General features: G+C 51.7%; 43 protein-coding genes, 3 tRNA genes and 1 pseudogene (2 of these 47 only partly in view). 19 read left to right on the top strand and 28 right to left on the bottom strand.

Going from position 1 to position 57,671, the window contains the following annotated elements:
* The 7 genes from IEW06_RS09610 to IEW06_RS09580 form a co-directional block, all read right to left on the bottom strand.
* On the bottom strand, positions 1-332 hold the 5' portion of the coding sequence (locus IEW06_RS09610) for a DUF2459 domain-containing protein (RefSeq protein WP_187732348.1). The gene continues 343 nt to the left of window position 1, outside the view; 332 of the gene's 675 nt are visible here — the first part of the coding sequence; its start codon is at positions 330-332; the stop codon falls past the left edge of the window.
* Positions 333-509: 177 nt separating this feature from the next.
* Positions 510-971 carry a carboxypeptidase regulatory-like domain-containing protein gene (locus IEW06_RS09605; protein WP_188548178.1) on the bottom strand — a complete coding sequence of 154 codons (462 nt, stop codon included), beginning with the start codon at positions 969-971 and terminating at the stop codon, positions 510-512.
* 647 nt (positions 972-1,618) lie between these two features.
* Complete coding sequence (locus IEW06_RS09600) at positions 1,619-4,090, bottom strand: TonB-dependent receptor (protein WP_188548177.1); 2,472 nt, start codon at positions 4,088-4,090, stop codon at positions 1,619-1,621.
* A gap of 452 nt (positions 4,091-4,542) precedes the next feature.
* Entirely contained in the window at positions 4,543-5,940 is a 1,398-nt protein-coding gene (locus IEW06_RS09595) for a toxin-antitoxin system YwqK family antitoxin (RefSeq protein ID WP_188548176.1), read from the bottom strand.
* 139 nt (positions 5,941-6,079) lie between these two features.
* Positions 6,080-7,261, bottom strand: a complete 1,182-nt coding sequence (locus IEW06_RS09590; protein ID WP_187732343.1) for an acetyl-CoA C-acyltransferase — start codon at positions 7,259-7,261, stop codon at positions 6,080-6,082.
* Positions 7,262-7,382: 121 nt separating this feature from the next.
* The gene (locus IEW06_RS09585; protein ID WP_188548175.1) at positions 7,383-8,369 is read right to left on the bottom strand and encodes a tetratricopeptide repeat protein; all 987 of its coding nucleotides are present in this window, start codon (positions 8,367-8,369) and stop codon (positions 7,383-7,385) included.
* A gap of 5 nt (positions 8,370-8,374) precedes the next feature.
* A complete protein-coding gene (locus IEW06_RS09580; protein WP_188548174.1) occupies positions 8,375-9,208 on the bottom strand; it encodes a VWA domain-containing protein in 834 nt (277 codons plus the stop codon).
* A gap of 359 nt (positions 9,209-9,567) precedes the next feature.
* On the opposite strand from IEW06_RS09580, the gene IEW06_RS09575 reads away from it, so the two are divergent.
* From IEW06_RS09575 to IEW06_RS09565, 3 genes are all read left to right on the top strand, one after another.
* Positions 9,568-9,655: transfer RNA gene (locus tag IEW06_RS09575), tRNA-Ser, on the top strand.
* An 88-nt stretch (positions 9,656-9,743) separates the two neighbouring features.
* Positions 9,744-9,817: transfer RNA gene (locus IEW06_RS09570), tRNA-Pro, on the top strand.
* 86 nt (positions 9,818-9,903) lie between these two features.
* Positions 9,904-9,977: transfer RNA gene (locus tag IEW06_RS09565), tRNA-Arg, on the top strand.
* A 115-nt stretch (positions 9,978-10,092) separates the two neighbouring features.
* Here IEW06_RS09565 and IEW06_RS09560 read toward each other — a convergent pair.
* From IEW06_RS09560 to IEW06_RS09520, 9 genes are all read right to left on the bottom strand, one after another.
* Positions 10,093-11,724 (bottom strand): hypothetical protein, encoded by a 1,632-nt coding sequence (locus tag IEW06_RS09560; RefSeq protein WP_188548173.1) that lies wholly within the window; start codon positions 11,722-11,724, stop codon positions 10,093-10,095.
* 170 nt (positions 11,725-11,894) lie between these two features.
* Positions 11,895-12,758 carry a DUF6615 family protein gene (locus tag IEW06_RS09555; protein ID WP_187732337.1) on the bottom strand — a complete coding sequence of 288 codons (864 nt, stop codon included), beginning with the start codon at positions 12,756-12,758 and terminating at the stop codon, positions 11,895-11,897.
* Between the two features lie 193 nt (positions 12,759-12,951).
* The gene (locus IEW06_RS09550) at positions 12,952-13,668 is read right to left on the bottom strand and encodes a hypothetical protein (RefSeq protein WP_187732336.1); all 717 of its coding nucleotides are present in this window, start codon (positions 13,666-13,668) and stop codon (positions 12,952-12,954) included.
* A gap of 1 nt (position 13,669) precedes the next feature.
* On the bottom strand, positions 13,670-14,029 hold the full coding sequence (locus IEW06_RS09545) for a hypothetical protein (protein WP_187734365.1): 360 nt from the start codon (positions 14,027-14,029) through the stop codon (positions 13,670-13,672).
* Between the two features lie 83 nt (positions 14,030-14,112).
* Positions 14,113-14,829, bottom strand: a complete 717-nt coding sequence (locus IEW06_RS09540) for a M48 family metallopeptidase (RefSeq protein WP_188548172.1) — start codon at positions 14,827-14,829, stop codon at positions 14,113-14,115.
* A gap of 43 nt (positions 14,830-14,872) precedes the next feature.
* Entirely contained in the window at positions 14,873-16,384 is a 1,512-nt protein-coding gene (locus tag IEW06_RS09535; protein WP_187732335.1) for a chromosome partitioning protein ParB, read from the bottom strand.
* A 38-nt stretch (positions 16,385-16,422) separates the two neighbouring features.
* Entirely contained in the window at positions 16,423-19,482 is a 3,060-nt protein-coding gene (locus IEW06_RS09530; protein WP_187732334.1) for a type I restriction endonuclease subunit R, read from the bottom strand.
* Entirely contained in the window at positions 19,479-20,747 is a 1,269-nt protein-coding gene (locus IEW06_RS09525) for a restriction endonuclease subunit S (protein ID WP_187732333.1), read from the bottom strand. Before IEW06_RS09525 ends, IEW06_RS09530 begins: the two co-directional genes overlap by 4 nt.
* A gap of 19 nt (positions 20,748-20,766) precedes the next feature.
* Positions 20,767-23,286 carry a type I restriction-modification system subunit M gene (locus IEW06_RS09520; protein WP_188548171.1) on the bottom strand — a complete coding sequence of 840 codons (2,520 nt, stop codon included), beginning with the start codon at positions 23,284-23,286 and terminating at the stop codon, positions 20,767-20,769.
* Between the two features lie 359 nt (positions 23,287-23,645).
* Here IEW06_RS09520 and IEW06_RS09515 point away from each other — a divergent pair, with 359 nt between their 5' ends.
* The 4 genes from IEW06_RS09515 (at position 23,646) to IEW06_RS09500 (ending at position 26,279) form a co-directional block, all read left to right on the top strand.
* The gene (locus IEW06_RS09515; protein WP_223284583.1) at positions 23,646-24,128 is read left to right on the top strand and encodes a DUF4145 domain-containing protein; all 483 of its coding nucleotides are present in this window, start codon (positions 23,646-23,648) and stop codon (positions 24,126-24,128) included.
* 162 nt (positions 24,129-24,290) lie between these two features.
* Positions 24,291-25,331: a hypothetical protein gene (locus IEW06_RS09510; RefSeq protein ID WP_188548170.1), complete on the top strand. Its 1,041-nt coding sequence runs from the start codon at positions 24,291-24,293 to the stop codon at positions 25,329-25,331.
* A gap of 13 nt (positions 25,332-25,344) precedes the next feature.
* Positions 25,345-25,704 (top strand): STAS-like domain-containing protein, encoded by a 360-nt coding sequence (locus IEW06_RS09505; protein WP_187732329.1) that lies wholly within the window; start codon positions 25,345-25,347, stop codon positions 25,702-25,704.
* Positions 25,704-26,279: a hypothetical protein gene (locus tag IEW06_RS09500; RefSeq protein WP_187732328.1), complete on the top strand. Its 576-nt coding sequence runs from the start codon at positions 25,704-25,706 to the stop codon at positions 26,277-26,279. The genes IEW06_RS09505 and IEW06_RS09500 overlap by 1 nt, the downstream gene beginning before the upstream one ends.
* A 534-nt stretch (positions 26,280-26,813) precedes the next feature.
* Here IEW06_RS09500 and IEW06_RS20995 read toward each other — a convergent pair.
* Complete coding sequence (locus IEW06_RS20995; protein WP_187732327.1) at positions 26,814-27,029, bottom strand: helix-turn-helix domain-containing protein; 216 nt, start codon at positions 27,027-27,029, stop codon at positions 26,814-26,816.
* A gap of 143 nt (positions 27,030-27,172) precedes the next feature.
* On the opposite strand from IEW06_RS20995, the gene IEW06_RS09490 reads away from it, so the two are divergent.
* On the top strand, positions 27,173-27,502 hold the full coding sequence (locus IEW06_RS09490; protein ID WP_188548169.1) for a hypothetical protein: 330 nt from the start codon (positions 27,173-27,175) through the stop codon (positions 27,500-27,502).
* Complete coding sequence (locus tag IEW06_RS09485; protein ID WP_229743086.1) at positions 27,483-28,727, top strand: helix-turn-helix domain-containing protein; 1,245 nt, start codon at positions 27,483-27,485, stop codon at positions 28,725-28,727. The genes IEW06_RS09490 and IEW06_RS09485 overlap by 20 nt, the downstream gene beginning before the upstream one ends.
* Positions 28,728-29,678: 951 nt before the next feature.
* Here the strand turns inward: IEW06_RS09485 and IEW06_RS09480 are convergent.
* The 7 genes and pseudogenes from IEW06_RS09480 to IEW06_RS09455 all read right to left on the bottom strand — a co-directional run bounded on the left by IEW06_RS09480 (position 29,679) and on the right by IEW06_RS09455 (position 36,256).
* Positions 29,679-30,440, bottom strand: a complete 762-nt coding sequence (locus IEW06_RS09480) for a DUF6371 domain-containing protein (RefSeq protein WP_187732324.1) — start codon at positions 30,438-30,440, stop codon at positions 29,679-29,681.
* A gap of 147 nt (positions 30,441-30,587) precedes the next feature.
* Positions 30,588-30,764 (bottom strand): annotated as a pseudogene (locus tag IEW06_RS20990) (PG0870-related protein); the annotation flags it as partial.
* Between the two features lie 102 nt (positions 30,765-30,866).
* Positions 30,867-32,315 carry a DNA primase family protein gene (locus tag IEW06_RS09475; protein WP_187732323.1) on the bottom strand — a complete coding sequence of 483 codons (1,449 nt, stop codon included), beginning with the start codon at positions 32,313-32,315 and terminating at the stop codon, positions 30,867-30,869.
* A 129-nt stretch (positions 32,316-32,444) separates the two neighbouring features.
* Positions 32,445-32,777 carry a helix-turn-helix domain-containing protein gene (locus IEW06_RS09470; RefSeq protein ID WP_187732322.1) on the bottom strand — a complete coding sequence of 111 codons (333 nt, stop codon included), beginning with the start codon at positions 32,775-32,777 and terminating at the stop codon, positions 32,445-32,447.
* 67 nt (positions 32,778-32,844) lie between these two features.
* Entirely contained in the window at positions 32,845-33,714 is an 870-nt protein-coding gene (locus tag IEW06_RS09465) for a hypothetical protein (RefSeq protein WP_187732321.1), read from the bottom strand.
* A gap of 117 nt (positions 33,715-33,831) precedes the next feature.
* Positions 33,832-34,875 (bottom strand): GIY-YIG nuclease family protein, encoded by a 1,044-nt coding sequence (locus IEW06_RS09460; protein ID WP_188548168.1) that lies wholly within the window; start codon positions 34,873-34,875, stop codon positions 33,832-33,834.
* A 67-nt stretch (positions 34,876-34,942) separates the two neighbouring features.
* Positions 34,943-36,256 (bottom strand): site-specific integrase, encoded by a 1,314-nt coding sequence (locus tag IEW06_RS09455; RefSeq protein WP_187732319.1) that lies wholly within the window; start codon positions 36,254-36,256, stop codon positions 34,943-34,945.
* Between the two features lie 577 nt (positions 36,257-36,833).
* Between IEW06_RS09455 and IEW06_RS09450 the strand changes: the two genes are divergently transcribed.
* Entirely contained in the window at positions 36,834-38,759 is a 1,926-nt protein-coding gene (locus IEW06_RS09450) for a T9SS type A sorting domain-containing protein (RefSeq protein ID WP_187732318.1), read from the top strand.
* A gap of 129 nt (positions 38,760-38,888) precedes the next feature.
* On the opposite strand, the gene IEW06_RS09445 is transcribed toward IEW06_RS09450, so the two are convergent.
* The gene (locus tag IEW06_RS09445; RefSeq protein WP_187732317.1) at positions 38,889-39,161 is read right to left on the bottom strand and encodes a hypothetical protein; all 273 of its coding nucleotides are present in this window, start codon (positions 39,159-39,161) and stop codon (positions 38,889-38,891) included.
* A 349-nt stretch (positions 39,162-39,510) separates the two neighbouring features.
* Here IEW06_RS09445 and gyrB point away from each other — a divergent pair, with 349 nt between their 5' ends.
* Positions 39,511-41,493: a DNA topoisomerase (ATP-hydrolyzing) subunit B gene (gyrB, locus tag IEW06_RS09440; RefSeq protein WP_187732316.1), complete on the top strand. Its 1,983-nt coding sequence runs from the start codon at positions 39,511-39,513 to the stop codon at positions 41,491-41,493.
* 188 nt (positions 41,494-41,681) lie between these two features.
* The gene (ppk1, locus tag IEW06_RS09435) at positions 41,682-43,976 is read left to right on the top strand and encodes a polyphosphate kinase 1 (RefSeq protein WP_187732315.1); all 2,295 of its coding nucleotides are present in this window, start codon (positions 41,682-41,684) and stop codon (positions 43,974-43,976) included.
* 71 nt (positions 43,977-44,047) lie between these two features.
* Here the strand turns inward: ppk1 and IEW06_RS09430 are convergent, their stop codons facing one another.
* Complete coding sequence (locus tag IEW06_RS09430) at positions 44,048-45,079, bottom strand: Ppx/GppA phosphatase family protein (RefSeq protein WP_229743085.1); 1,032 nt, start codon at positions 45,077-45,079, stop codon at positions 44,048-44,050.
* 166 nt (positions 45,080-45,245) lie between these two features.
* Positions 45,246-45,938, bottom strand: coding sequence for an SIR2 family NAD-dependent protein deacylase (locus IEW06_RS09425; protein WP_187732313.1), 693 nt, complete (start codon positions 45,936-45,938; stop codon positions 45,246-45,248).
* 426 nt (positions 45,939-46,364) lie between these two features.
* Here IEW06_RS09425 and IEW06_RS09420 point away from each other — a divergent pair, with 426 nt between their 5' ends.
* Entirely contained in the window at positions 46,365-46,724 is a 360-nt protein-coding gene (locus IEW06_RS09420) for a hypothetical protein (RefSeq protein WP_187732312.1), read from the top strand.
* Positions 46,725-46,750: 26 nt separating this feature from the next.
* Positions 46,751-47,245 (top strand): PAS domain-containing protein, encoded by a 495-nt coding sequence (locus tag IEW06_RS09415; protein WP_187732311.1) that lies wholly within the window; start codon positions 46,751-46,753, stop codon positions 47,243-47,245.
* Positions 47,246-47,320: 75 nt separating this feature from the next.
* Here the strand turns inward: IEW06_RS09415 and topA are convergent, their stop codons facing one another.
* Positions 47,321-49,786: a type I DNA topoisomerase gene (topA, locus tag IEW06_RS09410; RefSeq protein ID WP_187732310.1), complete on the bottom strand. Its 2,466-nt coding sequence runs from the start codon at positions 49,784-49,786 to the stop codon at positions 47,321-47,323.
* 350 nt (positions 49,787-50,136) lie between these two features.
* Here topA and IEW06_RS09405 point away from each other — a divergent pair, with 350 nt between their 5' ends.
* The 5 genes from IEW06_RS09405 to IEW06_RS09385 all read left to right on the top strand — a co-directional run.
* Positions 50,137-54,498, top strand: a complete 4,362-nt coding sequence (locus IEW06_RS09405; RefSeq protein ID WP_188548167.1) for a HAMP domain-containing protein — start codon at positions 50,137-50,139, stop codon at positions 54,496-54,498.
* A 72-nt stretch (positions 54,499-54,570) separates the two neighbouring features.
* Positions 54,571-55,080 carry a chemotaxis protein CheW gene (locus tag IEW06_RS09400; RefSeq protein ID WP_187732309.1) on the top strand — a complete coding sequence of 170 codons (510 nt, stop codon included), beginning with the start codon at positions 54,571-54,573 and terminating at the stop codon, positions 55,078-55,080.
* 83 nt (positions 55,081-55,163) lie between these two features.
* Positions 55,164-55,547 (top strand): response regulator, encoded by a 384-nt coding sequence (locus IEW06_RS09395; protein WP_187732308.1) that lies wholly within the window; start codon positions 55,164-55,166, stop codon positions 55,545-55,547.
* A gap of 103 nt (positions 55,548-55,650) precedes the next feature.
* On the top strand, positions 55,651-56,685 hold the full coding sequence (locus IEW06_RS09390; RefSeq protein WP_188548166.1) for a chemotaxis protein CheB: 1,035 nt from the start codon (positions 55,651-55,653) through the stop codon (positions 56,683-56,685).
* Positions 56,685-57,671, top strand: partial view of a chemotaxis protein CheA gene (locus tag IEW06_RS09385; RefSeq protein WP_187732305.1) — the 5' portion only. Its footprint extends 648 nt past the window's final position; 987 of the gene's 1,635 nt are visible here — the first part of the coding sequence; the start codon lies at positions 56,685-56,687; its stop codon lies beyond the right edge, outside the window. The genes IEW06_RS09390 and IEW06_RS09385 overlap by 1 nt, the downstream gene beginning before the upstream one ends.

Genomic DNA, 57,671 nt, shown 5'->3' with positions numbered 1-57,671 from the left:
TGTAAAAGCGTGGGTGATGGGAAAGCGGCTCGCAACGTAGCGCCGAGTCCCGGAAATTGCCTCCCATACGAGCCCAGATAAAAGCCCTCATTGCCCCAGCCAAAGCCAATATACTCATACCGTCCAAACTTGCTGACCACCGTCGAATCATTCAGCTTTTGGAGCCAATTGGTGGCAGTGCGGGGCTCGCGCACGGGAAATACCAGGTCGGAGTGAACGCCATTGGACACTACAAAAACCTGAATTCCATCAGGTGTCTGCCGAAAGTCGCTGTTCACGGGCACCAGCGTACCCGTCATCAGCAGTAAAATGAAGGCGACAAATGCAGCCATGAGCCAGCGTAAGAACATAAAGGCCCAAGTAGTGGCTTTTTTGAATAGCGCCAACTTCCGGATCGCATTTCATACTGAAAAGGCGCTGGGGGGCTTTTATGCAGCCGCCCGGCTTACTGCTCTGGCCGGAGAGCAACAAGTCGGGCGGATAGAAGAGCACTAAAAGGCAGTGGTCGACTAGCGAACTGTTAAGGTGCTGGCAGTCAGCGTACGGCTGGCCGAAGCTACCTTAGCCTGACGGATGATGGGAGCGTCTTTTTTAGAGGGCCGCACAGCCAGTCCGCGCATCAGCGGCTGCATTTCAACCGAGCCGAGTGCAACTCTGCCCTGCAACATGCTAAGCGATACAACGGGCTTCAACGACTTGTAACCCAGTACGGTAGTGCGCACCGTGTAGTCACCCAGCGGTATATTATTGAACTTGAAAGTGCCCTCCGCATCGGTTGCCACGCTACGAACAAAAGAGTGATCATCGGCGCGGAGCAGAACTACGTTGGCAAAAGGAATTGGCTCCTGGGTTTCGCCATCGAGAAGCTGACCGGTAAGACGGCCGTTCTCGGGGCCGGAAGCAACTAATTGAAGGCTACCTAAAACGAAGATAAGAGCAGCAAGGAAGCGGTTGATGACAGAGGATTTCATGGCGATTTGAAAGTTTAGAAAGGAGAGGAAAAGGAGCCACCTGGGCACAGGGGAACAGCCGCGGTTCTGTTCGGGGAGTGAGGCAGGTAACTAGAAAAAGACGATTAGCGAGCCCAGATGGTCGGGCGCCGGGGGCGCGAACCTAGTGGGGCGGGAGGCTCCAACCCGTCAGGCTGGAAGCGGCTCCGGTGGGTGGCTTGATAGGGGTGCTGGTTGAAAGAAGCACTACCACGAACCGGAAGAGAACACTATAAAGATAGTTAACAGTACTATGTAAAGCAAGGTACTTGTTAAAATTTTTTTTTTTAGGGTTGAGAAAGAGCGGACTGGGAGAAAAAGGAGAGGCTGAAGGAGGGTGCGTAAGAGTTCGGATTCATCTTCGAATTGCTTTCAGGGGTATAGATGCAGAAGCGATTAGGAGGGCTGCCTGACACCTGAAATATTTTTTAAAATGTGTTGAATGTTGCGTGTATAGGGTTGAAACGGCTTTTTTCGGGACGAAATTTTTGACGAACTACTGAATCCATTCCGGGCCACCAAGTAACACTCATTGAATCATCTTGAGGATTTGCTCAGTTATTCAATCAGTAAAGACCACGTCCAAGTGACACCCGATGACCCGGAATAGCTGCAAGGCTATCGTAAGGCTAGCCGCCGAAACCACCGCCGTTCTGCGGTGCGGCTTCTATTTTCTTGGGGGGCTTATTGGAGCCGAAATACCAGGAGAAGCCTACATATCCAACCTGCGTTTCCCACTTGTTATTGTAAGTGGCCTCGAAATTTTCTGAGTAGGCCGTGATGCGCTGGCGCTGGGTGTTGAATACGTCGCTGAGGCGGAGCGTGAGGGCCGCCCGATCTTGAAACAGGCGGTGACGCAAGGCCAGATCCACGGACCCAACCGGCGCTAAGCGGCCCTGAGGCGTGAGCACCGCTGCCCGGTAGTTGCTGGTGAGTTGCACATCCAGCTTGGGCGTCGGCATGAAGGTATTGAGCAAACGCAGGGTGCCCGTAAGGTTGCGCTGGCTGGCTTCGGTGCCGGTAGCGGCTGTAATGCTATTGCGAAACAACGAGCCGTTGGCGGTCAGCTTCCACCACTTCGCTAAGGGCTGATTAATGGACATTTCAGCTCCCAGGCTGGTACTTTGTCCGAAGTTCTGGAAGTATTCTGCCATGATAACGCCTGGTGTATTCAGCAGTCGAGTGGCCGTGGTATCTATCCGGCGGAAGCGCTGAATGGCGTTGTTGGTTTGGCGGTAAAAAAGGGTGGAAGTGACGGTGGCGTCGCCCATCGTTATCTGGTGGCCCAGCTCAAAGGAGTTGATATACTCGGGCCGCAGGCTGGGGTCGCCGATGCGGTAGTTGCGCTGGTCCATGTAGATGGGCAGAGGCAGCTGCTGCATAAAGCCCGGACGGTTGAGGCGACGGGAGTAGCTGGCTTGCAGCCTCTGATCGTGCTTACTTATCGTGCGGGCCACGGTAGCGGAAGGGAATACATTCAGGTAATCGAGCTCAAAGTTGCCCCGGCCGCCGCGCACTTCTCCCTGCGTATTGGTGTATTCGGCCCGCAAGCCGCCCTGGTAGCTCCAGTTGCCGACCGCGTGCTGGCCCGTGATGTAGCCTGCTTGCACAAAATCCTTGACGTCATAAGCGAAGGAGCGGTCGGCGTCGCGGAAATACGTAGGCTGGTCGGCGACCGTCTGTACCAAAAAGTCATCCGTGCCTCCATTCGTTTCCCACTCCGTTTTCAGGCCTGCATCCAGCCGGCTTTTCTCGCCCAGCGGATGCGCATAGTCAACCTGGCCGTTAAGCGCGTGAATACGAACCCGAAAATCCTGCTTCCAGCCCAACTGAGCTACCTCATCATTGGTAAACTGCTGTCCTACTACCACATCGGCCCACAGGCGGGTGTAGCCCGTGCTGGCCGTTAGCTCCCGGCCTTTCTGCTCAGCCCAGGTGCGCTTGTAATCCGCCGATACGTCGGCCGTCTTAACATCTTCGGTCACCACCGAGCGCGTTTGCTGGAGTATCGGGTCTTGGTCGCCGGTGCGAAGTAGGGCAGTTTGATTCATCACGTTCGGGTCGGCCCGATTGAAGTTGGGCTGCACCGTCAGGGAAATGGTCTGCTCGGGCGAAATCGTATAGTCGAGGCCCACGCGCCCGCCGTGGTTGCGGTTGTGGCGCAGACCAGTGGCCTGCTGATCGGTGGTGCGCAATACGCCTTCCACGGTAGCCAGCTGGCGCATCGTGTTGCGGCTGCGGTAGTGGTCGTCGCGGGCGTCATAAGAGCCGAACACATTAAGTTTGCCGGTCCGGCGGTTAAAGCTCAACGACGTATTGTACTTGTCGCGGGTGCCCACATTGGCCACGGCGGAGCCATTCCAGCCATCTTTTTTCTGCTTTTTGAGAATGATGTTGATGACCCCGCCGGCGCCGGCCGCATCGTAGCGGGCCGAGGGATTGGTTACGACTTCAATGCTTTGAATACTGCTGGCCGGAATCTGCTCCAGGCGGGTGCCAGTGCCGCCCGAGGCGGCCCCGGAGTTCTTGCCATCAATCAGCACCGTGATATTGCTGGTGCCGCGCATGCTCACGGTGCCGTTCTGGTCCACCGACACAGAAGGAACGTTTTGGAGCACATTTACGGCCGTGCCGCCTACGCTGCTCAGGTCCTTCTCAACGTTAATGACCTTCTTATCAAGGTTGTCAACTACGGCTGCCCGCTCGCCCTGCACCGTCACGCCGGCCAGTTGAGTGGCTGTGGGGGGCAATTTCAAGGAGCCGAGCTTTACTTCAGGCGCCGCTTCCGTAATAGAAACCAGGCGCCGGCCCGCCTGGTAGCCTATCACGGTAGCGCGAAGCATATATTTGCCCTGTGCCACGGGTGCTATTTCAAACGAGCCATTCTCACCCGTTTGAGCACCCGCCACGAAGCTGGAATCCTGGGCCCGCAGCAGTACCACGTTGGCAAACGGTAGCGCCTGCCCATTACTGGCATCAAGCAAAATGCCCGAAACAGCGCCCTGGGGGGCTTTTTGCTGACCCCGTACTGCGTTTGGTAAGAGCACAAGAAGGAGCCCCAGGCACCGCAGCGCCCAGCGAAGAGTAGAAGAGGAGTTCATAAGAGAAGGAGAGAGGAGTGGAAAAATTTGGGCAATAGGGTGATGTTCCAGACGGCCGCGGTTCCGCTGGTTACCCCATTTGCAGGGTTTCACTCGATAAAAAACAGGTTAGGACGGGTGCTGGTAGTGTACCGCAATGCAAGGCTTTGCTTCACGTCGCAGGTAGTACAAGCTGCCCTTCAGCAGTGGGCGCTTACGTGGTGTGTACCCGTGGTTGCGCCCCTGGCTTCTGCCGTTCCGAAAGCCCCGGTTGGGCTTGGTGGAGCGACAGGTAGTAGCTCAGATTACTGGAACAAATATATCAGAAGGTACTATGTGAAGCAAGGTACTATGATAAATATTTTGGTGATTAGGTATGATAGGTTTGGATAGTTACCTGCTCGCCGACCTGGCGCAAAGTCAAAAAGCCCCCCAGAACTAGTCTGGGGGGCTTTTTTCAGTTTAAGCTGATGCTACTTACTGTCTGTTACCTCTTCGCCATTGCGAAAGGTCTTTTTCTGCTTGATCGTCTTGCCATCGGGGCCGAAGTAGGTCCAGACGCCGGTTTCCTTATTGTTGCGGAAGGCGCCTGTCACCTCTGGCGTACCATCTTCGCGGAGCTGGCGGTAAGCACCGACTTTTAATCCCTTCACGTAAGTCGTTTCGGATTTCAGCTTGCCCGAAGCATAAAACTCTTGTCCTAAGCCGGTTGGGCGGCCGTTTTCATACAACAGCTTGGTTTTCATTGCGCCGGTAGGGTAGTAGGTCAGCTTCTCCCCGGCCAGCCGGCCGTTTACATAGGTTTCCTGGGTTTGCACCTGCTTGCCATCAGGGTAAAAAGTGCGCCACGTGCCAGCAGGCAAATTATTTTTATACTGCTGCTCCAGCTTCACCCCACCCGACTCATAGTAAGCGGTTATTTTCCGGTCGCGGGCCTGGTTGCTGTAGTCCGTCTGCTTCTCCAGCTTCCCCGATTCATAGAAATCCTGATTTTGACCCGTTAATACGCCGGCCTTGTAGTTCAGCTTACTCTTTACGGCTCCACTTTCATAGTACGCTTTTGCCGGGCCATCGAGGTTAGCAGTGCCGGCACCGGGGGCGGCACCTTTGGTCAGGTCGTCGCCGAGAGGATTGGTCACGCGGCGGGTCTGGAGGGCAGCCGCGACGTAATTGCCTTCCGTACGCAGCTTACCCGAACGGTAGTAGCTTTTCTGGGTGCCCTTGCCAGCTTTGTCGATTATGACTTCGCTTTCCAGCTGCCCGTTGTCAAAGTAGGTTTTGTAGGGGCCAGCCAACAGGCCATTGTTATACGTTGACTCGCTTTGCAGCTGACCGTTAGGGTGGTACGTTTTCGTAGGGCCATTGGCCTGGCCGTTCTTATACGTGGTTTCTACCTTGGGCTTACCCGATGGATATAACTCCCGCACGGCACCCACCGGTTGCCCATTTACCAGCGATGTTTCCAGCTTAATGGCCCCGCTTGGGTGGTAGGTTTTGAGCGTGCCATCCGGCTGATCGTTGGCATAAGTGCCTTCCTGAGCTAGTTTGCCAGTGGCGTAGTACGTTTTGAAAGGGCCCTGGCGCAAACCCTGCTTAAACGTCACTTCCAGTCGCCGCTGCCCGTTTTCGAAGAACTCCACATAGGCACTATCCCGCTTGCCGCCGGCATAGCTAGTCTGGGCTTCTACTTTGCCAGAGCGGTAAAAACGCTTGTAAGGCCCTTCCATGATGGTATCGGCGGGGCTCACCAAAGCGGAGTACACTTCGCGCACCACGGTATTGGTTGAGTCGCGGTAGCTCACCAGGCGGCGCAGCTTCTGCGCCTGAGCCGTGGTGGAAAGCAGCAGTAACAGGAAAATAACTCGTTTCATAGACGCAAGAACGCAGGAAAAAGCGGCAAAGTGCATTGGTGGGCCTTACGGCCCTATTCAGATAAAGCAAAGCAGAATTAGTGCATCAAAAAAGCCCCCCAGAAGGTATCTGGGGGGCTTTTTATCCTCAAAAGAAGCTCTATAGCTTTTCCAGTACAATGCTGCTGGCGCCACCGCCGCCATTGCAGATGCCCGTCACGCCGATTTTGCCGCCTTCATTCTGCATCACGTTCAGCAGCGTCGTCACGATGCGTGCGCCCGAAGCCCCCAGCGGATGACCCAACGACACGGCCCCGCCGTACACATTTACCTTGTCACCTTCCAGGTTCAGCAGCTTGTTGTTAGCCAATGATACCACCGAGAAAGCCTCGTTGATTTCGTAGAAATCAACTTCGCTGGCGTTTACACCAGCGTGCTTCAAGGCTTTCGGAATAGCCAGCGAAGGTGAAGTCGTGAACCACTCCGGCGCCTGCTCAGCATCAGCAAAACCCCTTATGCGAGCCAATGGCTTGATGCCCAACTCATCGGCCTTTTCACGGCTCATAAGCAGCACAGCAGCAGCTCCGTCATTCAGGGTAGAAGCGTTGGCGGCCGTTACGGTGCCATCCTTTATAAATGCAGGCTTGAGGCCAGCTACTTTGGTGAAGTCCACCTTCAGGTATTCTTCATCATCTTCGATAACAGTGGTTTTGCCCCGGCTTTCGATAGTGATGGGAATGATTTCGTCCTTCTTTTTGCCAGCTTTGGCTGCCTTCGCGCTGCGCGTGTAGCTTTCAATGGCAAACTCATCCTGCTGCTCGCGGGTAAAGCCCATTTCCTTGGCTGTATGCTCGGCCGCGTTACCCATAGCGTAGTCGTTGTAAGGGTCCCAGAGGCCGTCTTTCATCAGGCCGTCGATCATCTGGGAATGGCCGTACTTAGCGCCAAAACGAGCTTTATCGAGGTAATAAGGCACATTGGACATGCTTTCCATGCCCCCAGCCAAAATTACGTCCGCTTGCCCCAGCATAATAGCCTGAGCAGCAAACATGATTGCTTTCGTGCCCGAAGCACATACCTTATTAACGGTGGTGCACTCAACGGTGTCAGGCAAACCAGCTTTCTTGGCGGCCTGCCGGGCGGGGGCCTGGCCAAGGTTGGCCGAAATCACGTTGCCCATAATTACCTGCTGCACTTCCTTCGGATCAACGCCAGCTTTCTCTAGAGCCCCTTTCAAGGCAATACCGCCCAGATCGGTGGCCGAAAGCGAGGCGAGGCTACCGCCAAAACTGCCAATCGGCGTACGCACGGCGGCAACAATAACTACTTCTTTAACTTGCATAAAAATGGGTGGAAGTGGGGGTGGATCAGAAAAATGAAGCCGAAGCTTCGGCCCGTAAAAGTACGAATAACCCGAGTAGCGTCCGCTCTCCCAGCATTTATTGCCTTCGTTTTTATAGTACTTACCAGGCTGGTTTGTCGCTGGCCTGCTTACGAACTGCTCGCCGCGGCAGCTGCTGAAGGTATTGCTGTTCAGCCGCTCCCAACGACTCCAGTATTTGCCGGGCCCGGCCCGTGCTGAGTTGCATTTGCTGCAAGCGTGCCCGCTGGGTCTGGAGCTGGGTCTCGTCGAGGTCAGCTACTTCAGTGCCGGACCGCCGGCTACGACCCTCGTTTGCCTCTTCACCCCCGGCCTCGTCGTTGAGGCCACGCACATTGCCGGCTTCCGAGCCCCTAGCCACATTACGCTCAGCGCCTTCACCAGGCTCGAAGCCACCACGAGCCATAGTACCAGGATTTACCCCCGGCTGATTATTATTCGGCTGGCCTGATTTGTTTGGTTGCTGCTGGGGGGCATTTTGAGGGTTGGTGGGCAAATTGGAGTCGTCAAGTTGGCCTTTACGGTCATTGCCTGCCCGCGCCTGGCGCTGGTTAGCCGCATCCTTAGAATTAGGCGCACCTTGCTCTGGTTTGGGATTCGAGGCGTCACTAGGAGAAGGTGGTGGAATGCGGGGTGAATTGAGTCGGCGTGCCAGATAATCGCGTAGCACTTCGTAGTTATAGCGCGCTTCGGCATTCGTGGGATCGGCCAGTAACGACTGCCGCAGCAGAGTCACGGCCTGTGCGAATTCGCCTCCCTGCACGGCCAACACGGCTAACTGCTGCTGAGCCACACTGCGTATAGCTGGCGTTTTGCTGGTAATAAGGAGGCTATAGTATGATTTGGCTGCTGCCTCCCGGCCAACCCGGTTGCAGGCATGCGCCAGATTCAGGATAGCGGCTTCATCCTTGGTTCCTAATTCATCCACGGCCCGCTGATAAGCCTGGACAGCCTGGGCAAAATTTTGGCGGGCGTAAGCAGCCGCTCCTTCCTGCACAGCCACGTTTCGGTCACGGATGCGGGTGAAGCCTCCCCAGCCCCCGATCATCAGCAAAAAAAGTAGCAGCACATTCTTCACGGCTTTATTACGCGAACAGTAATAACAATATCTAACGCCAGTAGCACCAACGCCAGCAACAGCGGAAATCGGTAGCGGTTATCGGCCACGGCCACGGTGCGCACCTGCTCTGCTTGCCCCTCAAGGCGGTTGAGGGCATTCACTAACAACGGAAACTCGTTGCGCCGGTCAGTCAGTTCAAAATATTGCCCCCCAGTTTGCTGCGCAAGCCGGCGTAGCGTAGTAGGCATCAGCCGCGTGACTGCCTCCCGGCCTTTATTATCACGCACATATCCACCGCTGGTAAGGCGAGGAACGCGCGCGCCTTCCAGAGTACCAACGCCTACAGTGTATAGGCGCACCCCAGAGCGGGCCAGCAGCCGTAAGGTGGGCTCTACGTTTTCGCCAAAGTCTTCTCCATCACTTATAACGACTACCGCTGTAGAACGGGCTGCCGAACCTAGTGGCCGTTTCGTTGCCTCCAAGCGTGTCAAAACTAACTCCAACGGCGGCACCAAGTCAGTACTGCCAACAGGCACTAAACTAGTTTGAAGGGTAGAAATAAAAAGACGGAGCGCGCTCTGGTCGTACGTTAGCGGGCATTGCACATAGGCGTCAGCCGCAAAAACCAGCAGCCCAATCCGATCAGCCTGAAAACGGCTTATCAACTGGGTAAGCTCCGCTTTTGCTTTTTGCAGGCGAGATGGAATTACGTCAGTAGCGTCCATGGAACGCGAAAGGTCAACGAGTAGCCATACATCTTTGCCCGCTGTGCGCACCGGCTGCTGCGTAACACCGTAAGCTGGCCCAAGCAAGGCCACCAGAAATAAACCAAAGTAAACCGTTCGCAAAAGTAGTTTCCAGCCAAGGTGCCAGCCCCGCTGGCCCAAAGGTGCTGCCAATCGCCTCGTACGGATCGCGTAGCCAACATACAGGATCAGGAAGATACCTGCGCAAGCCAACTCAAGCCAGGAAAGGGGATAAGCCCAATTCATAAAAAAAATACGACTAATGCAGTAGGTACTATAAATAAATGATCAGCTGTCCAACTATGCAGTTACTCAGGCTACTGCAACAAATATAGCGGCCTATTACTAGCCAGGCGCAGGGATAGCGGGATAAGTAAAGGAAGATATTTTTTTTCGAGAAGGCTGTTTCTTCGCTTCTAGTTGTATATTTGCGCACTCTTCGACCGGAAGAGACCTGTTTTGGAGAGATGGGTGAGTGGCTGAAACCAGTAGTTTGCTAAACTGCCGTAGCTCTAAAGGCTACCGGGGGTTCGAATCCCCCTCTCTCCGCATTCCTTTTCCATGAGGAATCAAGAATGAGCAACGAGGAATTGCAAATAGATTCTTCACTCTCAGTTCTTATTCCTCATTCTCTTTTCGGGGTGTAGCGTAGCCCGGTATCGCGCCTGCTTTGGGAGCAGGAGGCCGCAGGTTCGAATCCTGCCACCCCGACACATTTCCCAAAAAAGGCCTTTTGCAAACAGCAAAAGGCCTTTTTTATGTAACCTAGCTTTCTGTTTTTAAAAGCTTTGTTTTTTGCCTCGTTAGCTCAGTTGGATAGAGCGGCTGCCTTCTAAGCAGTAGGTCAGGAGTTCGAATCTCTTACGGGGTACTTTGATAATCAGCCACTTAGTATCAATGCTAGGTGGCTTTTTTGTTGCCGGTTCATACAGCGGTTCATACAACTGTACTACTCACGGGATTTAAGTAGAATTTTAAAACTTTGGTTAGCTACTCAACGGGATTTGCTGGTAGCTGATTGGCAAGCCATATTTATCTACTAGTTTTTGCAGGTATTCCTTTGCTATCGTAGTAGGTGCGTGATAGGAAACTATGACCAGTTCCTCAGATAGGTCATTATTACCCCAATGGGCATATTCTAACATTTGTCCCAAGGCCTCACGAATACAGGCTCGTAGTGTAGGTAATACTTTCACTTCATAAAATACCTGCTGTCCATTTGCCCGCTCCCGAACTACGTCTAATCGCTTCTTGTCAGGCATGATACAAGCTTCTCGCGCAATTAAATCTCCAGGAAACTCTTTCTTCAGTTGCTTTATCAATTTTTCCTGAACCTGATCGTGTAGTCCTTCTAATTCAATTAGACGAGCTTGTGTCTGACGAGTTCGCTGCTGAATAGGACTGCCGACGGCAGGCTTTAATGCCACGTGGCGTATGCCAACTGGTGATAGGTCGCCTGGAGTTAAAGGGGCGAAATCATGAAACAATACATAGCGTTGACTGCGGCTCCAATCCTCAATATTATCAATCAATAGCAGCCCATCATCTGTATCGGGTCGCTCCACGTCCTCTGGTTTAAACCGCAAGTTAAATGGTCCTGGTGCGAACTCTCCCATATCAATTTTGCCACTTGCGCCTACTGCCACCAAATCATCCTCCATGGTAGTATACCATTTCTTGCGCTTGTAAGCTAGTTCTGCTTCTTGACGTTCTTGAGCTGTTAACACAATAGCATTGCGAATACGACCGGCGTAGAAGTACGTACCTGTAGATTCATTACGCGTAAATAGCCTAATATCAAACGTCTGCCCTTCGTATGTGGAGCGTTCTTTACCAGTATTTAGCGGTTGCAGAAATCCATAATGGTAGCCTTGTAATAAACGCTCAAAATTGAAGAGCCATTCTTCAGCCCCAAACCCGGCAAAGCTGCTGCTCTCGTGACTGCCAACTGCGGTACTCTTACCCTCCGCTCCTGAAGGGCGCTGCCATCCAAGAGTATTCCAACAAATGCGCGCTAAACGGTTACGAACTGGGTCAGCGCCTTGCCAGGTAAACTGCTGAGCCGCTTCATAATGGGTACGATGCTGCTCTATAAATTTTTTGCTTGCACTTAGCAAATGTTTCCAATTCCATTTAGTTAGCTCGGGCATCGAGAGTCGCTGCCAATGAGCTGCCGCGGTTTCGCATTGCAAATAATTATCAAACCGGGCTACTAACCGTTCATCGAGCCCCTTACTGCCCGTACGCATACAGTCCAGTTTCAATACTAGTTCCTGCTTCAGACCATCAACGCCCACAGTGAAAAAGATCTGCCGACCTTGATCCTCTTCCCGGTAGATCTTTGCCCAAGTATAGTGTCGGAACGTACGACGCATCCGCTGGCGCCCATCTGCCTGACGCTTCGTCTTGCCTGCTTTTTTGACTACTGAGCGTCGACATTCCATTACCCACCCATCGGCAGCAAGCTCCTCTGCAAGCTGTTGAGCCCAATAGCGGGTTTTTTCCCATACCCCCCACGCTAAGGTCTGTTCTACTTGTTTGGCTGTGGTAGTGCCTTTGTGCTCTTGATCTGCATACTGGTGGAGTAGTGCAACATCTTCATGGCTAAAGAAGTCCATTTATCAACTGGGGCTAGAAATAGGAAGCAGATGACATGAATAACTTTTGTGACTTACCGAGTACAGAGCAAACCACTGTATTTACTAGAAAACTTGTTCTTAATATTTCTTTAAGCGCTCGATTAGCACGAGGGTGACCAATAAATAGTTGTAATTGGAGGGATTAGATATTACTCCTTAAACAGTGTTGAAAATAAAAGCCACTCTATATCAACTTGATTTATAACTACCATATAACGTCCACGCGATTCATCTTCTAGTGATACATCTGTGAATGGACCTGGATAATAGTAGGCCTGGGGAATGGCTTCGTATGCAGGCTCTACGATTTGCGAGTAGAAGCTTGACCGATTTTGAATATCATTATTAGTTAGTAGATTGACTACTGGCAAATTTCGAGTTTTCCTATTAACCTGGTTAAAGATTTTATGCCACGGCAAGACCTTTCGAGGTGATGCTTTTAAGCGAATGTTTGTATGAAAATCACTGTATTTCGGATTTGCTCCCTTTATACATGCTTTTCCAACCAAGTAGGGATCTACCAACGAACAACCTAGAGCTCCATAGCCTACAACCGAACCGTGAGGTTGCTTCCGGGCAACATAATAGCTTAATGATTTTTGGGTGAAGCCATTATAAAATAAGTAGTAAGGCTCACACCATATACCTGCTGCTTGGCTTTTTCGCTTCAAACGTTTAAGCAAAGTCCACTGTTGATGACTTTCATGTTTGACGCTTTTATAAATTTTATTATTAAATAATACTTTAGCTTGTAAGGGAAACCAGTAGTAGTTCTGACTATAGTCCTGAATGAATAAGTCTATGTCATGCCCATATGTGACCTCATCTTTAGCCTTCCAGATAGTAATACCACTGTTATGACGACCATGAGTAAAACGCTTTAAATAAAATATAATATCATCTGTAATGCCAATTTCAGCTTTATCTAGTCCAAATTTGTGTCGCTGGCCTAAATCTTTCCACAGATATTCAGCTATTTTCTTAAATAGTTTGGGTATTGCTGGGTCAATCATATAAGCTATTAAGTGTTATGAGAAGGCTTCTAAAGAGATCAGATGTAAAGTATGATGAATGAAGTTTTGCGCGTCGGTTGAAGCTTAAATAAAGGTGTAATTCGCGGTTGGATTTTACTGATTTTACAAATCAATAAATATAGTGTGCTATCAGTGACGAATTTTTCAAGTTGATGTATATGTTCTAGTTCGATTATTCATCCAATTCGGCCTCTTCAGGCTGCTCGATGATTTGCTTATATGACTCCTCTACTAAATCCATATCACGGTGCCTTTCCTCTAGAAAATCAGTCATAACCTTGACATACTCCGGGAAAGTCAGCTTCTCAAACCGCAGCCTATAACGGTCACAGAAATCTTCCTTTTGATCAAGGAATATCTGATAAAGCGTGCCCATATAATCAGCGCCTGGAAGCGGTTCCTCGTTAGTAGGAATACGCATGCTCAACCAGTCCCGCACACTGCTAATGATTCCTTCTACTGTGTCGCCGTGAGCACTAGGGTCTTCACCGCCTAAGTCGGTTAAGTATTTCTTGTATTCATGCGCTTTGGTGTCGAGCACTAAATATTCCTTTTCTAAATCGTAGGACTTGCCAAAATACTGGCAGCCAATAAATACCCCTAATTCCAAGGGCATATTATTGCGAGGCTCCTGACCCGATACGCTGCGCGATACATCATGAATACCATAGCGGCACTCACCTATAATATCCAATATGCGTGGGAATCGATAATTCTGTGTACTGGCTTCTAAAGCACAGCGAGCAATAAATCCGGCATGGTGGATGGTAAACACCATGGCGTGAAAAAGAGGTTTGTATTTATCGTCGAAGGGGCAGTTGATGAATACATTATAATCGTATTGCTCATGCTTCCGGCGTCTGGGCGGAGCGGGACGGCGAGTTTTCATCCTACTTCTTCCGTCTAGTATTATCTGCTGACCTCTTTGCTGGACTAGCAGCAGTTGACTTAGCGACTGTTCCGCCTGCCTTCTTCGTACTTGTGCTGCTAGAAGACGAGGCTGTCTTTTTAACCGTTGCTTTTTTGGTGCTTGCTGCGGCGGGAGCGGATTTAGTGGCAGCCGCGATAATGGTTGCGTTCTTTCGCACGGGGCGATTACCATATAACGCCCGATACTCTTCTCGTAAGGTTCCTAGCTTTTTGTCGCTGCGGGCATCTGACCCGTCTGGATTGCGGATAGCACCCTTGGCAAGACCGAGTTTTTTTTCCAGGTTTCCGATTTTGATATCGGACCGGTCTTTACGTGGCATAGAATGGACAAGCGAGCAAGTAGCAGAAGGGCTAAATGTAGCAAATAAACCCGTCCGTTTATCCTGATTTATCTGCTCACGACTTACCCCAAGTCAAAGCTCTCGTATGCCGCCAGCTCGCCGCCATTCAACGCCTCACGGTGCAACCGCCAGTTAGGCATAAACTGATCCAGCAGCCCCCGGAATCGCTCATTATGAGTTCGCTCCAGTAAGTGAATAAGCTCATGCACCACCACGTATTCCAGTAGGTGCGGCGCTACCTTCGCCAGCTCAAGGTTCAGCCAGATGCGGCGCGCCTCAATATTGCAGGTGCCCCACTTGGTCTTCATCAGCTTTACCTGCCAGTCTTGAGCCTGTACACCAATCCGTGGCTCCCATTTAGCCGCTAGCGCAGGCAGCTGATTCTTTAACTGCTCCCGATACCAAGTCTGTAGCACCCGTCCCCGCGCCACTACGTCACTATTGGGCCGTACGTACATCGTCAGGTAGGCATTGCCGCGTAGCTCTATCCGATTAGATCCAGTAGTGATTTCTCGCACTTCCAATCGGTAGCGCTGCCCCCGGAAGTAATGGGTTTCGCCATCCACGTACTGACGTAGGGGTTGTCGCTCCTGATTTTCGAACTTGGCCTGCTGAGCATGTATCCAACTAAGCCGGCCAATCACCAGCCGGCGTACCGAATCATCATCTACCAGTAGGGGGGTAGCCACCCGCACCTTGCCATCGGGCGGAAGCACGGCTAAGTGCACGTTGCGGATGTTCTTACGCACTATCTCTACCTCTATCTCGCCTACTTGCATTGTGCCTGCTATGTCCGTGTTGTGGGTGCTCTTATTTTTAAAATCAATGGCCTGTCAGTACATAAGTTTCCGTTAGGCCCTTGCGCGTAAATAGTTCTTCTTGGCGCTGCGCTGACACCAAGAGTATGTCAATTTCTTGGTCGTTATCATCCCAAAATGGATGGCTAAACAACCGCTCCAGGTAATCGTTCAAGGCTTCCTTTTGAGAATCTGTGATGTCCGACCTATACAGCTTCTTGGTTCTGTCGTCAGTGGTAATCAGGTGCAAGGCTACATTCAGTACGCTTTCTAAGTAGGGAGCCCAGGTCAGCACGGCTCCTTTATGCCAGATACGGCGCACTTTCCGCTGCTCATTAGTCAGACTGGTGCCCTTCGGTGCTGCTATCCAACCCGCTAATTTAGTCTGCTCCACCAGGATGCTAGCTAAAACGCCAAAGTTGCGGGCTTCTTGGTCCCGACGATCTTGGTCCGTGTTAAAGCGTGCTTTAGAGGGTGCTAGATAGAGTACAGCCGGGTATATAGTCTTGTCGAGCAAATCCTGCGTCATAGGCATCAACAGGTCCCGCGAAGCTTCAGCCACGTAGGGCTTGAGTGCTGACATCCCTAACACTGCTGTCTTGATAGAGGCCTTTAGCGCGCCATGAGCTTCTGAGCGTGACATGCCTCGGTTACTCATCATGAATGCCACAAACTGCTCCTCTGTATGAGATTCTACGGGCTTATCTTCTAAAAACTGATCCAGCAAATCCCGGTATATGACCGATAACCTGTCCAGCAGTGTCGAAGTATAAAATGGTACCTGTTTGAGCTTTGAGTGCGCATCCAAGTTGGTGCGCATCAAGGCATCGAACAAGTTCCGCTGCCCGCTCGTCTCTTCTGGTGAGACGTAGATCTTCATATCTACTTCAGTCGCACCGTTTAGCACCTGAGCCGCTAACTTATGCTGACCATCAAACAACCGCAGCCGATTGCCTACTAATCGCGCAATAGAGGGCGCAAGTTGTGGCCGCTCACGCAAGTGGTTGCGCAACTCCACTAGTCGACGATAATCTATTACGCGGGGTTGCAGGCCTTCCTGATCATCGTTTTCCAGCCACCGTACGGGTACGCGGGAATAGAAATACGGTACTTGCAAAATGGGCTCATGATATGTTCCAAAGTTTTTCGTCGTACTTCCTTCTGCTATAACAACGGTGCTATCGTTTACTTGGCAAACCAGCTTGGCTGGCGTTATTTCTTTTAATTGAAATATGTCCTGGAGCTTGATATTGTTCTTCTTCTCCTCAAATAGCTTCTCCAGCCGGTAATTGTCCCGTGCCTCATACAGCGTCTTAATGCCCTTCTTGCGGTTGTATTCCTTCTTCACCACGCGTACGTTCACCAGGTCCGAGGGTCCATCCAGGGCCCACGCCGTTAGGTGGTCGAATTCATAGCTGTCCGTAGCCGCCGCGTCGATGGCTTCCGCCGAGATAAAGCACCGTAGCAGCCCATCTGTGCTACGCTGCTGCTGAACAACCTGATCCTTTTCTCCCGCTGATAGTTGTCGTTTGCTCATGTTTCTAAATTCGTGTAAGTAGATAGCCTGATAAATTCCTATTTGTATTCCCTATGCAGCCGCACCACTTCCAGTAGCTTCTCCGCCGCTTCCTTATCTAGCCCGCAGGCCACTACGGCGTTGCGCACCTCGATTTCCTTACCTCGGTTGCCAATCCAGTTATCCTTTTTCACGTACTGAATGGCCTCGTCAGCCGCCAACGCCAGCTCCTCGTTGTTCTCCAGCTGATTGTAGAGCGCCTTCTTACCCGGTGTATCCAGGGAAGTAGGGTAGGCCGGACCAGTGGCTGACTCCTTCGCTTTCATCTTCCGGCACAGCTCCGTAATCTTCGCTAGGTACTCCTCATACGCTGCTGCTCCTAGCCGCCGCTCCTCTACCAGCGCCTCCAGCAGCTGCGACATGGTCTCGTAGTACTTGGGGTCCGTGGCCGATTCCTGAATAATAAGCCGGCGCACGTTGTTGGCAATGGTTTCCGCCATGGCTTCCTTGCTGGCTCGCATCTTCTTCGGTAGCCCCTTGGTAGCCTCGTCGGCCCCGTACCGCACGATCATCTCAATCAGCCCCAGGTCGTCCAGGTCACCCAGCTGCTCGCTGTCTTCGGCCTTCACGTACATATCCAGCAGCTGCCGCATATCCGGCTCGTAGGCCTTCAGGTCGGGCGCTTCGCCGCTAGCAATCTTCACCGTCTCGCGCAGCTGCTCGTAGTGATTCACCTCGTACTTTACCTGCGTCGCTTCGGCCTCCGTGTAGCCCGCTGCCGGCAGCTCCGCCGCCAGGTCCACGTAGGCGTGCAGCAGGGAGGTGGTGTATTTGTACAGGTCCCGCCGGCGTCCTTCAGTGTTTTTTAGGTCTTCGGCCTTGGCGGGGTTGCCGCAGAAGTAGGCAATGTACTGTTCCTGCGTGGGGTTGGTACCTGCTGGTTCGCAGAGTATCCGCAGCTGCTCCCGCACTTCCTCCAGCCGTTTGCGGCCGGCATCCAGTCGGTTATTCAGCAGCCCCTCTACGTCCTTCTTGTCATATTCGTCGAAGGCGCCCTGAGTGTAGTCGTTGATGGCGTCCTTCAACGTCTCAAACAGGTCCTTGTAGTCGACCACGTAGCCATATTCCTTGTCCTCCCCATCCAGCCGGTTGACCCGGCAAATGGCCTGGAATAGCCCGTGGTCCCGCATCTTCTTGTCGATGTACAAGTAGGAGGCCGAGGGCGCATCAAAGCCCGTCAGCAGCTTGTCCACCACAATGAGCAGCTTCATTTGCGCGGGCTCGTCCACGAACAGCTTTTTCACCCGTATTTCAAAGTCCTCCGTCGATTCCTTACCTAGCATCTTCTGGTAGGTTTCGTACTGCTGCAGCTCGGCCGTGGCCGCACCCGTGCCCAGGCCTTGGCCCTTAGCGTGGCTGATGTGGGGCTCGTAGCTCGTCACGATGGCACACTTCGTAAAGCCATTGCTTACGAATAGCTCATAATACTTGCAGGCCTCGTAGATGCTCCCCGCCACCAGCATGGCATTGCCGCGCCCACTGTGCAGGCGCGGCTTCAGGGTCATGTCCTCGATGATGTCCTTCACGATCACTTCCAGCCGACCCTTCGAGCTGAGCACCTGCTGCATGGTGCCCCACTTCTTCTTCAGGGCCGTGCGGGTGTAGTCGTTCAGGCCGGCCGTTTTGGCCTCAAACCAGGCATCTATCTTCTTCGGTGAGCCAATGTACTGCTCAATGTCGCGCGCTTCGTAGCGCAGCTCCAGCACCACGCCGTCGCGCACCGCCGCGTCCATCTTGTAGGTGTGGATGAAGGGCCCGAAAGTTTCCAGCGTGCTCCGCTTGTCGGTTTTTAGCAGGGGCGTGCCCGTGAAGCCCAACAGCGTTGTGCCCTCGCCCAGCAGCTTCTTCAGGGCCTCGTGCAGCTTGCCCGACTGCGTGCGGTGGCATTCATCTACCAATACCCAGATTTCGCCCTTGGCCTTAAACTCCCGGCTGCCCAGGCCTTCGGCTAGCTCGCGCAGGTACTCCTCGTACCCCGCCTCGTCCTTGCGCCGCCCAAACTTGTGAATCAGGGAGCACAGCAGCCGCGGCTCGGCCTTGTGCAGCTGCGTGAGCAGGTCTTTGCCGTTCTTGGTGCGGTAGATGGTTTCGTTGACGCCCTTAAATACCTTCTCAATCTGCTCGTCCAGCTCGTCGCGGTCCGTGAGCAGCAGCACCCGCGCCTGCGGGCGGGTCTCTAGCAGCCACTTCGTGAGCCACACCATGGTCAGGCTTTTGCCCGAGCCCTGGGTGTGCCAGATCACGCCGCCTTCCTTGCGCTTGGCGTACTCCCGCGCCGCCAGCACCCCAAAATATTGATTCGGCCGGCACAGCTTTTTGATGCCCCTATCAAATATCACGAAGTCGTGCAGCAAGCTTAGCAGCCGCTCCCGGCTGCATAGTTGGGTCAGGTGCTTGTCTAGGTTGTGGGCGGGCTCTTCACCCTCCTCCAGCCATTCCAGGTAGTAGGTGGCCTCGGTGCCGGTGGTGCCATAACGCAGGCCCTCGGTATCGCTGCCGGCCATCACTAGCTGCATGGTCGCGAAGAACGGCTCAATGAACAGCTTCTTCTGGTTGTCCAGGTTCTGCCGGATGCCCTCGTGCACCGATACCGTGCTGCGCTTCAGCTCCAGCACGCCCACGGCTATGCCGTTCAGGTACAGTACCACGTCAGGCCGCTTGCCGTGCGCGCCGGGCCCGGCCGTTACGGTCACTTCCTCGGCTACGCCGTAGTCGTTTTCCAGCGGGGCCTCCCAGCGCACCAGCTTCACCGTCACGTCGGGCTTGCCGGCTTCGGGCTTCACGGGTATGCCGTAGCGCAGCAGCTGGTACACGGCTTTGTTACGCTCGTACAGGCTCACCGTCAGGTTGTCGGCTGCCTGGTGCAGCTTCTGCAACGCGCCCGTCACCAGCACCTCGCTGTAGCCTTGCCGCTTCAGGTAGTTGCGCAGCAGCTCGTCTTCGATGGGGGAGGTGCGCGGCTTGTCTTCCCAATTACCTAGGTACGTGTATCCCGGCAGGTCGCGCAGCAGTTTTACTACCCGGTTCTGCGTGGCCCGTTCCTTGTCGCCGATCTTCATACAAGGCGGAGTTTGCCGGTTAGTAGATTCTGCATCATGCCCTGCTTGAGCAGCTGCGTTTTAGCGTGCTCGGCTTCTAGAGCGGCTAAGTAGGCGTCGGCTTCGCTTAGCACGTCAGCAATAGCTCGCTGTTCCTTCAAGGACGGCGTATTTATGTTGAATAATCTAATTTTTGTCATTGATAAACTAGGCTGGGCTCCTATACTTATATGTTCTTGCATTTCATTAATTCCCAATTCGCTGGTGAAATAATGAAATAAAAACTTTGGCTCTAACTCATGCCTTGCTGTAATCTTTGCAGTATTGGGGCCTAAATGAAACCGGTTATTTTCTTCTATAAGATATACAGGGCCAATAGTGCCAACGTAGGCAAAAACCATATCCCCAATATTCAACTGACTTCTTTTTAGAAATTTAGAAGTTGCTTTCGGAATTGTTTTTATATCAGATAAGTCGAGTTTATTATGTGTAATGTTTGTGCCTCGTATTACAATGATCTCACCCTCGTCTCGATAACTGTTGAAGTACTTAGTGTATTCATAGCCTGCTAACTTGGTTATATCAGCTATATCCCCCAGCCGCTTCACCTTCCATTCCTCCGAAAAACCCCGCAGCCGCTGCTTCCTACTCAGTAGCCCCTGTAGCAGCCCCTGCTTCACGGCCCGCTGTTTCGCCAGCCGAGCCCGTTGCGCCGCCAGCAGTGCATCCATTTCTCCCAGCGCGGCGGCTATGGCTTGCTGCTCGGCAAGGGGAGGGAGAATTATTGGGAGCCTTTTAACAATGCTTCCTGTATAGCTCTGCTGTTTGGTGCCTTGACAAAACTGGAAAGCTAAAGCATCACCATAAAGAACATAGTAATAAAATAGGTATTGAGTGGTTAGTAAATCCTTGATAGGAAATAATGCTAAGCACGACTGATTAGTTGTTGCCTCTGTTCCTAAAATTGCACAACTCCCTCGCGTTCCAGCAGCCTCTAGGCCAGTAATTGCCATTAAAAAAGTACCCTTTGGCAGCAATTTTAAATTGGTTCGCTTTTGGGCCTCTTTAGAAATATGTTCTATGGTATGGGTAATTACATTGTAGTTGAGCTCTCCACTAGTGACCCAATTAATTTTCCCATCGTAATAATGCTTGTGCGCTCTATAAGGTGTAGCACCGCTAGAGAAGCCAGTCATTACCTCGCCAAAAGTCTTTGCTTCCCATTCTTGTGGTATAATCCCCAACTCAGTCAACTTATACCCTGTAGGCACTTGTGTAGCATCCATAGCTCTATTGCAATACTATTTAGTTAGCCGAAAAGCCCAGCGTAGTGAGGTAGCTGTTCACCCGCGCCTGCCGTGCTGCTACCTCGGCTTCCAACGCAGGCAATGGTTGGGCGTAGCGTTGGGCTAGGTCCGTTAGGCTGCGGGCCAGGGTGCCGCTTAGGTGAGCTAGCTCGTGGCTCAGGCCTTGGTGTAGGGTGGCCAGCCATTTATCGTCCACTACCAGCGTGCGTACCTCGTCCGGCGTTAGGGCCAGGTAGCGCTTGGCTAAGCCAGCCTCAAGAGTTGCTTCTGCGTTTTTCAGGTCAGCCTTCGCTACGTCTTCCGCCTCAAAGGCTGCTTCTGCGGCCCGCAACGCTGCTAGTTCTTCCGCATCGGCATCGGCATTGGGGGGCAATTCTTCGTCCACTTCGGCCAAATTTCCGCCCATTGCATCCACGTCAGCAAACAGGGTACCCACGGCCGCCGACCGGCCTCTGCGAGCTGTCCCTTTTAAGCTTTTCGTTTCGGTGGGTCCGGCTGCTTTAAGCCGCTTGCCTATGGCCTTGCGGTCTAGCTTGCCATCCTTGGTGTAGTCGGCCAGTACCGCGTCTTCGGCCCCGTATTCTTCCTCTAGCTCTTCCCGCTGGCGCGTGGCTTCTTCCAGCGCCGCCGAGGCCTCATCCAAGGCTGCTTGCTCGGCTGTCAGGTAGCGGGCAATTACCAGCTCCCGCGGTACCAGCTCACTATTGTAGTGGCCTTTTTTGCTCTTTGTCGTTCGGGCCTTCCAGCCCTCGGCTACCACCGCGTACACGTCGTCCTGCATGGTGGTGGCCCAGTAGTCCATCAGGTTCTGGTACACGTCGTAGCGGTCCAGCAGCGGCAGCTTGGCCAGCGTGTGCAGCAGGTCTTCCGCCAGTAGGGGCAGTAGCTGCTTGGGCTTGGTGTCGGCATTCAGCGCCAGCAGGGTAGCCTGTGCCCGTCCCGCCCACGCGCTGTATGTCGCCTCTATGCTCCGCTGAAACGCCTGGAACTCGGGGTGCTCAAACACGGTGCTGCGCACCGTGTCCGGCGCCACCCTTAGGCTCAGGTAGCCCGGCCGGTCGCCCGGTCCCAGCAGCGCATCGTGCAGCGCCGGGCACACCGCCCAGTACGCCGCCAGCGCTGCCGCGTCGGCCGCTGGAATGCCCCCCCGCAGGTGCGCGTCCAGGTCCTGCTGCACTTCCCCGCCCTGAGCCTCCACGTAGCGCGGAATGTTCAGGTTGTAGCCGTTGCGCTCAATCTCCTCGTAGGGCACCATCCGCGCGTAGCCCGGCTCCTCGCGCAGCTCCCCAAACATATCTACGATACGGTGAATGTCCTGCTCGCGCAGCCGGTTCTTAGGCCCATCCTTGAGAAAGCCCTTACTCGCGTCCATCATGAAGATGCCCTGCCGGTCGGCCGCGCCCGCTTTGTCCAGCACCAGCAAACATGCCGGAATACCCGTTCCGTAAAACAGGTTGGGCGGCAGTCCGATAATGCCTTTTAAATACCCCCGCTGCACCAGGTTGCGCCGGATATCTGCCTCCGCATTACCCCGGAACAGCACCCCGTGCGGCAGTACCACCGCTCCGCGCCCCGTGCCGTTTAGGCTCCGCACAATGTGCAGCAGAAAAGCATAGTCGCCATTCTTCACCGGCGGTACCCCGTAGCCCGTAAACCGCTCAAACGGGTCATGCGTCGTGTCCACGCCATTGCTCCAGGCCTTCACCGAGAAGGGTGGGTTGGCCACTACAAAGTCGTGCGTTTTCAACCCGCCAGCTTCGTTCAAAAATTTTGGGTCAGCCAGTGTGTTGCCTTTCTGAATCTCATGAGTGTTATAGCCGTGCAGAATCATGTTCATCCGGGCCAAGGCATACGTAGCATTATCCATTTCCTGCCCGTAGATGCTTAGCTCCACCGGAGCCTCATCTGCTGCCTTTACTAGCAGAGAGCCCGACCCACAAGTCGGGTCGTACACCGTCTGCGTCGACTTTGTCGCGTGCTCAATGCCAATCACCTTTGCCATCACCCGGCTCACCTCGGAGGGGGTGTAAAATTGCCCTTTGCTCTTACCGCTCTCTGTCGCAAAGTGCTGCATCAGGTACTCGTAGGCGTCACCTAAAATGTCGTCACCGTCGGCTCGGTTGCGGCTGAAGTCTAGCCCCTCCCCCTGAAATATGCCCACTAGCGCCGTCAGCCGATCCACCCGGTCCTTCGGACTGCTGCCCAGCTTCTCCGGATCGTTGAAGCTAGCCACGTCAATAATACCCGTCAGCTCGTTGGCTTTGGCTAGGTTGGCAATGACGACGTCCATACCCTCGCCAATGTGCTTGCTGCCCTTCAGCTTCACCATATCCTGAAAGCTTCCACCTTCGGGTATTACAATCACTGAGTCGTCGCGCCCAGCATACTTGTCACTCACATATTTCACAAAGAGCAGCACCAGCACATAATCCTTGTACTGCGAGGCATCCATGCCCCCACGCAGCTGGTCACAGCTCTTCCACAACGAGCTGTATAGTTCACTTTTCTTAACGGCCATCGGGTAATAATAGAAGTAGTGTCAGATGCAGGCAATTTACCCGGTTAAGTGGGAAAGCCATCAGCTAAAAGTAGTATAGTCGTAGTCAATTTGTGGTATTTGCTACCAACATTGGGACGATTCGCTAACTTCGTTGGCTAACTATCAACTTATTATTTATGTCTGCTCCTTACAAAGCTCCCTTACACTTAGAGCCTGCTTTTAACTGCCCTTTCTGCGGAGCTTACGCCAATCATATGTGGGCCACTGGACTCCAGAAGTATGATAAATCTAGAAATGGTATGGGAAGCCTTATTACGCACATCAATACTGCTCAATGTGTTCATTGTTCTGAGCATTCTATTTGGCTCAATGCAACCATGATCTATCCTTTCGGCGGTGCAGCTCCGCTGCCTAACCCTGATATGCCCGACGATGTGCGCCAAGATTACGAGGAGGCCCGTAGCATCCTCAGCATCTCGCCCCGCGGCTCAGCCGCTTTATTGCGTTTGGCACTGCAACGCCTCTGCAAACACCTTGGCCAGCCCGGCGAAAACATCAACACCGACATCGCTGCCCTCGTCCAACAGGGTTTACCCATCACTCTCCAAAAAGCCCTCGATAGCCTGCGTGTCGCGGGCAATAACGCTGTGCACCCCGGCCAGCTCAACATCTACGACACGCCCGAAGTTGCCACCCGACTTTTTGGCCTGCTCAACATCATCGTTGATAATCAAATCACCCAGCCCCGCGCTATTGCGGAGCTATACGATACCACGGTACCACCCGAAACCCAGGCGCACATCGCCAAGCGTGACACTCCACGTCCAGCTTCTACTAGCGGAGACAGTGTAGCACGCTAGCATCAGGTTTTAGTACACTGTATCAAATCAATAGTGTACTCATTTGCCCCCAGCTAAAAATTACCTGCAACTTCAACACTTTGGAATAATTCGGCATTAGATCACTCCGCTTATTCTCCCCGAGAAGTGCGTTATGATTACCGATGCCTGCCTCGGCCTTGCATGAAACAAAAACTACAATCTCCCGCTCACCAAATTAAAAGATCTCGAAAGCAAGCCCGTGCCCGCCGAACCCGCCCCAGTCGCTTAGCCGCCCGTCGCCATCGGCTTCTCTACGCAACTCAGATGGCGCTTCATCAGCAAAAATTGGTTTTTAACGCGACTATTTTTGCCCCTTCTACTTTATCCTTTGTAGACGAGCCCGCTGAAATGGTGGCTTTCTTAGCTCGATTACGTGCTGTATGCCATCCTAAACAAAAAGTACTGATCAGCTTACAGTATGTCACTCAACTTACTAACTGTGCTCTGTTGCTGCTACGCGCCAAATTGCAAGATGGCGTTAGTTTTACTCGAGGGGCAAAAATATATGTGCGCCCCCCCGAAAATGCCGTTGCATCCCGCGTTTGGAACAACTCATTCTACAAGCCACAAAAACCTGGTGTTGCACAACCGTTGGATCAAGCCCTTATTCTAGGACGCCGCCGAGATTTTCATAAGCAAGTAGAAGTAAAACTTGCTGAAGAATTAGTTCACCGGGCTATGAGGTACTTGAGTGGCAGGCCCGAACCACAGGACCACCATGCTGCTTATCGTACTCTTATTGAATGCATGTCCAATACTTTTAAGCACGCTGACCCCCAAACTGAGGCTACTGAAAACTGGTGGGTAGCCAGCTATCCGCACCCCGGTCCTGGACCTAAGCGCTGGTGCTTTGCTTTTGTAGATAATGGGGTAGGTATTCTCAAGAGCCTCGACATCAAAGGCTTCTTTCAACAGTTGAAACGTGTACTAGGCTTAATTCCTAATTATGAGACGCTGCAATTACTTATGGAAGGTAAAATCGGCTCCAGGCTTGGCTTAAGTTACCGTGGCAAGGGCTTACCAGGAATCTATAAAGAGTTACAGCGAGGACGAATTCATAATCTTGTTATCGTAGCTAACGACACGCGGGCAAACTTTGCTACTCATGAATATGTTACCTTAACCCAATCCTTTAGTGGTACGTTCTTATATTGGGAGCTATCTTTGCCCCCTCAGTCATGAAACTCTCTTCGTCATGAATCCCCTCATCCTCACTGTAGCAACTGAATTCTCTCGCACTCCTGGCGTACGTACGCTCAGCGAAGGCGACTCCTCGGGTGAAGTGTTTCTTAGTCGTTATCTTTATCCACGCTTCATTGAAGCAATGGGTCAGGGTAAAACTTTAGTCGTAAACCTTGATGGAACGGCAGGCTACGCTACGTCCTTTTTGGAAGCCTCTTTCGGTGGCCTCGTGCGCGGCGATGAGGAGCACGGTATTCCGGGCACTAGTTTGCGTACTGTACAGCGTTACCTGCGCTTGGTATGCACCGATGACCCATATTTGCTTGAGGAAATAGGTGAATACATGCAGGATGCTGAAATGGCTGCTGCTTAATGCAGAAGCTTGTGCGGGTGTTACTGTGGCTAGTAATCCTGCTGCTAGGTGCTGACCTGGTCTTATTTTTCCTCCAGTCTGATTTCAAAATTGCGCGTGAGTTAAACCCCGTGGATCTTCTCACGGCGTTGCTCACGCTTTTTCTTGCAGTCTATATTCCTACTCGGCTTGAGCGTCGATTAAGCAGTAAACGTTATGAGCTCGAAGTTCTAATACGTGGTACTGAGCGGTTACAAGCAGAATTTTCAACCATCCGTAACCAAGTTGTGGCTGTTCAAGGTTTAATGACTACCGAGCAGGCCGCCGCCATTGTACAAGGCTTCACAAATGCTAGCCACGGCATCAAAACACTTACCGAATTAAGTAAACTGTGTGAGCGACCTGATCTGGAAGCGCCTTTAGCACAGCTCGAGGTGCGTCGACGATCTTTTAAACGACTTGTTACGGGTGGTGGCTTTCAACGTGACCCAGCCTTTCAATATAGCTCCACTCAATTAGCTGCCATCGATGGCAAGTATTACGACAATGACCTCACATTGTCTAAGCTGATCATCCGAATTAATCGGGCACTTTAAAGCCCTTCTTGTATTACCAACGACTTCCTTTTGCAGGTGGAGCATAAAGGTGACTTCAGACATCTAGGACGCATCATGCTATGCCTGAATCGACTTGCCTAGTTTTCAGATCACGCCAAATTACCCTGTTCTAACTCACATCCGCACCCACCACAGCTACCCCAGCTAGTCGAATACGCCAAGTTTTTGCCCTTTAATTCATTACACAAGTCGCTGTCGTGCCCTTATGTGCGTTACTAAGCTCAGCTACTTGATTGTAACCAAACCGGTTCCTTTGTTTATGTCAGCTACAGGTGGAGATGACAGTGTAAAAGGAATGCGTGATCGATTCAGTGGTAATTTTTAGCAGCTCAACGAATTCGTTCGCCCCGAAGCGTTAGGAATCAAGATTACCGATGATGCAGCCGCGGCTACATTTTCAATTAAGGCCAAATAGCCTCTCAACATCACAATCACTGAGGGTAGGTTTCCATATAAACTCAATGATATGCAAGACATTGAGTAGATGGTTTCTTTTCATAAACTCTAGCGAATTCAGATATTTACTAGTTCTCGAAGAGGTAGATTAAGTGCTTGTGCCAAAGAGGCAAGCACATCCAAGGTAGCTGAGTAACGAGCCGTTTCAATACGATACACCGTCGGCTTTGATATGTCCGCTAGATCAGCCAATTCCTGCTGGCTCCAGCCGCGCTGCTCCCGTAACGTTCGCAAATGGAGGCCAAAGGCTACGAGAACCGCTTGATTTTTCACCCCCGCAAGCTCGGGGTGATCAAAAAATAGCCTGTAATCACATGTGACTATATTCGGGATAGTTACGTACGTTTGGATACGTTTTTAATCCCACCCACTGAAAAGTCTTTTATCCGTGGGCCCAGGCTTACTTTCTGTCCTGTATGCATAAAGCTTTTCTGGCCGCTCTGGGTATGATGCTCAGTGGTTGCGGCCCCCTAGATCCAGCCGACCAGGTGGTCGGTTCCTATCAGCTGGTTGCTCCTAGCTCTTCGGTGGTTCCGGCGACTGGCATTAGCCTCCAGTTGACTGGGAAGCAAGCCCTCGTGCGCACGGGTTCAGCCGAAGTAGCCAGCCCGTATGAAGTAGTGAATAACTACGTGTATTTACTCCAGGGCGCTAGCCGCATCGACCTGCGCATCGTGAGCCGCGATACGCTCCGCCTGACCAGTGCTTTGGGTACCGTGACCAACTATGTGCTCCATGCTGAGTAATGTGCTGCGCTTCCCGGAGAGAATAGCGCCTAAGCTGGTTGAAGTACAGAAGCCCTCCGGCGGCTATGGCTATGTCCCGAATGCGTTCAACTATCAAGGCTTTCTCGTGCAGCGCCTGTATGTGGGCGTTGGCCCTCCTCAACGTTGGCGCGAGCCCACTACTTCCCAGCAGGTAGGCCGCTTATGGGAGACACACGCGTCCTTCACCCCGCATCTGTTTCCCATCGTATCTGCCGAGGCGGTCCGGGCAGCGGGTCTGGATTACTCAGTCATTTCCGCTTGGATCACGGAGCATAAAGAAGCGGTCTTTACGCACCCCACGTACGCGGCGCTCTGTCTGCGCTGGGGTGAGAATGCCTCTGGCTACCAGGTTGTCCCGGTGGATTTATCCTTCCCCGCTGCTGAGCCCGGCGAGCCCGTGTACTTCACGCCCCGCACCGACTGGCGCACAGGTCACACGCGCTATCACCTGGCTACGCCGCTCGCCGAGAAGTCACCTTTGCACTTGGCCCTGCAATCTCAAGCGGGCCTAGCGGTCTCCTCCTGGCGGGCTGGCGGGGCCTGGAAGCGCTGGTCCATTGATGATCTGCCCGCCGCCCGCCGTGTGCTGGCGGCGCACGGCAACTACCCAAGCTGGCAGCAGCGGCGTAGTGTCTACAAGGTAGACGTATACGCCCCGGCGCAAGGCGGCAAGGCCAGCCAGCGGCAATTCCCAGAGCACACCTGGGAGTTTTCTACCGCCGAGCACGCCCGCCACTGGTATGACCAGTTGCCCGAGGAGCAGGTGGACCCCAAGCACGGGGATCTAGCGGCCCTGTTCTTTCCCTTTGCCGTGCTGCGCCGGCATGAACAGCTCATTGACTACCCCTTTAACGAGCAGGTAACGGCGCGCAAAACCCTGCCCTTGTTGTGGGAGCAGGGGGTGCCTAGTGCTTGGACCCCATCACCCGCACCTGCTTACCCGCCGCCAATAGTGAGTACGGACTTGACTACCCTGGAGCGGCCCGCGGAGTGGCCGCTCGTGACGGTAGCCGAGCTACTCGCCGAGCTGGGTGAGCCCCGCCGGGAACTGGCCGCGCGCCTGGGCCTGACCCCGGCCACCCTGCACCGGCGGGAGCGGAGTCCGACAATGTGGACCGTGGCTGAGCTACAGCGCGTGGCCCAGCTTACGCAATGGCCCTTAGCCACACTGGCCGAATTGCTCGCGCAGGAACTGGCTAGTTAGGAATTGAGCAGCCTCGTCGTATAACGGCCTCCCTTCACTGCAAAGCTCGCAAGAAAAAATTCTCTGAATTCAGTATTCGAAGGATGCTAATGAGCTGCTCTACTAATTTTGGGAAGTAACGTCGTCTCATGGGACCACCTCCCCAGTTACCTACAGGTCGCGATGCGACGCTCACGAAAGTACTTGCTAACCACTAGCTGAGCTGGACCAACTAAACGTCCATAATATCTCGGTATGCAACGGGCGAGCTTTTCGACAGGGCATAGTCGCTCTACGAAGGTTTTATGGGTACAGCACTGGAAACAGGAAGTAGCCCATCATGAACTACTACCTGCAGTTGCTGGATAAGATAGGGGCCAACCAACGCCTTCCCTATTCGCCGCCTTTAGGCCAGGGCATCATTCACCTGAAACCTAGCGCAGCTGAGAGTCCACTACTGCAAAGGATTAATGCATATGTGTAAGAGCGGGCCTGTGAAATCCAAAAACTAGTGACTCTATTGGGGCAAGTGGTCACGTTAAAAGTGCTACATTTTAATTCTAGCAAAAGGTGCCTACTTCGTTTGTCTATGAAACCTGCGCTATGGGCTCAAAAGAGCATAATTGTAGCAAACTCACTGCCCATTGAGCGTGTGCAAAAACAACCAAAAGCGTCTACAAAGCGGGTACAAAAACAACTAAAAGCGGGTACAATGTTGCTTGCAAGTCGGGTACTCTCATTGTTTTACACACTATAGCATACAACAGTAGTCACCGTTTAGATCAGCGGATCTAAGCCCCGAGGATCCTAGTCTCTGCCTCACAGTGTATATAGCCAAGTTCAAGTAGCGCTAGTATTTGTTTCCTGTGCCTACTAGCTACATCAGTTCAGATTAGCTGCTCTATATATAATCCGGCACTGGGTGTACTCCTTTGATGCCTTACTGCCACTCCATGTTATAGCGGCTTACCTCTAGTTAGCACACTGCTCGTCCCAAAAAGCAGGGTATCCTCGATTCTTGCCAGCTTCGAGCAATAAATCAGCTAAGTCACTACCGGCTTGCTTATGATTGTCAGCACAAGACTCCATCATATCAGACACGTTTATCTTGAAGCCTTTGCCCCTGAGTTCGGCTGCTTTGCGGGCCCAGGTGTTAAATGCACTTCCATCAGCCGACGCATCGGGATACAAGGTGATGGGGTGAGCATACACTGCCTGCAGTCGGTCCACATTTAAATAGCTTAACGCGCCTACGGCTAGCCAAACAAATGCAGGAAAGTAAGCTGCACAGAGAATAGCCGTCTTTGGCGCTTCCACAATAGCTACAGGGTAGGAGGCAGGTACGGTCTTCAGTTGTGCTAATCCGTAGAGGCAGGGCACCTTTTTCACGTCGTTAGTGGGATTTAGATACGATTGCAACCAGGCCGGCTGTTCAAGCCGGTGCTTGGCACAGCGGCTCGCGTAGGCGGTGTGCACCCAAGTAGTACATCGCTTACGAGTTCCGTCAGGTGCTAGCTGCTTCACGGTTTTGCCCTGCTCATCAAACAGCACAACTTGCCCACTCCGAGCCCGTCCCAGTTCATCGCGCAGCCAAAAGACCGTAGCTCCTGACCAATAAGTAGACGAACCCACCTCGAAGCGAGCCAGCAGGTGATGCGCCATATCCGCGCCCAACTCCGCTTGTAAGAGCCGCGCGAAGTTGTTGTGCTCGTAGTGCTTCAACGTTTGTTGCACGACTTCATCGGGAATGATACACAGAGGCGGCTTCCTGCTTACTGAGAATGAAGGGCGAGAAGAACGAAAATGGGGCGTTGCCACCTCATCCTCTTTTCTTACCATCATCGCGTAACTCGGGGCGCCAGGTCCGCTGGTATATGGGCTTGAGTAATAGCCACAGGTATTTTCCCGATTACACCTACCAAACTGTTCGGGTAGTAGCTCGCCTGTTTTTGTGTCTAGCCAACGCGTAAATTTCTGCAAAGCCCCGCAGTTGGGGCACCGAAAGCGAGTCCTCTTGCCAGCATAAGGCTGGAGGCGGTAGCGTAGGGTAAGCGCCATAAAAAAGTTAGGTGCTGGGCTGCACTTTCTACACTTGCTACACCTTACCTGAGGCAAGAAGTGTAGTAAGTGCAAGAAGTGTAAGCTCTCAGCTAACATTTTTTAGAATGAAGACGGCTTTTTAATCACGAAGTGGACATGTCCACTATTGCGGCGAGTGCCCTCTATACCACTGTTTGCGAGACGCTTGGCAAAATTTCGACTGTTAACTGGCTTAGAGCCCTCTTCTATACAGAAGTTGCGGTACTCTCCATACAGTACTTGCCGCGTGATAGTGTGATCGACATGCGGCACGTATTCACATTCATCTAGGAACGAACGCACGCTGTCTGCCTGGTTCTTATACATCTCGACCTGCTGCCGGATTGTTTCACTATCCGTGAATCGGTTCTGCTTTAATAGACGTTGAAGTCCCTCCAACACCCAATTAAATACGCCTGACAGTTCGTAAGCAATAATCTTAGCGGGCAATTGCCGATCCTGTTCTGCCTCTGGAATCGTGACGTTGAAGGGGATGATAAGAAAGCGCCGAAAATAGGCCGGTGTATGCTCCACATCGGTCGGCAGTTCATTACAGTTAAAGATGAGCTTGGCGTAGTCCGTAATAGTAAAGGACTGTCCGTAGAGAAAGCGAGCTTCTACGGGCTCTCCGGACACTAGCTGCTTGAACACATTAGCGTCCAGTTTACCATTGATCTCGCTGGCGTAATTCACTAATGCATTGGTTAAGTGCGGGCGGCTAGTTGATGATTCAGCCGTTAGGCTTTGCAGCGAATAGTTGCTCACATTTTCCTTCCCCAGTAAGGCCATCACTACCTCAAAAAAGACTGATTTGCCATTCGCTCCCGATCCATGGAGTAAGAGGGCTTTCTCCAGTTTGAGCTTAGCATGGGGCACGAAAAGGTAGCCTAGAAACTCCGCTAACACTTGTTGACAAGCTTTATCCGGTAGTACCCGGTCTAAAAACTGCTGGAATAGGGGCGCCGTTGCCTTGGGATCATAGGCGAAAGGCAACTGATGGGTTAAATAATCGTGACGGTTGTGTGCTAGCAACTGCTGGCTATCAGTACCAATATGGTAAGTGCCATTAACTAGATTGATCTTCACGACATCCCGAGTTCCTTTGCGCCCCGGCGCGTAAGCAGAATTTAAGAACTGCTCCTGGAGGTTATCGGCAAATCGTACATACCGGGCATCGAACTTGTTAACGCCCATTTTTTCGGCCGCTTTTTGCAGAAAGGCCTTCAGCTCCTCCATCTCTAAAGACTTCCAAAAAGTCCCGTTATAGGCGTACAAATAGGCACCGGACCGCCACAACCCCCAGTTATTCCGGTTGGCCACATCTAGGACTTTTTCGGCAACCATAATCAAATAGTGCTTCTGCCGAAGTTTTTCGTCATCATTTTCCAATCTAGCTGCCTCCCGAAAATCAACTACCGTAATCTGCTCTAGTAACTTGGTTAATACCTCAGTATGTGGGAGCACCAACGTACTTGGTAACTGGTGCGCATTAGCATCCTGTTGGATACGCTGCTGAAGGTCTTTCAGCATACAAGGGGGCGGGGTGCTCTTTAACATATTGTCCCCCTTCTCACTTTAGATTCTAACTCACGACCAATTGGGCGAAGAAGCCAGGCTTGGTGCCAAGCGCTTAGATAGGGAAAGACTATCATTTCCATGTTAGTAGCCTTTTTTGGTAGCGGGCCGTGCTGCTAGCGACGGGGAGGCAGCGTCCGAAGACTCATCGCGCCGTTTGCCTTGTTCTACCCACGCCAGTAAATCGGCACGGTGGAAGTAGAGCTTGTTGCCTCTTTTGGCGTGAGGAATAGCCCGCGCTGATACAAGAGCGTACAGGCGGGCCTTGCTTAGCCGAGTTACTTCCTGTGCTAACTCCATACCACCCACTTCTGCGACGGGCTGAGTAGAATTACTGCGTAAATGCTGCAGTGCCTCTAAGGTCAACGCTTCCAGGTTGATTAGCCGAGCGTTGATAAGTTCAAAGGGATTATGCATTGTGACTGTTGTTAAGTGACAATGCAAAGGTGAATCAGTCCCTAGGTGCATAACCGGTTATAACCGGTTATAGAATTTTAGCACGAATCGTACTTAACTCATTATCAGCCTGCTCTCGTTGCTGTTTGTTTAAATAAGGAATGACCGATTCGATAGCGTTGATAAGTGGTTTAATTTTTTTCCCCGTTACATTAATCCTATCCCCTACTTGGGCAATCTCGATATAACGTTGGTACAACTTCGTTCCACTATTGGGACTGCGGTGACCATTCTCTTCCGCCAGCTGCTTCGCCCTGATGTCATTACGTATGACTTTTCCTTGATAGATAGCAATAAGCGCAACTTGACGTAGAGTTAGATCAGTTGGTTTATGCTGTATTTTTTTGTCAATGGTAGGAGGCAATACTTCACTTGATTCATTCAGCATTTTTAATTCGAAAGCTTGAAGCCAGCGCTTCGCCTCTTCCAACCGGGGAAGCGATAGGCGATGATCTTCTCCATCAGAGTTTACTAAAAGCTCATTGATGCGTTCCTCTACTATCTGGCGTAAATAATAGACATCTGCTGCGTTAAACACTTCTTCATAATAAGTTACCAACACATCCTCAAAGCGTTGCAATTCTTTATATAGTGCAACAGCAATTTCATGTGTTAGCGTTTTTTCGACAATGGGTAGTAACCAAGTAGGATAAGAAGGATAATAGGGAATCGGTGCCCCCAGACTGTTTTCAAACGTTGAGAATTTTTCGTGGAATGCCTCATATTCCTCCCGCTTGTCAGGTCTGCTTATTTTGCTTCGCAATAAGTAATCATGCAGAGCTTCCTGAGCAAACCGATTAGTTTCTTCTAAACTACGAACACCTGGTTTAAGCTTAAAAAGATTTATAACAGCCCTACTAAAAGCCATTTTTTTTGCTTTTGCTCTCTTCTCGTTCATCTGGGAATACGTCTTTTACTTTAAGACTACAACAAAGCCCACCTAGACACAGAAGAATCATCTTTCAAGGTAAGAGTGAATACGCCATTGGAGACTTGTATGTTAACATCACTCAGCTCAAGTGCCAAGCACCATTTGGTTCATTGCATCTTGGGCTAAATCAAAGCAGTGATAGGGAGAGTAAATAGTCCCGCCGCGGCGCATCAGCCGCAAATTCATCTCCCTGATACTATGGCTAAAGGATGGCTCCTGGTTTAACGCACTCAATAAGTGTTGTAAACTTTTGAAATCGATCCGGTATTGATCTGTGCCTGCGGCTCGATAAGCGGAGGCTTTGATCGACAAAGCATAGGAGCGTAAAAACCAAGCTTTATAAGACATAGTCGGAAAGCAACTCCCGGTTACAATCGCAAAGGCAAAAGAGTCTTTTGTTTTCTTCTCTTCACCCGCCACCAGTACCTCCATCCCATTGATACTTAAGGCGAAATAACGGGGGTAAGTGCTCTTATTCGTGGAAGGCAGACAGCTCAGTGCCCAAAAGGACTGTTCTGTCTTCTTGAAAGCAGGAATAACCTGCTTGATGTAGGCCGAGAGTACAGCCCTGACCTGCGGGTAAACAGGCTGGTCTTGCAGCTGCAGGAAGTTTTGATGATACTTGAACCTGAATTTCTCCTCAATCGACGAGCTTAAGTCTATTCCGTCATTATTGAGTGGTTCGCCACATCTAAGCCATGCTTCTTGTTCGGCCGGAGTGACGAGCAGATCTAAGTCGGTTTCACCAATAACATTAGTCACAAAGGTTTTATTGGTAAGCAGCATTCCCGCCTGCTCAGCCTGTTGGATGAGATGCTGTTCCACTTCATCCAGTTTCCCCTTGGGTACATCCTGAAACCAATAGTGCTCAATGGTATCGTAGTTCTTACGGTGTTGAGCAAAGCGCTTCACTGCGTCAACTGCCTGCCCTATATAGAAACTGTTATTTCTAAAACGAAGTAGGTAGATTCCACAACGGTTTTTTGAGACTGGAAAAAGGTCAGCAATTGAAACCCGCCCGCGCACCGAATGACCACCTAATGCATGAAATCCAAGCTTATCAATAGGTGACAGCATCAGTGAATGAAATAAAATAGGACAACAATACAAAATGACTAGAGCCAACATATGAAACGTTGCTGGCTTCGGCTTTCAGGAATGGCGCGGCGTTATCGAGCAATAAATTTACAATCCCCTACAGCAGACCCTCAAAAGCTGTGTCTACCAATTCCGACGCAAAGGAATCCAGATATACGGCTGTAACTGCTTCCGACTTGTGTCCCATTGCTTGGCTAATGAGAGCTGTATTGGTGCCCTTAAGCTTAAGTGTGGTAGCAAAGGAGTGTCGGGCTACGTACGTGGTGAGAGGAGTAGCAATACCAGCCTGCTTCCCCATCACTTTCAATGCCTTATTTACCCAGCCTAATACATTGTGCAGCCGCACCATTCTTTTGGCTGGTGTTGTATGCTTAGTGACATCAAGAAAGGGAAAGATGTACCCATCGGGTGTGGTACGGGTAATAGGGGAGTAGCTGGATACGATGGCGGCGGCCGGCCCCAGCAATTTCAGGGAAAACTTGCCGCCCGTCTTCTGCCGCACATACTCAAGCCTTTCCGGATGGCCTGTTGCAGGGTCACTTCCGCTCACATCTCGCCAACGCAGCTGAGCTAAGTCGACAAAGTTGATACCGCCAGCATAGAAGGAGAATAGGAACGCATCCTTGGCTAGCCGCTGCCGGTTGATGGTGGGATTTAATTGCTCTAGTTTCCGCAGTTCTTCCCGTGGTAAGGCCCGCTTTTTCGTACTTACATCAAACCTACTAATACTGTATTTGTGTTGCTCAGCTCGATTCCGTGCGAAGGGATATAACTCCGCCTTAGCTAATCCCGTGGCAATAGCTTTGTTGAAGATAGCTCGTAGGGTGCGAAACCTCACTGATAAGGAAGTGTCTTCAGTGCCCGTAGCTCGCATAAACTGTTCCCAGTCATGACAGAAGGCAACCGTGACCTGTGAGAAGGGAATATCTGAGGTGCCCGGATGCTCTTTATCCAAAAAGTGAGCGAGCTGGCTGCGTGTGTCCCGATATACACGGGCGTTGCCCAGCTGGCTAACTGCTGTCTGTTCAGCGATGAGTTCGTCAAAGTAGGCCAGCAGCTTTACGCGGCGAGTGGCCCGGCGGCTCTGGCTAACTTTACTCAGAACTGTTTCGGCATCGTGCTGCTCGTCAGCGGAGGCTAAGTCTTCGGCTGCTTGTTCATAGGTAGCTGCTTTTGCTTCCAGCTTTCGCCAGAGAGCTTTCGCGTCGCCGGGATAATTGCGCCGAATTTCTTTTTTCTCGAAGTTATAATACCTTGGCTGCAAGCTTACGCCAGTAGATCGGTATAGCTGCTTACGGTTCTTTGTGATCCGAATCAAAAACGGGTGAGAGCCATCGGCTAGAACCTTACCCGTGAAGTAGACGATCTTGACGGTGGCAGTTCCTTCTTTGTGGTCAGTGGTTTTGCTCATAAGTCGTATGAACCGCAGTTGGTTCATACAGCGGTTCATACAAGTATAATAAAAAGCCTTGTACTGTTAATAAAGAACAATAGCTCTTATCTTCTAAAAAGCCCTTTTTACCCAATGCTGCTAAGTAATGATAGCGTATGTGTTTAGGCCTAAGCATGCCTTCTAAGCAGTAGGTCAGGAGTTCGAATCTCTTACGGGGTACATTACAAGTGCGCCACTCAGCTTTATTGCTGAGTGGCTTTTTTATTGCCATTTGTGGCCAAAAAATGATACTCCGAGCATGAGAAGAACTTGAAGAACTCTAAGAGAAAAACGAGTTTAAACAAAAATTGAGCAGCTACTAAAAAGCGATGATTAATATTGATTAAGTTCAATTATTATAATGTTTGTGAGATCTTCTATTAATTGTATGAATAAGTACTATGAGTTCAACTTATACTTTACTAATAATGAATAATAAATTGTATTCACAACCTTAAAAACTTCTTTAAAACATCAAACAACATTGAATATTATTTACATTTTAATAAGAAGCTAGCTATATATATTTGCCCATCAACATTTTACAAAAGATCAGATGGGATCTAAAATTATACTTTTACAACTTTTGATTTGCTTTTTAAGTCATTCGCTTTCTGCGAATACTTATTACGTTAGCCCATATGGCGATGACAATGCTAGTGGTACTTCGGTCTCAACAGCTTGGCATTCACTTAATCGTGTTAACGCGGGAAAATACCAACCTGGGGATCGGATTTTGCTGGCGGGCGGCGAGACCTTTAAGGGTAACATCTGGTTGCGCGGCAATAGTCAGGGTACGGCCGAAAAGCCCATCATAATTAGTTCCTATGGTCATGGCAACGCTACTATTGAAAGTGGTGCTGCTTTCGGCTTCTATGGATATAATATGGCAGGCATTGAACTGCGGCGTCTGAATTTTGTGGGTTCAGGTCGCCTGACCAATAAGGACTCTGGCATTCAGTTTTATCTTGACTCAGCCAACACTACGCTGAATCACGTGCGATTAGATAGCATTGATGTGAGTGGCTACCAATCAACGGGTATCATAATTGGCAGTTGGAACGGCAATAGTGGTTACAACAATGTGCGGATAACTAACTCGAAAGCACACGCAAATGGCGAAGCAGGAATTTCTTCATATGCCGAAAACATAGGTGCCCACACTAACTGGTACGTTGGCAATTGCAAAGCCTTTGATAATTCTGGTCGAGAAGATATTACTCATCATAACACTGGCAACGGTATTGTTCTTTCAGGTATCAGTGGAGCTTTAATCGAGCATTGTGAGGCGTATAATAATGGCTGGCTTAATTCTTATCCGAACGGTGGCCCGGTAGGAATATGGGGATGGAATTGCAACAATTTAGTGATTCAGGAGTGTGAATCTCATCATAATCGCTCGGGGATGAATCATGATGGTGGTGGATTTGATTTGGATGGGGGCTGCACCAATTCTGTGCTGCAGTACAACTACTCGCATGATAATGACGGTGCCGGTTACCTCATTGCCCAATATCCTGGTGCACCGCCTCTTACTGATGTAACCATTCGATATAATATTAGTGTTAACGATGCGCGACGCTATAATCAGGGTGCAATTCAGTTGTGGTCGTCAGGAGATAATGGCGGTATTCAACGGGCTTCTATTCACAATAATACCGTCTACCTCGCGCCTCCTGCTAATGGTTCACATCCGAAAGCAGTGTATGTAATGAGTGGTGGTGTTAGTGATATTACCTTTCAAAACAATGTGCTGCATACCACAGATGGAATACCAGTAATAAGTATTGAAGGGGCTGCTACAAACGATGTACGCTTTCAAGGCAATTGCTATTGGAGTGCTGATGCAGAGCTTAGCTTGTGGTGGGGCGGCACGCGCTATACTACGCTCAGTGCCTGGCGTGCGGGCGCAGGTCAGGAGCAGATTGGCGCGAAGGCAACGGGTATCAACGCTGACCCGGAGTTCATGACGTCGGGTGTGGAGCCTGTTGTGGCTCAGCGCGCATTTACCACATCCAAATACACCGAGGTAGGTTATACGCTGCTGCCATCATCCAGCCTGTTGGGAGCAGGATTAAACCTGCTCACTGAGTTTGGAAAAGAACCTGGCCTGCGAGATTACTTTGGAAACCCTACGGCAAAAGCGGGAACCCAAGGCAACATTGGAGCTTCGGAAAACAGAAACCTGATCCTATCCTCCCGCTCAGGCACAATGAATAGCTTGCAGTCGTGGTGCACGGCTTATCCTACCCAGGCTACGGAGACTGTATACATCACATTTGCCTCCGATGTTATTCGTAATAAGCCGGTTAGTGTGAAGCTCTATGATATGCAGGGACGGCTAGCTCGCAATCAAAATTTCACGCGTCCGGATACAAAGGATGCGGCTTTCTCGGTGCACGGACTAGCAGCTGGACACTATTTGCTGCGAGTGGAAAGCGGAAATCTTAGCTCATCTCAATCCGTTATCGTAACCCAATAAGAGAAACTGGCTGCCAACATTCTATTTCAGGTAAGATGCAAATAGAATTAGGACAGTGATTTACTATAAAAAAGCCCCCCAGAACTGCTCTGGGGGGCTTTTTTGATACTGCGTTTCGATGTGATGGGCTTAATTTAACCAGACGGTATACAGCAGCTCAAAGCGGTGAGGAGCAAAGGCATTAAAGTAAGGCGCTTCTGCTTGAAAGCCCAATACATGGACTAAAGGAATGCCTTCCAAATGAGAGTCAACGACACGCACAGGATAAAACTGGCCTTCCTCAGGCCAATCACCGCTGTGATTGAAAGGTCGGTCGGCGGCATTGAGGCAGCGGGCATACTCAACGAATGGAGCGTGGCGAGTAGCTTCGGCTAGCGTAAGGTTGGCAACTTCGTGTGACATAGAGGCAAATGTAGCAGGTTTCAGAACTACGATCCATAGGGCAGAGTTCCGTTTGGTTGATCAGTACAAGAGCTATAGTAGCAGGTATGATGCGCTTTGCCCGGAGCAAGTAATGCTAATGAGGCTGGTAAAAGTGGCGTTAAATGGCAACCGAGGGTTGTATAAAATTGTGATATGATACGCTCTCTGTATATAAGCGGGTAGTACCAAAAGCGGCTGTTAATCAATCTGCAAAGCAGGTCCATTTTGATTGCTAGCATAGGGGGTCCAATCCGGGTTTGGCTGGCAAAAACCGATTAAAAATGGTATCTTTGCCTATTAACACTGACGCTGAATTTACCCGCATTCCATGAGCGAAACGAAAGAGAAAAGAGTCCCCGCTGAGTACTCTGCGGATAGTATTCAAGTACTGGAAGGACTGGAAGCCGTACGCAAGCGGCCATCGATGTACATCGGTGATACGGGGGTTAAGGGCCTGCACCATTTGGTGTGGGAAGTAGTCGATAACTCAATCGATGAAGCCTTGGCCGGCCACTGCGACCGAATTGAAGTCACCATCAACGAAAATAACTCAGTTACCGTCCGCGACAACGGTCGCGGCATCCCCGTCGACTTCCACCAAAAGGAAGGTCGTTCAGCCCTAGAGGTTGTAATGACAGTGCTCCACGCGGGGGGCAAATTCGACAAGGATTCCTATAAGGTTTCCGGCGGTTTGCACGGCGTAGGCGTAAGCTGCGTGAATGCACTCAGCAAAGACCTGAAAGTAACTGTGCGCCGCAATGGCCACCTCTACGAGCAGGAGTACAAAATCGGAGTTCCGCAGTATCCGGTAAAGCAAATTGGTGATACCGAAGAGCACGGCACGCAGGTAGAGTTTCTGCCTGATGATACTATCTTCACGGAGTCGGTTTACAAGTACGAAACCATTGCCACTCGTCTGCGCGAACTGTCGTACTTGAACAAAGGTATCCGCATCACGCTCACCGACCGCCGCGATAATGACGTGGACGGCAACTTCCTCTATGAAGAGTTTTATTCGGAGGGCGGCCTGAGCGAGTTTGTTGGCTACCTTGATGCTGGCCGTACAGTGCTGATGCCAAAGCCAATTCACGTAATCAGTGAGAAGGGTGGCACGCCGGTCGAGGTTGCTTTGCAATACAACGACTCGTACCAGGAGCACATTTTTAGCTACGTCAACAACATCAATACCATCGAAGGTGGTACGCACGTGGCTGGCTTCCGCTCGGCCCTTACGCGTACGCTGAAGGCCTACGCCGACAAGTCGGGTATGCTGGAGAAGGCGAAGGTGGAGATTCAGGGCGACGACTTCCGCGAAGGCCTGACCGCTGTCATTTCGGTGAAAGTGCAGGAGCCTCAGTTTGAAGGCCAGACCAAGACCAAACTGGGTAACTCCGATGTGAGTGGCGCTGTAAACCAGGCAGTGGGCGAAATCCTGAACCAATACCTGGAAGAGAATCCCAAAGAAGCCCGTATTATCGTTGAGAAGGTGATTCTGGCAGCTCGGGCTCGTATTGCGGCCCGTAAGGCCCGCGAAATGGTGCAGCGCAAGACCGTGCTGGGCTCGAACTCTTTGCCTGGTAAGCTAGCCGACTGCTCCGAGTCGAATCCGGAAATCTGCGAGCTGTATCTGGTCGAGGGCGACTCGGCTGGCGGTACTGCCAAGCAGGGCCGCAACCGGGCCTTCCAGGCTATTCTGCCATTGCGGGGTAAGATCCTGAACGTGGAGAAAGCCCAGGAGCACCGCATTTACGAAAACGAGGAAATCAAGAACATGATTACCGCGTTGGGCGTGTCGTTTGGCACTCCGGCCGATGTGGAAGCGGGCATTGAGGCCGATCCTAAGGGCCTGAACATCTCAAAGCTGCGCTATCACAAAATCATCATCATGACCGATGCTGATATTGACGGTTCGCACATTCGTACCCTGATTCTGACTTTCTTCTTCCGCTATATGAAGCCACTGGTCGACAATGGCTACATCTTCATTGCGCTGCCACCCTTGTATCTGGTGAAGCGTGGTAAGGAAGAGCGCTATTGCTGGACCGAGCAGGAGCGCCAGGTTGCTCAGGAAGAGCTAGGCCGCGGTAAGCCCGAAACGGTGAACGTGCAGCGCTACAAGGGTCTCGGGGAAATGAACGCCGAGCAGCTTTGGACCACTACTATGCAGCCCGATACCCGTTCGCTGAAGCGTGTAGACGTGGAGTCGGCTGCGGAAGCTGACCATTTGTTCTCTATGCTCATGGGCGACGAAGTAGCGCCGCGCCGTGAATTCATCGAGAAAAATGCCAAGTACGCCAAGCTGGACGTATAGAGGCAGTAGTAGCAAAAAAGCCCCCCAGCGTGCTGGGGGGCTTTTTTTGTTTACAACTACATCTAGCAAAACATACCATGATCCAAATTTTGGAGTTATCTTTTAGTAACAACTAGTATAGATTCCTTTGTCTGTTCGGAATGACAGGTGTGGCGCTGTAACTTGCCACTTGCGCCTTATTCTTCGCTATGAAACTCTTCAAATCAGCTGACCTTATCCGCAAAAGCAAGTATATCAGCCGCGACTTAAGCTGGCTGCGCTTTAATTATCGCGTCCTCGACCAAGCCAAAGATCCGTCGCGCACCTTGTTTGACCGGCTGCGATTCATGAGTATCACCTGCTCCAACCTCGACGAGTTTTTCATGATTCGGCTGGGGTCGCTGTACAATTATATCGACTACGGGAAGGAGCGTATCGACTATTCAGGGCTGCGGGAAATGCCGTTTCGGCGCAAGTTGTTGGATTTTGCCCACCGCTTCGTAAACGACCAATCACTCACGTACCTGAATGAGCTGAAGCCACAGTTTGAGAAAAACGGCTTCAACATTCTGCGGATGGATGAGCTGACGGAACTGGAGCTGAAGAAGGCCGATGGCTACTTCAAAAACACGCTGTTTCCGCTGCTCACGCCCATGGTGTACGACTCGTATCATGGCTTCCCGCTGATGATGAATCAGATGCTGATTCTGGGTGTGGTGACGCGCACGGAGGCGGAAGGGGAGAAGGGGCAGGAGCGCCTCACCTTCGTACAGATTCCGCAGAATTTGTCGCGCTTTTTTGAGCTGACGCGCAAAGACAAGGTGATTTTTGTGCCTATTGAGGAAATCGTGCGCGCCAACTTGCCCAAGCTGTTTCGGAACGTCGACATCGAGTCGGCTAACCTGTTCCGCATCACCCGCAACGGCGACTTTACGCTGGAAGAGTCAGACGATATCGACGTTGATTTTATCAAGGAAATTCAGGTTGGCTTAAAAACCCGCAAAAAGGGCCGCGTGGTGCGCCTAGAAGTGGAGAAGGATGCGTCGCCGGTGCTCATGGCAGTTCTGAAGGAGCGCTGGAAAATTGATAATGGCAACGTGTTCGTTATCAATTCCATGATTGATATGAAAGGGCTGCTGCAAATTCTTAAGCACCCCAACTTCCGGGGAAAAGCCGCCCGCCAACCGGCTCCCGTGGCCCCGCTTAGCTTGCCCGAGGGTGCCGAAGACAACATGTTTGAGTACCTCAAGCACCACGATGTGCTTCTGCATCATCCCTACAACAGCATCGATCCGGTGGTGCGCCTGTTGGAGCGGGCCGCCGAAGACCCTCATGTGCTGGGTATTAAGCAAACTATTTACCGCCTGGCCGACGACTCGCGAGTGACGGCGGCACTCCTCAAAGCGGCCGAAAACGGCAAGCACGTATCCGTGCTGTTTGAAGTGAAGGCGCGCTTTGATGAGGAACGGAATATTCGGGAAGGCGCCCGCTTGGAGAAGGCTGGCTGCTTTGTCATCTATGGGGTGAGCAAGTATAAGACGCACACCAAGATGCTCATGATCATCCGCAAAGAAGGAGAGAAGGTGACGCGCTATGTGCACTTGGGCTCAGGCAATTACAACGAGCAAACGTCGCGTATCTATACCGACGTGAGTTTGCTGACGACCAACGATGTATACGGCCACGACGTGTCAGAATTCTTCAACGTAATCACCGGCCATTCTCAGCCCGATGACTATGAGTATCTGATTACGGCGCCGAAGGATATGCGTCAGCAGCTCATTCATCTGATTCGGGAGGAGATTCGAAACGCGAAGAAAGGCTTGCCCAGCGGCATTGTGATGAAGATGAACTCCTTGGAAGACAAGGAGATGATTGATGAGTTTTACAAGGCCAGTAAGGCCGGGGTGCCTATTCGCTTTATCGTGCGGGGTATTTGCTGCCTGCGGCCGGGCCGGGCTGGCCTGAGCGATAATATTGAGGTGCGCAGCATTGTGGGCGACTATTTAGAGCACTCACGGATGTTTTACTTCCATCACGGCGGCCAGCCCAAAGTGTATGCAGGCTCCGCCGATTTGATGGTGCGCTCCTTTGACCGGCGCATTGAAGCACTATTCCTGATTGTAAACCCGGCCCTAAAGCGGGAGGCGATTAACATTCTGTATTTCAATCTTAAAGACAACCAGAATACGTACCTGATGCGGGAGGATGGGGCATACGTGCGTCGCATCCCAGCCCCTGATGAGCCTGTTTTCAACGTGCACAAGGAGTTTTATCATCGCCATTACGCGGCTGTGTCCGAAAGCTCCTTGTATGACGAGTGGCTCACGCGCGCGGATGTGCAAACGGACAATGCTGCCTCCAATGAAGGCCCACCTTTAACTGCCCCGGACTTTCCAACGGATGCGGAGATGGAAGATGCCGAAATGGAAGCTGAGCTGGCAACTTTCAACTCCACCACCGAGGAGGATTTGCCCGGTGGCGAATCTCCTCAGGACGTTTAATCAGTACTTTATCTCAACACAAAAAAGCCCCCCAGGACAGCGTCTGGGGGGCTTTTTTGTGCTTTACCATCCTATTCGGCTCCGCTGTGCGAGTTCTGAACATCGGGGTGCGGCGGAATAGCAGAGTGGTCATTGACCGGGCGAAAGTCCTCAAAATGGCGTTCAAACAGCGTCTGCAGCATACCGTCCTTCAAGCCGATATCGGGGACGTGCATATTATTGATGTTGGCCCACTCCATAGCAGAAAGATAGATTTGGCCCGCCGGCACGATCACATCGGCGCGGTCTGGGTTGAGCATGGCCACATTCACCCGCTCATCCATGGTCATCTTGGTCAGGTTGTCCAGCAGAGTGGCGATGCGCTTGCGGGTGATGGGCTTATCGAGCGTGGTTTGGGTTTTGGCTAAGCTATACAGCTTATTGATGTTGCCGCCGGTACCAATTGCCCGCGTGACATGGTAGCGACGCGCGTTTTCGGTTACCCATTTCTCCATCCGCTCCCAAGTGCCGTTAAGAGCATCCGTGTTGAGGCCAGTCTCTGCCTGTTGCATCCGCCGAATGGAGCCAACTTCAAACGACTGCGTAGCCACTTTATGGCGGTTGTGGTAAATATTAAACTCCGTGCTGCCCCCGCCTACATCAATGTGCAGATAATGCTTATTGTCCTCAAGCACGTGCTCAATTACGCTATTGATGTACATGGCTTCGTCCTGACCATCAATTACTTCGATAGTTAGTCCTAGCTCTTTGCGCACGCGCGCAACCAAAGCGGGAGCGTTTTTGGCGGTGCGCATGGCGGAAGTGGCGCAAACCAAGTGGTGCGCTACTTCGTGCACTTCCATCAGCAGCTTCAGCGAATGCAGAAACTTAACAAACTTATCAGCCTTGGCGGGCGAGATGTCACCGGTGGCAAACACATCCTCCCCCAGGCGCATTGGGTAGCGCACGTACTCCACGCGCTTCAACCGAAAACGCCCCCCATAAACCAGAACAGCCGAAATTTGGCACCGTACAGCATTCGATCCAATGTCAATGGCGGCTAGTTTCAGTAGGGGATACTCCATCAGGTAGGTTGATGTGGTGGAAGAGGAATTAAGCTTCAAAGATAAGCCTTTGTCGAAAGTAGGCTTAAAAGAAGGAAAAATAGCCTCTGAGCATTACCTCTCATTGGCCAAAAAACCATACGAAGCGAGCAGTACAGGTTTACGGGGCAGCGCTAAGCTTACGCCTGATCAGGCGAAGCTGTTTTAGGCACAGCCCGCTTTCTGCTTAATACTCCGACAGCAATTCCGTGGCTACGCGCGGAACACCCGTGCTGGCGGGCTCCGCCACGAAGCGCACGTTGCGTCGGCCTGCCAAGGGCGGCTGATGCAGATCAATTACGATGATAGGGCAGTGCTGGGGGGCAAATTGCAGCAGTCCGGCCGCCGGATACACCTGCAATGAGGTGCCTACCACCATAAAAATATCGGCGGTAGCAGCCTCTTCAATGGCCCGCTCCATCAACGGCACGGCTTCCCCAAACCAAACAATGTTGGGGCGTAGTTGGTGGCCTTTTTCACATAGTTCGCCCATCTCAATACGGTCACTGGTCATGGGGTACACAAGCTCCTCATGGCGCGTGCTGCGCGACTGAAATAACTGACCATGCAAGTGAATAACCCGGCTGCTGCCGGCTCGCTCGTGCAAATCGTCTACGTTTTGGGTTACGATAACCACTTCATAGCCTTTTTCCATCGCTACCAGGGCATGGTGGCCAGCGTTCGGCTGGGCTTTGCGGGCTGCGCTACGCCGCTGATTATAGAAGTCAAGCACCAGCTCAGGGTTGCGTGCCCATCCTTCAGGTGAGGCTACGTCCTCAATGCGATGACCTTCCCAGAGACCATCAGCGCCGCGGAAAGTAGCTAAGCCACTCTCGGCACTGATGCCAGCACCAGTTAGTACTACTATTTTTTTCGACACAGGTTAAAGGGAGTTTGTCGGGTGAAAGATCTTTTTCTGAATGCAAATAACTACTAGAAAACGGCTAACCGTATCCGGATTCACCTTAGCTGGCTTACGTAAAAGCATGAATACTATGTGCTTGCTAAACGTTTTCTCATGTCCATTTAAGTCTTTTACTTCGGCTAGATCTTTTGTTACTGCTAATCAAAAGCAAAAATTGATGTAAGCCAGAAGATCAAAAGTGTTTAAGTCGCTGTTATACTAACGATACTAGCTAAAATATGCGCTCAGTTGAATTAAACGGGTCTATAATGGGTTTACGCCCTACAGTCCAGCTTAATCTTCTTAGTAGGTTTGAGTTTACTCTGTACTAAACTCAGCTACTGTTGAGATCAAAACGACATTAAGTAAATTTGTATCTAATCCGATCTGCTTAGCTCCTTTATGATCGACCTTTTATTTGACGTTAATCTCCAGCAGTTGCCCGACGACTACCTTACCGGCAACTGGCGGGTGGCTGATCGGGTGCTGAATCGGAACGACCCGGGTTCCGCCTTGGCTCAGGCGACGCACCTTCAGTTGCAGCCTGGCTTGCTGCATGTAGAAGCTCCCACCCAGCAAGATAACGGTCAGTGGAGCGTGGAGCGTGATAGTTTGCTTAGTCGCCCTTACCTGCAAATGCACTTGGCGCGCGAGGAAACACGTGCTTTAGTCACGCGCTTGCGCCGCTCTACCGATGGAGCCCAGAGCCAGCTTAGTCTTTATTTTCAGTCGGGCATGGAAATGCAGCTCGCCCGGCCCTGATTTCGCTTTTCGCTACTTTCTACGTTATGTCATCTGTTGATACCCAATTTAACGCCCAGCAATTTCGCTTTCTGGCCGAGCTAATTCCTCAACTGGTCTGGATTACGGACCCTGCTGGTTACCACACCTATTTCAACCAGCGCTGGATCGACTATACAGGCTATACCGTGGAGCAAAGCCGCGGCAGCGAGATGTGGAACAACCTGCTGCACCCCGACGACCGCCAGCGCGCCCGCGAGCGCTGGGGGCATTCGCTGGCTACCGGGGAGTTTTACGAAATCGAATACCGGTTTCTCTCCAAAGACGGTTCCTACCGCTGGTTTTTGGGCCAAGCCTTGCCTCGCATCGATGAGCAAGGCAACATTGAGCAATGGTTTGGTACCTGCACCGATATTCATGAGCAAAAGCAGCTTCAGCAACGGTTGGAGAGCGCTTATGCTGATCTGGAAATGAAAGTCACCTTTCGCAACCTAGAGTTGGAGCGTGAGGTTCAGAGTCTGCGCCAGCGTTTAGGCGAATAATATTCAGGTCACTTGCTACATAAAAAAGCCCCCAGATCATTTCTGGGGGGCTTTTTCACGCGCTATACTAATCTGCTACTTCGCTTTCGCTGCTGCCGCCTTCTTCGCGGGCGCAGCCTTCTTGGTTGTGGCGGCCTTTTTAGCGGCTGGCTTCTTTGCGGCTGGCTTTTTCTTGGCAATGGCAGGCTCATCCACGGTTTTCTCCACCGCTTTTTTGGCGAAGCGACCACCTTTAGCGGGTTTATCAGGAGTAAGCTCAGCCAGTTCCAGGCAGCGCTCCAGCGTAAGATCCTGCGGCTCTTCGCCCTTAGGAATCTTCACGTTTTTCTTGCCAACCACAATGTATGGACCGAAGCGGCCATTCAGCACTTGTACGTCTTCGCGCTCCGGAAAACTTTTGATCAAGCGCTCTGCATCCGATTTACGCTTGGCTTCGATAAGCTCAATAGCTTCCGAAGCGGTAATAGTATGCGGATCCTGCTCCTTGGTAAGCGAGTAGAACTTGCTGTCGTGGCGGATGTAAGGACCAAAACGACCGAGTGAAGCCGTCATATCCTTTTCCTCAAACTGCCCCACGATGCGCGGCAACTTAAACAGATCAAGCGCTTCTTCCAGCGTAATATTCTCGATAAACTGGCCTTTGCGAAGGCTTGCGTACACGGCTTTCTCCTCGGAGCCTTCCTTCGGCTCAATCTGCACATAAGGGCCGTAACGACCCAAACGAGCGGTCAATTTCTGCCCAGTTTCGGGGTGAATGCCAATCTCGCGGTTCGAGCCCAATGTGCTGCGCTCAATGTCCTGACCACGCTCAATGGTTTCGTGAAATGCTCCGTAGAAGTTGGAAAGCATATCGCCCCACTTCTCCTGACCGTTGGCGATAAGGTCAAATTCGCCCTCAACTTTGGCCGTAAACTGGTAGTCGATAATAATAGGAAAGTGCTCCACCAGGAAGTCGTTAACTACCATAGCGGTATCGGTCGGAAACATCTTCGCTTTTTCAGCTCCGTACGTTTCCGTTTTAACCTCCGTCTTCACCTCCTCGCCTTCCAGCGTGAGCACCCGAAACTTGCGCTCCTTGCCTTCACGAGTATCTTTTTCAACGTAGCCGCGCTTCTGAATCGTGCTGATGGTTGGAGCATAGGTAGAAGGCCGGCCAATACCCATTTCCTCCAGCTTCTTTACCAGCGATGCTTCCGTGTAGCGAGCTGGCGGCTGCGCATACCGCTCCGTAGCGCGCAGTAGCTGCAAAGGCAGCTGCTGGCCAACCGTCAGGGGAGGCAAACCACGAGAGAAAGTTGAATCACCATCTTCCTCCTCGTCATCCTTCGACTCGCTGTATACTTTCAGAAAACCCTCGAAGGTAATTACCTCACCAGTAGCCGTAAGCGTAGTGCCCGCCTGCGTGCTGATGCCAATAGTAGCCACGGTGCGCTCCACCGTTGCGTCGGCCATCTGCGAAGCCAGTGCCCGCTTACGAATCAGATCGTAGAGGCGCTGTTCCTGGGAGTCGGAACCTGATTTTACCAGGGCAAAATCGGTGGGCCGGATGGCTTCGTGCGCTTCCTGGGCTGAGGCTGACTTTGTTTTAAACTGACGCTTGTGAGCGTATTCTTCACCAAATGCCCGGCTTATTTCCACGTGAGCAGCAGCCAACGCATCCTGCGACAAGTTTACCGAGTCAGTACGCATGTAGCTGATTTTACCAGCTTCGTACAGCTTCTGGGCTACGCTCATGGTTTGGGCCACGGAGAAACCCAGCTTGCGGGAAGCCTCCTGCTGAAGCGTAGAGGTGGTGAAAGGTGGCGCTGGCGAGCGTTTGCCTGGCTTCTTTTCCAGGTTTTCGATCTGATAAATGGCCCCCACGCAACGAGCCAGAAAACCCTGGGCTTCAGCTTCAGTTTTGAAGCGCGTCGGTAGCTCAGCCTCCAGAATTGCCCCCCGGCCAGCATCGAAGCGCGCTGTAACACGGTAAGCAGATGAGGTTTTAAACTGATTGATTTCACGCTCCCGCTCTACAACCAGCCGCACCGCCACCGACTGTACCCGACCAGCCGACAACCCCGTTTTAACTTTTTTCCAGAGCACCGGCGACAACTCGAAGCCAACCAGACGGTCAAGCACACGACGAGCCTGCTGCGCGTTTACCAGGTTCAGGTCTATCTCCCGGGGAGTAGCAATAGCGTTAAGGATAGCGTTCTTAGTGATTTCGCGGAATACAATACGGCGCGTTTTGGCGTCGGTCAGATTCAGCGTTTCGGCAAGGTGCCAGCTAATGGCTTCCCCCTCACGGTCATCGTCACTCGCCAACCATACAACTTCGGCCTCTTTTGCCAGCTTCTTCAACTGAGCAATTATCTCTCGCTTATCAGCCGACACCACATAGGTCGGCTTGAAGCCATTCGCAATATCAATAGCGTTATTATCCTTGGGTAAGTCGCGTACATGACCAAAGCTGGACTTGACAATAAAGTCCTTACCCAAGTATCCCTCAATGGTCTTGGCTTTGGCCGGTGACTCGACTATGACTAAATTTTTGATCATATAAAGGGGATTGGCAACGAAATACAGGTGGGTATCAACTAAGAAACGACCTATGGGGGGCAAAAGTTGAATTTTGCCGCAAAGATGATGGAATAATCCGGCCACTCACCTATACCGGCTTAATTATCAGTGCAGCGCTAGGCCCAAAGTTGGAGTTGCTAGAGCTGTATAAGAGCAAATATTTTAGGCAAGTAGTTCATTCGTTATTGGTTGAACAAATTCTATATGACTGCTTAATTCCATTGCCGCGTAAGCCAGTAGTTTATTACCTTTGTAAGTCTGGCTACCGGTCTACTCTCCGGTTTGTCTCAGCAGTGCCTTTTTAGCACGCTTCGCAATCTACATTTTGTATGGCTTCAGGTAAGACTACCAAAACCACCACTCGTCCGGCTTCTAATTCCTCAGCATTGTCTTCGGGATCCACAGATGCTGCCGTTGCTGCAGTCGATAATAACCAGTCACAGCGAAAAGAAGCCCCAATTGGTAGCGCAATAACGCGCAGACGGGTCAGCACTCGCAACCTCGATAAAACGCAGGATGACGGCTACGTAAATGAGCAGCTTACCCGGGTTCTGTATGCGCTAGATGCTTTTAAAAAGGGAGACGTTTCAGTGCGGCTGACCAAGCAAAACGACGACATCTTCGCTGACATCGCTGAGGCTTACAACTCGATGGTGGAAATGATCGGCGGCGTGGGGGGCGAAGTATCGCGCATTTCAAAAGTTGCCGGCGTAGAGGGTAACCTTAAAGCCCGCGCTTCCGGTGAGAACGCCTCGGGTTTCTGGCGCGACATGATCAACAATATCAACGGTTTGATGGATAGCATCGCCGTTCCGGTATTGGAAGTAGGTAAAGTACTTAAGAACATCTCCAAGGGCAACCTAGACGAGACCTTCCAAATTCCTGTTTCGGGCGACTTCAAAGTGATGGCCGAAACTATCAACAAGACCATTGACAACCTCAACCTGTTTGCCGGCGAAGTAACGCGGGTAGCACAGGAAGTGGGCACGGAAGGTAAACTGGGCGGACAAGCTTCGGTACCGAACGTGGGGGGCATTTGGAAGGAGCTGACCGACAACGTGAACTACATGGCCTCGAACCTGACCAGTCAGGTGCGCGATATTGCCAACGTAGCTACCGCTGTAGCCAAGGGCGACCTCACCCAAAAAATCACGGTAGATGTAAAGGGTGAGCTGCTGCAACTCAAGCAGAACCTGAACCAGATGGTGGACTCACTCAACCTGTTTGCTGGCGAAGTAACCCGCGTAGCTCTCGACGTAGGCACGGAGGGCAAGCTTGGTGGACAGGCCTCAGTGCCCAACGTTAGCGGGGTATGGAAAGACCTGACCGATAACGTAAATAATATGGCTTCGAACCTGACCAGTCAGGTACGGGACATTGCCAACGTAGCCACCGCTGTAGCCAAGGGCGACCTGAGCCAAAAAATCACGGTAGATGTAAAGGGCGAGCTGCTGCAACTCAAGCAGAACCTGAACCAAATGGTGGACTCGCTGAATATGTTCTCCGGCGAAGTAACGCGGGTAGCACAGGAAGTGGGCACCGAAGGCAAACTCGGCGGTCAGGCTTCGGTACCGAACGTGGCTGGCGTGTGGAAGGAGCTGACCGATAACGTAAACTACATGGCCTCGAACTTGACCAGTCAGGTACGAGATATTGCCAACGTAGCTACCGCTGTTGCGCGCGGTGACCTGAGCCAAAAAATCACGGTAGATGTAAAGGGCGAGCTGCTGCAACTCAAGCAGAACCTGAACCAAATGGTGGACTCGCTCAACCTGTTTGCCGGCGAAGTAACCCGCGTGGCATTGGAAGTAGGTACCGAAGGAAAGCTGGGCGGCCAGGCTTCGGTGCCCAACGTGGCTGGCGTGTGGAAGGAGCTGACCGATAACGTGAACTACATGGCCTCGAACTTGACTTCGCAAGTTCGAGATATTGCCAACGTAGCTACCGCCGTAGCTCGGGGAGACTTGAGCCAAAAGATGACAGTAAACGTGAAGGGCGAAATTCTGGAGCTGAAGAACATTCTGAACCAGATGGTGGACTCGCTGAATATTTTCGGTGACGAAGTAACCCGCGTGGCCCGCGAAGTGGGTACCGAAGGCAAGCTGGGTGGTCAAGCCAATGTGCCTCGTGTAGGCGGAACCTGGAAGGAGTTGACGGATAACGTAAACACGATGGCCGCCAACCTGACCCTACAGGTACGCGACATTGCCAACGTAGCCACCGCTGTTGCCAAAGGCGACTTGACTCAGAAAATTGTAGTTGATGTAAAAGGCGAGCTGTTGGATTTGAAGGACAACATCAACCGCATGGTGGATTCCTTGAACATCTTCGCCGGCGAGGTAACCCGCGTAGCCCGCGAAGTAGGTACGGAAGGTATTCTGGGCGGCCAGGCCAATGTACCGAGTGTAAGTGGAACCTGGAAAGACCTGACCGACAATGTAAACACGATGGCCTCGAACCTGACTTCGCAGGTACGAGATATTGCCAACGTAGCTACCGCTGTAGCTAAAGGTGACCTGAGCCAAAAAATCACGGTAGATGTAAAGGGTGAGCTGCTGCAACTCAAGCAGAACCTGAACCAGATGGTGGACTCACTCAACCTGTTTGCTGGCGAAGTAACCCGCGTGGCGCTTGACGTAGGCACGGAGGGCAAGCTGGGCGGTCAAGCCAACGTACCGAGTGTAAGTGGTACGTGGAAGGCATTGACCGACAACGTAAATACCATGGCATCGAACCTGACTTCGCAGGTGCGGGACATTGCCAACGTAGCTATTGCCGTTGCCAAAGGCGACCTGAGCCAGAAAGTATCGGTCGACGTTAAGGGCGAGCTGTTGGATTTGAAGGACAACATCAACCGCATGGTGGACTCGCTGAACATCTTCGCCGGTGAGGTAACCCGTGTAGCACAGGAAGTAGGTACGGAGGGCAAACTCGGTGGCCAAGCCAATGTGCCCAGCGTGAGCGGAGTTTGGAAAGACCTGACCGACAACGTAAATACCATGGCCTCGAACCTCACCACGCAGGTGCGGGGACTAGTAAAAGTAGTAACGGCTGTATCGCAGGGTGACTTGACCCAAAAGCTGACTTTGGACGCTAAAGGCGAAGTTGCTGAACTAGCCGATACAATCAACCGCATGGTGGACGACTTGAACCGCTTGGCGGTAGAAGTTAGCCGTGTGGCTAAAGTAGCGGGTGTGGAAGGTAAGCTGACGGAGCGTGCTACAGTAGGCGGTGTAAGCGGCTCTTGGAAAGAACTGGTAGACACGCTGAACGAACTGCTCGAATCTATTGCTTCCCCGGTTCTGGAAGTTAGCCGCGTAGTGCGGGCCATTTCGGAAGGTGACCTGACTCAGCGCGTAGAAGTACCCACCGCTGGCGACATCATGGCGATGTCGAATGCTTTGAACCTAGCTGTTGAAAACCTAAACGAACTGCTGGGTGAAATCAACGATTCGTCGCAGGTAGTAGGGACTTCCTCGGAAGAAATGGCCGGTAAGGGTCAGGAGATGAGCCGCGTAACCGTTGACGTGGCGTTGGCCATGCAGCAAATGGCAGAGGGTGCTCAGAACCAAGCCTTGAAAACAGACCAGGCCTTCAAGCTGATTGAAGAAATCATGCAGGCTACGAAGGAAACTGCCGGGAAGGCTGATGTGGTGAACAAAGCCGCTATCCTGGGTGAGCAAACCTCGCAGCTTGGTCTGAAAACGGTGGCTGAGGTGGTAAAGAACATGGAAGAAATTTCCAACGCCGCTGCCCAAACGTCTAAAACGATTGAAGTATTGAGCACGCGCAGCCAAGAAATCAGTAAGTCGCTGGGAGTAATTACAGACATTGCTTCGCAAACCAACCTGCTGGCTTTGAACGCCGCTATTGAGGCAGCCCGGGCAGGTGAGGCTGGTCGAGGCTTTGCAGTAGTAGCCGAAGAGATTCGTAAGCTGGCAGAAGGCTCGCGCAAGTCGGCAAGTGAAATCGCTACGCTGGTTGACGACGTACGCAAGGATACAAGCTCAGCTGCTACGGCTATTTCAACCATGGAAGGCCGAGTATTGAAGGGTAAAAACGCAACGTTTGAAGCCAGCTCCGCCTTTAAAAACATTGCAACGAGCAGCGGCGAAACGCTACGCACTTCCCGCGACATTCTCACAGCTACCGAAGTTCAGAAAATCAGTATCGGCGACGTAGTGAAGTATGTAGAGGAAGTTGTAGCTATTGCTGAGCAAACGGCGTCTGGTACGCAGCAAGTGGCAGGTACGGCCAAGCAGCTATCTACTTCTATGCAGGAACTGACGGCATCCAGCCAAAAGCTGACAGACATTGCTGATGACTTGCAGGTTGGTCTGTCGGCCTTCCAGCTGATGGAGTATCTGGAGCCAGAGCCGGAACCAGAGCCTCGTCGTAGCCGCCAGCGCTTAGCTCAGATGACGCAGCCTCGTAATGGCCAAACAGTTGCGCCTAAGCCAACTGCTCAAAGGGAACGGCCTGTTCGTCGTAATGACGTTGCTCAACCAGCGGCGACGACTACTCAGGCGGCCAGACCCGCACGGGGGGGCAAATCACCGGAAGCACCTGCCACAGAAAAAGCGGCGTCGCGGCGTCCGGCGCCTGTAAATGGAAAATCGGCGGAGTCGCAGCCGGCAAATGGAGCCGATAAGAAGGCTCCAAAAGCTCGGGCCAAAGCGAAAGCCAATTAATTCCTCTCAGGTCTAATTACAGGCTTGCTACTGCTCTCAAGAGGCAGTGGCAAGCCTATATCAACTTTGTTCATGCCTGAAATAGAGTCGAATAGCGAAAAGAAAGTTGTTAAGCAGCAAGCGCTTATCCAATTAATTGTGTTCCGATTGGGGCGCGAAGAATACGGTATTCGCATCGAGCAAGTGAAAGAGGTAACTATTACCCCAGAAATTGCACGTATGCCCAAGACGCCTTCTTTCGTAAAGGGAATTGCCAATCTGCGCGGCGATATCATCGCCATTATTGATTTGGAGGAAAGATTTCAGCTGCGCTCGACTACAGAAGCGTTGCCAGCCATCACGTATACTCTAGCGATTGAAGCCAAAGACTATACGATTGGACTGGTGGTACGCGAAGTGCCGCAGCCATTGTCGATTCCGGTTTCGATAATCGAGAAAGCACCTGAATTTATTCAGGATGCCAACATTCAGGACAAATACATTGAGGGAATTGCTAAGCTGGACGGCCGCATTATTATTGTGCTTGATATGCTGAAACTCCTCACCCCGACGGAAATAATGCAGCTTCAACCCAAAGCCTAATCTTAGTGAGTGGCAGCCCGTACAAGGGCTAACACTGCTGTTTAGCTTATTCCCCGTTTTTTCCTTCTACTGATTCTACTTTTATGAAAAACCGCATTCTCATCGTGGACGACTCCTTCTATATGCGCACGATGCTAAAGAATATGCTAACTGATGCTGGCTACGAGGTGGTAGGAGAGGCCGCCAATGGTCAGCAGGCGCTGGAAATGACGAGTGCTACCAATCCTGATCTGATTACGCTCGATGTGATTCTGCCTGATAATACGGGTCTTGATGTGCTGAAGGGAATCCGGCAGGTAAACCCTACCGTGAAAGTGGTAATGTGCAGTGCGGTGGGGCAGGAAATAATTGTGAATGAGGCGCTTGAAAGTGGTGCTTCGGCTTATATCGTAAAGCCTTTCTCCGAGGAAAAGGTACTCGAGATTGTAGGCAGTGCTTTACAAAACTCGGAGGAAACCGGCGCCTAAGGTCAGATTTGCCCCCAAGGCATACTTTCACTTTTGTCGTTCCGCTTTTTTACTCCGCGCTTCCACCTATTCCGTGCCCTTTTTACCCGTCCCTTTTACTGTTTTGCTTGGTAAACTCCCTGCTTTGGTGCAGTTGGAACTGACTCGCTTGCTGCAATACGAGCTGGGTTTCCACGTGGTAGATTCGGCTGATAGTGCCGATGAGTTGGTTATTCTGGCTCGAAGGTTTCGGCCCGCATTAGTAATTCTGGACGAGTACAGCCTGCCGGATCTGGATCGGTTACAGCAGCAGCACTCGTGTCCGGTGCTTCTTTATGCTGCTGCCATTCCTTTGGCGGGTGTTTTGTGTGTAACTGCTCGTTGGGGAATATATGATTACATCGCGCCTTTGCAATTAGGCGCTGAACAGGCATTTCGGCGGGCTGTACTTCAGCAGTTGCAGGCTATGCCCATTATGCCGCGTGTAGCCACTTTTATTAGTCCGCTCCGTCATATAGTTAGTGCTCAGCCCCAGAGCCTGACGGTGATAGGCGCCTCTACGGGTGGCACCGCCGCTGTGGAGCAACTGGTACAGGCATTGTGCCCCGGCTTGCCATCTACTTTGCTTATTGCGGTGCATTTGCCCGCGTACTTTACCGCTTCATTCGCTAAGCGCTTACAGCGACTGACCCCGTTGCCAGTTAAAATAGGCGTTGCGGGAATGCCCATAGAAGAGGGGCAGATTATTATAGCTCCTGGGGGGCAAAATATGGTACTGAAGCCTGTGCAGCGCGGCCCTTGGCGAGTATGGCAGATTGGTTTCAGCACAAAGCCCAACCTGTCGGCTGATGCCCCATCTATCGATATGCTGATGCGTTCGGCTGCTAAGGCAGCCAGCTCGCGGGCGCTGGGTATAATCCTGACTGGTTTGGGGCAGGACGGAACCGGGGGCGCTAAAGCAATCCGGGCGCGTGGAGGCCAAGTTATAGCGCAAAGCCAGGAGTCAGCGGCTTTATTTAGCATGCCTGGTTCCGTGATTCGGGCTGGACACGCCAACGCCGTATTGCCACTAGATCAGATTGCGGAGATTATAAATCAGCGCGCTGCGCTGCCTGCTCCAGCTGCCTGTATTTCTCTAACTCTAGCAACCGTAAACTAATGAAGTCACGGGAACAAGAGTACCGGGAGATATTTATGTCCGAAGCGCTGGAGTATTATGACGCCATGAGCCGTCATATCAGTGAGCTGGAAAAAAATCCGGAAGATACAGCCGCTCTGAATGAGCTTTTTCGGCTTATGCATAACCTCAAGTCCAACGCACGTGCGATGGGCTACAATCAGATTGGCGAAGTCTCGCATGAGATGGAAACCATATTTGGTTTGATCAGAGACAAAGAGAAATCCTTTGCTGGAACAGTCGTTCCGGTGTTGTTTACCGGCGTCGATACACTGGGCGCCATGATTCGGGCCGTTGGGGAAGAGGCTGAAATGCCCCCCACCGACGATTTACTTGCCAATCTTGATCGGTTAGTTCAAGGAGAAGAGCCTATCCTGATTACCGCCGAGTCGGACACTGATGAAGAAGCTGGACGCAAGCTTGAGCTGTCTGATTTGGTTTATATCCAGATCAAAAAGCTGGACCACCTGCTCAACTTAGTAGGTGAGCTGATTATTGACCGCGACCGGATCATGACTCTGGGCCGGGAAATTGGAAATCCGGCGCTGCAAGCGGCTGCTTCACACCTGTTTCGTATTACTGACGAGCTGCAATACAGTGTGATGGATGCGCGCCTGGTAAATGTCGGTTCGCTCTTCAATAAATTTCCCCGCGTGGTTCGCGACGTGGCTGCATCGGAGCAAAAGGAGGTGACACTGCGGCTGGAAGGACAGGACATTCAGATTGACCGGAATATCCTTCAGATTATCACCGATGCCCTGCTGCATCTGGTACGCAATGCCATTGCCCACGGCATTGAAACGCCTCAGGAGCGGCAGAAAGCAAACAAGATTCCCGCCGGGCGTCTGACACTCTCCGCCCAAACGGAGCGCGACGATGTACTGATCCGGGTAGCTGATGATGGTCGTGGTATTGATGTAGAAAGCGTACGGCGTAAGGCAATAGAGCGGGGCTTGGTGAGAGCTGAT

The sequence above is a fragment of the Hymenobacter qilianensis genome, from assembly GCF_014638675.1.
GTDB classification, from domain to species: Bacteria; Bacteroidota; Bacteroidia; order Cytophagales; family Hymenobacteraceae; genus Hymenobacter; species Hymenobacter qilianensis.
The sequence above is the reverse complement of the archived record's forward strand: the minus strand, read 5'-3'. Positions and strand labels throughout refer to the sequence as shown.

What these genes read in the sequence shown, in the direction of transcription:
- IEW06_RS09545 (WP_187734365.1), bottom strand. Translation starts at nt 14,029, where the DNA reads ATGCCACGTAAAGACCGGTCCGATATCAAAATCGGAAACCTGGAAAAA.
- IEW06_RS09530 (WP_187732334.1), bottom strand. Translation starts at nt 19,482, where the DNA reads ATGAAGATCGGCGACAAGGAACGGGCCACGCAGAACCGGGTAGTAAAA.
- IEW06_RS09550 (WP_187732336.1), bottom strand. Translation starts at nt 13,668, where the DNA reads ATGAAAACTCGCCGTCCCGCTCCGCCCAGACGCCGGAAGCATGAGCAA.
- IEW06_RS09500 (WP_187732328.1), top strand. Translation starts at nt 25,704, where the DNA reads ATGCAGAAGCTTGTGCGGGTGTTACTGTGGCTAGTAATCCTGCTGCTA.
- IEW06_RS09460 (WP_188548168.1), bottom strand. Translation starts at nt 34,875, where the DNA reads ATGTTGGCTCTAGTCATTTTGTATTGTTGTCCTATTTTATTTCATTCA.
- IEW06_RS09415 (WP_187732311.1), top strand. Translation starts at nt 46,751, where the DNA reads ATGTCATCTGTTGATACCCAATTTAACGCCCAGCAATTTCGCTTTCTG.
- IEW06_RS09515 (WP_223284583.1), top strand. Translation starts at nt 23,646, where the DNA reads ATGATCTATCCTTTCGGCGGTGCAGCTCCGCTGCCTAACCCTGATATG.
- IEW06_RS09465 (WP_187732321.1), bottom strand. Translation starts at nt 33,714, where the DNA reads ATGAACGAGAAGAGAGCAAAAGCAAAAAAAATGGCTTTTAGTAGGGCT.
- IEW06_RS09510 (WP_188548170.1), top strand. Translation starts at nt 24,291, where the DNA reads ATGAAACAAAAACTACAATCTCCCGCTCACCAAATTAAAAGATCTCGA.
- IEW06_RS09455 (WP_187732319.1), bottom strand. Translation starts at nt 36,256, where the DNA reads ATGAGCAAAACCACTGACCACAAAGAAGGAACTGCCACCGTCAAGATC.
- ppk1 (WP_187732315.1), top strand. Translation starts at nt 41,682, where the DNA reads ATGAAACTCTTCAAATCAGCTGACCTTATCCGCAAAAGCAAGTATATC.
- IEW06_RS09560 (WP_188548173.1), bottom strand. Translation starts at nt 11,724, where the DNA reads ATGGACTTCTTTAGCCATGAAGATGTTGCACTACTCCACCAGTATGCA.
- IEW06_RS09555 (WP_187732337.1), bottom strand. Translation starts at nt 12,758, where the DNA reads ATGATTGACCCAGCAATACCCAAACTATTTAAGAAAATAGCTGAATAT.
- IEW06_RS09595 (WP_188548176.1), bottom strand. Translation starts at nt 5,940, where the DNA reads ATGAAACGAGTTATTTTCCTGTTACTGCTGCTTTCCACCACGGCTCAG.
- gyrB (WP_187732316.1), top strand. Translation starts at nt 39,511, where the DNA reads ATGAGCGAAACGAAAGAGAAAAGAGTCCCCGCTGAGTACTCTGCGGAT.
- IEW06_RS09525 (WP_187732333.1), bottom strand. Translation starts at nt 20,747, where the DNA reads ATGGATGCTACACAAGTGCCTACAGGGTATAAGTTGACTGAGTTGGGG.
- IEW06_RS09485 (WP_229743086.1), top strand. Translation starts at nt 27,483, where the DNA reads ATGTGCTCCATGCTGAGTAATGTGCTGCGCTTCCCGGAGAGAATAGCG.
- IEW06_RS09540 (WP_188548172.1), bottom strand. Translation starts at nt 14,829, where the DNA reads ATGCAAGTAGGCGAGATAGAGGTAGAGATAGTGCGTAAGAACATCCGC.
- IEW06_RS09400 (WP_187732309.1), top strand. Translation starts at nt 54,571, where the DNA reads ATGCCTGAAATAGAGTCGAATAGCGAAAAGAAAGTTGTTAAGCAGCAA.
- IEW06_RS09605 (WP_188548178.1), bottom strand. Translation starts at nt 971, where the DNA reads ATGAAATCCTCTGTCATCAACCGCTTCCTTGCTGCTCTTATCTTCGTT.
- IEW06_RS09395 (WP_187732308.1), top strand. Translation starts at nt 55,164, where the DNA reads ATGAAAAACCGCATTCTCATCGTGGACGACTCCTTCTATATGCGCACG.
- IEW06_RS09420 (WP_187732312.1), top strand. Translation starts at nt 46,365, where the DNA reads ATGATCGACCTTTTATTTGACGTTAATCTCCAGCAGTTGCCCGACGAC.
- IEW06_RS09590 (WP_187732343.1), bottom strand. Translation starts at nt 7,261, where the DNA reads ATGCAAGTTAAAGAAGTAGTTATTGTTGCCGCCGTGCGTACGCCGATT.
- IEW06_RS09405 (WP_188548167.1), top strand. Translation starts at nt 50,137, where the DNA reads ATGGCTTCAGGTAAGACTACCAAAACCACCACTCGTCCGGCTTCTAAT.
- IEW06_RS09505 (WP_187732329.1), top strand. Translation starts at nt 25,345, where the DNA reads ATGAATCCCCTCATCCTCACTGTAGCAACTGAATTCTCTCGCACTCCT.
- IEW06_RS09600 (WP_188548177.1), bottom strand. Translation starts at nt 4,090, where the DNA reads ATGAACTCCTCTTCTACTCTTCGCTGGGCGCTGCGGTGCCTGGGGCTC.
- IEW06_RS09445 (WP_187732317.1), bottom strand. Translation starts at nt 39,161, where the DNA reads ATGTCACACGAAGTTGCCAACCTTACGCTAGCCGAAGCTACTCGCCAC.
- IEW06_RS09475 (WP_187732323.1), bottom strand. Translation starts at nt 32,315, where the DNA reads ATGCTGAAAGACCTTCAGCAGCGTATCCAACAGGATGCTAATGCGCAC.
- IEW06_RS09470 (WP_187732322.1), bottom strand. Translation starts at nt 32,777, where the DNA reads ATGCATAATCCCTTTGAACTTATCAACGCTCGGCTAATCAACCTGGAA.
- topA (WP_187732310.1), bottom strand. Translation starts at nt 49,786, where the DNA reads ATGATCAAAAATTTAGTCATAGTCGAGTCACCGGCCAAAGCCAAGACC.
- IEW06_RS09535 (WP_187732335.1), bottom strand. Translation starts at nt 16,384, where the DNA reads ATGAGCAAACGACAACTATCAGCGGGAGAAAAGGATCAGGTTGTTCAG.
- IEW06_RS09450 (WP_187732318.1), top strand. Translation starts at nt 36,834, where the DNA reads ATGGGATCTAAAATTATACTTTTACAACTTTTGATTTGCTTTTTAAGT.
- IEW06_RS09520 (WP_188548171.1), bottom strand. Translation starts at nt 23,286, where the DNA reads ATGGCCGTTAAGAAAAGTGAACTATACAGCTCGTTGTGGAAGAGCTGT.
- IEW06_RS09490 (WP_188548169.1), top strand. Translation starts at nt 27,173, where the DNA reads ATGCATAAAGCTTTTCTGGCCGCTCTGGGTATGATGCTCAGTGGTTGC.